This window comes from Rhodococcus cercidiphylli, from assembly GCF_033042225.1.
Taxonomy (GTDB): domain Bacteria; phylum Actinomycetota; class Actinomycetes; order Mycobacteriales; family Mycobacteriaceae; genus Rhodococcoides.
Genome location: NZ_JAWLKE010000010.1, coordinates 57,672 through 115,342 on the forward strand (window position 1 = coordinate 57,672; position 57,671 = coordinate 115,342).

52 protein-coding genes and 1 riboswitch (2 of these 53 cut by a window edge) are annotated in these 57,671 nt (G+C 64.8%); of the genes, 26 read left to right on the forward strand and 26 right to left on the reverse strand.

Annotated elements, in window-relative coordinates; all coding sequences use genetic code 11:
- The 3 genes from R3P95_RS22665 to R3P95_RS22675 form a co-directional block, all read right to left on the reverse strand.
- On the reverse strand, window positions 1-13 hold the start of the coding sequence (locus R3P95_RS22665) for an alanine/glycine:cation symporter family protein (RefSeq protein ID WP_094688591.1). 1,454 nt of this gene lie to the left of the window's left edge; 13 of the gene's 1,467 nt are visible here — the first part of the coding sequence; its start codon is at window positions 11-13; its stop codon lies off the left edge, out of view.
- A 111-nt stretch (window positions 14-124) separates the two neighbouring features.
- Complete coding sequence (locus R3P95_RS22670; protein ID WP_317549588.1) at window positions 125-1,459, reverse strand: flavin monoamine oxidase family protein; 1,335 nt, start codon at window positions 1,457-1,459, stop codon at window positions 125-127.
- 30 nt (window positions 1,460-1,489) lie between these two features.
- Window positions 1,490-2,848: a serine/threonine-protein kinase gene (locus tag R3P95_RS22675; protein ID WP_317549589.1), complete on the reverse strand. Its 1,359-nt coding sequence runs from the start codon at window positions 2,846-2,848 to the stop codon at window positions 1,490-1,492.
- Between the two features lie 143 nt (window positions 2,849-2,991).
- Between R3P95_RS22675 and R3P95_RS22680 the strand changes: the two genes are divergently transcribed.
- Window positions 2,992-4,245 (forward strand): EAL domain-containing protein, encoded by a 1,254-nt coding sequence (locus R3P95_RS22680; protein WP_149405700.1) that lies wholly within the window; start codon window positions 2,992-2,994, stop codon window positions 4,243-4,245.
- Between the two features lie 92 nt (window positions 4,246-4,337).
- The gene (locus R3P95_RS22685) at window positions 4,338-5,882 is read left to right on the forward strand and encodes an alanine/glycine:cation symporter family protein (RefSeq protein ID WP_317549590.1); all 1,545 of its coding nucleotides are present in this window, start codon (window positions 4,338-4,340) and stop codon (window positions 5,880-5,882) included.
- Between the two features lie 18 nt (window positions 5,883-5,900).
- Here the strand turns inward: R3P95_RS22685 and R3P95_RS22690 are convergent, their stop codons facing one another.
- On the reverse strand, window positions 5,901-7,409 hold the full coding sequence (locus R3P95_RS22690) for a PucR family transcriptional regulator (RefSeq protein ID WP_317549591.1): 1,509 nt from the start codon (window positions 7,407-7,409) through the stop codon (window positions 5,901-5,903).
- Between the two features lie 128 nt (window positions 7,410-7,537).
- Between R3P95_RS22690 and R3P95_RS22695 the strand changes: the two genes are divergently transcribed.
- From R3P95_RS22695 to R3P95_RS22710, 4 genes are read left to right on the forward strand one after another with little or no spacing between them, the layout of a single operon-like run.
- Window positions 7,538-8,995 carry a purine-cytosine permease family protein gene (locus R3P95_RS22695; protein ID WP_317549592.1) on the forward strand — a complete coding sequence of 486 codons (1,458 nt, stop codon included), beginning with the start codon at window positions 7,538-7,540 and terminating at the stop codon, window positions 8,993-8,995.
- A gap of 40 nt (window positions 8,996-9,035) precedes the next feature.
- A complete protein-coding gene (locus tag R3P95_RS22700) occupies window positions 9,036-10,556 on the forward strand; it encodes an amidohydrolase family protein (RefSeq protein ID WP_317549593.1) in 1,521 nt (506 codons plus the stop codon).
- Window positions 10,557-10,579: 23 nt separating this feature from the next.
- Window positions 10,580-11,212: a GyrI-like domain-containing protein gene (locus tag R3P95_RS22705; protein ID WP_149406002.1), complete on the forward strand. Its 633-nt coding sequence runs from the start codon at window positions 10,580-10,582 to the stop codon at window positions 11,210-11,212.
- 13 nt (window positions 11,213-11,225) lie between these two features.
- The gene (locus R3P95_RS22710; RefSeq protein ID WP_149405705.1) at window positions 11,226-12,497 is read left to right on the forward strand and encodes an MFS transporter; all 1,272 of its coding nucleotides are present in this window, start codon (window positions 11,226-11,228) and stop codon (window positions 12,495-12,497) included.
- Between the two features lie 18 nt (window positions 12,498-12,515).
- Here R3P95_RS22710 and R3P95_RS22715 read toward each other — a convergent pair whose 3' ends face one another.
- The 5 genes from R3P95_RS22715 to R3P95_RS22735 all read right to left on the reverse strand — a co-directional run bounded on the left by R3P95_RS22715 (window position 12,516) and on the right by R3P95_RS22735 (window position 15,261).
- Entirely contained in the window at window positions 12,516-12,938 is a 423-nt protein-coding gene (locus R3P95_RS22715; RefSeq protein WP_068047305.1) for a VOC family protein, read from the reverse strand.
- A gap of 98 nt (window positions 12,939-13,036) precedes the next feature.
- Window positions 13,037-13,333, reverse strand: a complete 297-nt coding sequence (locus tag R3P95_RS22720; RefSeq protein ID WP_149405706.1) for a transcriptional regulator — start codon at window positions 13,331-13,333, stop codon at window positions 13,037-13,039.
- Window positions 13,330-13,749, reverse strand: coding sequence for a hypothetical protein (locus tag R3P95_RS22725; protein ID WP_149405707.1), 420 nt, complete (start codon window positions 13,747-13,749; stop codon window positions 13,330-13,332). Before R3P95_RS22725 ends, R3P95_RS22720 begins: the two co-directional genes overlap by 4 nt.
- A gap of 50 nt (window positions 13,750-13,799) precedes the next feature.
- Window positions 13,800-14,090 carry a hypothetical protein gene (locus R3P95_RS22730; RefSeq protein ID WP_149405708.1) on the reverse strand — a complete coding sequence of 97 codons (291 nt, stop codon included), beginning with the start codon at window positions 14,088-14,090 and terminating at the stop codon, window positions 13,800-13,802.
- Window positions 14,091-14,109: 19 nt separating this feature from the next.
- A complete protein-coding gene (locus R3P95_RS22735; protein ID WP_149405709.1) occupies window positions 14,110-15,261 on the reverse strand; it encodes an NAD(P)/FAD-dependent oxidoreductase in 1,152 nt (383 codons plus the stop codon).
- An 81-nt stretch (window positions 15,262-15,342) separates the two neighbouring features.
- On the opposite strand from R3P95_RS22735, the gene R3P95_RS22740 reads away from it, so the two are divergent.
- The gene (locus R3P95_RS22740; RefSeq protein ID WP_149405710.1) at window positions 15,343-15,906 is read left to right on the forward strand and encodes a dihydrofolate reductase family protein; all 564 of its coding nucleotides are present in this window, start codon (window positions 15,343-15,345) and stop codon (window positions 15,904-15,906) included.
- 16 nt (window positions 15,907-15,922) lie between these two features.
- On the opposite strand, the gene R3P95_RS22745 is transcribed toward R3P95_RS22740, so the two are convergent.
- Window positions 15,923-16,219 carry a DUF503 domain-containing protein gene (locus tag R3P95_RS22745; protein WP_269594049.1) on the reverse strand — a complete coding sequence of 99 codons (297 nt, stop codon included), beginning with the start codon at window positions 16,217-16,219 and terminating at the stop codon, window positions 15,923-15,925.
- A 103-nt stretch (window positions 16,220-16,322) separates the two neighbouring features.
- Here R3P95_RS22745 and R3P95_RS22750 point away from each other — a divergent pair, with 103 nt between their 5' ends.
- Genes R3P95_RS22750 through R3P95_RS22765 form a run of 4 tightly spaced genes read left to right on the forward strand, consistent with a single transcriptional unit; the run spans window position 16,323 to window position 21,186 of the window.
- On the forward strand, window positions 16,323-16,997 hold the full coding sequence (locus R3P95_RS22750; protein ID WP_068047468.1) for a GntR family transcriptional regulator: 675 nt from the start codon (window positions 16,323-16,325) through the stop codon (window positions 16,995-16,997).
- 57 nt (window positions 16,998-17,054) lie between these two features.
- Entirely contained in the window at window positions 17,055-18,887 is a 1,833-nt protein-coding gene (atzF, locus tag R3P95_RS22755; protein WP_317549594.1) for an allophanate hydrolase, read from the forward strand.
- Complete coding sequence (locus R3P95_RS22760; RefSeq protein ID WP_317549595.1) at window positions 18,884-19,597, forward strand: cysteine hydrolase family protein; 714 nt, start codon at window positions 18,884-18,886, stop codon at window positions 19,595-19,597. Before atzF ends, R3P95_RS22760 begins: the two co-directional genes overlap by 4 nt.
- 8 nt (window positions 19,598-19,605) lie before the next feature.
- Window positions 19,606-21,186 (forward strand): regulator, encoded by a 1,581-nt coding sequence (locus R3P95_RS22765; protein WP_149405714.1) that lies wholly within the window; start codon window positions 19,606-19,608, stop codon window positions 21,184-21,186.
- A 42-nt stretch (window positions 21,187-21,228) separates the two neighbouring features.
- Here R3P95_RS22765 and car read toward each other — a convergent pair whose 3' ends face one another.
- Entirely contained in the window at window positions 21,229-24,756 is a 3,528-nt protein-coding gene (gene car, locus R3P95_RS22770) for a carboxylic acid reductase (protein WP_317549596.1), read from the reverse strand.
- 316 nt (window positions 24,757-25,072) lie between these two features.
- On the opposite strand from car, the gene R3P95_RS22775 reads away from it, so the two are divergent.
- Window positions 25,073-26,869 carry an acyl-CoA dehydrogenase gene (locus R3P95_RS22775; RefSeq protein WP_317549597.1) on the forward strand — a complete coding sequence of 599 codons (1,797 nt, stop codon included), beginning with the start codon at window positions 25,073-25,075 and terminating at the stop codon, window positions 26,867-26,869.
- Window positions 26,870-26,895: 26 nt separating this feature from the next.
- Window positions 26,896-27,657, forward strand: a complete 762-nt coding sequence (locus R3P95_RS22780; RefSeq protein ID WP_317549598.1) for an SDR family NAD(P)-dependent oxidoreductase — start codon at window positions 26,896-26,898, stop codon at window positions 27,655-27,657.
- A gap of 3 nt (window positions 27,658-27,660) precedes the next feature.
- Here the strand turns inward: R3P95_RS22780 and R3P95_RS22785 are convergent, their stop codons facing one another.
- The 3 genes from R3P95_RS22785 to R3P95_RS22795 all read right to left on the reverse strand — a co-directional run bounded on the left by R3P95_RS22785 (window position 27,661) and on the right by R3P95_RS22795 (window position 29,439).
- Window positions 27,661-28,923 (reverse strand): cupin domain-containing protein, encoded by a 1,263-nt coding sequence (locus R3P95_RS22785; RefSeq protein ID WP_317549599.1) that lies wholly within the window; start codon window positions 28,921-28,923, stop codon window positions 27,661-27,663.
- Window positions 28,920-29,177, reverse strand: a complete 258-nt coding sequence (locus R3P95_RS22790; protein ID WP_032398144.1) for a hypothetical protein — start codon at window positions 29,175-29,177, stop codon at window positions 28,920-28,922. Before R3P95_RS22790 ends, R3P95_RS22785 begins: the two co-directional genes overlap by 4 nt.
- A 103-nt stretch (window positions 29,178-29,280) precedes the next feature.
- Window positions 29,281-29,439, reverse strand: coding sequence for a hypothetical protein (locus R3P95_RS22795; RefSeq protein WP_317549600.1), 159 nt, complete (start codon window positions 29,437-29,439; stop codon window positions 29,281-29,283).
- A gap of 44 nt (window positions 29,440-29,483) precedes the next feature.
- Here R3P95_RS22795 and idi point away from each other — a divergent pair, with 44 nt between their 5' ends.
- The 12 genes from idi (at window position 29,484) to gcvP (ending at window position 40,036) form a co-directional block, all read left to right on the forward strand.
- Entirely contained in the window at window positions 29,484-30,092 is a 609-nt protein-coding gene (gene idi / locus R3P95_RS22800) for an isopentenyl-diphosphate Delta-isomerase (RefSeq protein ID WP_300518241.1), read from the forward strand.
- Between the two features lie 27 nt (window positions 30,093-30,119).
- Window positions 30,120-30,755 carry an NUDIX hydrolase gene (locus R3P95_RS22805; RefSeq protein WP_317549601.1) on the forward strand — a complete coding sequence of 212 codons (636 nt, stop codon included), beginning with the start codon at window positions 30,120-30,122 and terminating at the stop codon, window positions 30,753-30,755.
- Window positions 30,756-30,816: 61 nt separating this feature from the next.
- A complete protein-coding gene (locus tag R3P95_RS22810; protein WP_149405720.1) occupies window positions 30,817-31,419 on the forward strand; it encodes a CDP-alcohol phosphatidyltransferase family protein in 603 nt (200 codons plus the stop codon).
- A 56-nt stretch (window positions 31,420-31,475) separates the two neighbouring features.
- Entirely contained in the window at window positions 31,476-32,291 is an 816-nt protein-coding gene (locus R3P95_RS22815) for a DUF881 domain-containing protein (protein ID WP_317549603.1), read from the forward strand.
- Complete coding sequence (locus tag R3P95_RS22820; RefSeq protein WP_149405722.1) at window positions 32,288-32,716, forward strand: small basic family protein; 429 nt, start codon at window positions 32,288-32,290, stop codon at window positions 32,714-32,716. The genes R3P95_RS22815 and R3P95_RS22820 overlap by 4 nt, the downstream gene beginning before the upstream one ends.
- Window positions 32,717-32,719: 3 nt before the next feature.
- Window positions 32,720-33,469 (forward strand): DUF881 domain-containing protein, encoded by a 750-nt coding sequence (locus R3P95_RS22825; protein ID WP_269594061.1) that lies wholly within the window; start codon window positions 32,720-32,722, stop codon window positions 33,467-33,469.
- A 41-nt stretch (window positions 33,470-33,510) separates the two neighbouring features.
- Window positions 33,511-33,915, forward strand: coding sequence for a glycine cleavage system protein GcvH (gene gcvH / locus R3P95_RS22830; RefSeq protein WP_068047421.1), 405 nt, complete (start codon window positions 33,511-33,513; stop codon window positions 33,913-33,915).
- A 213-nt stretch (window positions 33,916-34,128) separates the two neighbouring features.
- Complete coding sequence (gene odhI / locus R3P95_RS22835; RefSeq protein WP_032377955.1) at window positions 34,129-34,626, forward strand: oxoglutarate dehydrogenase inhibitor Odhl; 498 nt, start codon at window positions 34,129-34,131, stop codon at window positions 34,624-34,626.
- The gene (gene ftsR, locus R3P95_RS22840) at window positions 34,623-35,360 is read left to right on the forward strand and encodes a transcriptional regulator FtsR (RefSeq protein ID WP_317549604.1); all 738 of its coding nucleotides are present in this window, start codon (window positions 34,623-34,625) and stop codon (window positions 35,358-35,360) included. The genes odhI and ftsR overlap by 4 nt, the downstream gene beginning before the upstream one ends.
- A 100-nt stretch (window positions 35,361-35,460) precedes the next feature.
- Window positions 35,461-35,934 (forward strand): bifunctional nuclease family protein, encoded by a 474-nt coding sequence (locus tag R3P95_RS22845; RefSeq protein ID WP_149405724.1) that lies wholly within the window; start codon window positions 35,461-35,463, stop codon window positions 35,932-35,934.
- A gap of 398 nt (window positions 35,935-36,332) precedes the next feature.
- On the forward strand, window positions 36,333-36,890 hold the full coding sequence (locus R3P95_RS22850; RefSeq protein WP_094642346.1) for a MerR family transcriptional regulator: 558 nt from the start codon (window positions 36,333-36,335) through the stop codon (window positions 36,888-36,890).
- Window positions 36,891-36,902: 12 nt separating this feature from the next.
- Window positions 36,903-37,000, forward strand: a riboswitch (glycine riboswitch).
- 183 nt (window positions 37,001-37,183) lie between these two features.
- Complete coding sequence (gene gcvP / locus R3P95_RS22855; RefSeq protein WP_394855458.1) at window positions 37,184-40,036, forward strand: aminomethyl-transferring glycine dehydrogenase; 2,853 nt, start codon at window positions 37,184-37,186, stop codon at window positions 40,034-40,036.
- Window positions 40,037-40,097: 61 nt separating this feature from the next.
- Here gcvP and R3P95_RS22860 read toward each other — a convergent pair whose 3' ends face one another.
- The 9 genes from R3P95_RS22860 to R3P95_RS22900 form a co-directional block, all read right to left on the reverse strand.
- Entirely contained in the window at window positions 40,098-41,237 is a 1,140-nt protein-coding gene (locus tag R3P95_RS22860) for a metallophosphoesterase (protein WP_317549606.1), read from the reverse strand.
- 3 nt (window positions 41,238-41,240) lie between these two features.
- On the reverse strand, window positions 41,241-42,899 hold the full coding sequence (locus R3P95_RS22865; protein ID WP_317549607.1) for a substrate-binding and VWA domain-containing protein: 1,659 nt from the start codon (window positions 42,897-42,899) through the stop codon (window positions 41,241-41,243).
- 67 nt (window positions 42,900-42,966) lie between these two features.
- Window positions 42,967-45,141, reverse strand: coding sequence for a malate synthase G (locus tag R3P95_RS22870; protein WP_317549608.1), 2,175 nt, complete (start codon window positions 45,139-45,141; stop codon window positions 42,967-42,969).
- Between the two features lie 65 nt (window positions 45,142-45,206).
- On the reverse strand, window positions 45,207-46,121 hold the full coding sequence (locus R3P95_RS22875) for a 3-methyladenine DNA glycosylase (RefSeq protein WP_317549609.1): 915 nt from the start codon (window positions 46,119-46,121) through the stop codon (window positions 45,207-45,209).
- Window positions 46,122-47,258 carry a hemolysin family protein gene (locus tag R3P95_RS22880; RefSeq protein WP_149405728.1) on the reverse strand — a complete coding sequence of 379 codons (1,137 nt, stop codon included), beginning with the start codon at window positions 47,256-47,258 and terminating at the stop codon, window positions 46,122-46,124. It abuts the gene before it with no gap.
- Window positions 47,251-48,630: a hemolysin family protein gene (locus R3P95_RS22885; protein ID WP_317549610.1), complete on the reverse strand. Its 1,380-nt coding sequence runs from the start codon at window positions 48,628-48,630 to the stop codon at window positions 47,251-47,253. Before R3P95_RS22885 ends, R3P95_RS22880 begins: the two co-directional genes overlap by 8 nt.
- Window positions 48,631-48,977: 347 nt before the next feature.
- Entirely contained in the window at window positions 48,978-50,414 is a 1,437-nt protein-coding gene (locus R3P95_RS22890) for a GuaB1 family IMP dehydrogenase-related protein (RefSeq protein ID WP_317549611.1), read from the reverse strand.
- 11 nt (window positions 50,415-50,425) lie between these two features.
- Window positions 50,426-51,325, reverse strand: coding sequence for a DMT family transporter (locus tag R3P95_RS22895; protein ID WP_317549612.1), 900 nt, complete (start codon window positions 51,323-51,325; stop codon window positions 50,426-50,428).
- Window positions 51,322-52,707: a DEAD/DEAH box helicase gene (locus tag R3P95_RS22900; protein WP_317549613.1), complete on the reverse strand. Its 1,386-nt coding sequence runs from the start codon at window positions 52,705-52,707 to the stop codon at window positions 51,322-51,324. The genes R3P95_RS22895 and R3P95_RS22900 overlap by 4 nt, the downstream gene beginning before the upstream one ends.
- Window positions 52,708-52,780: 73 nt before the next feature.
- Here R3P95_RS22900 and R3P95_RS22905 point away from each other — a divergent pair, with 73 nt between their 5' ends.
- Window positions 52,781-53,242 (forward strand): DUF4262 domain-containing protein, encoded by a 462-nt coding sequence (locus R3P95_RS22905; RefSeq protein ID WP_262498327.1) that lies wholly within the window; start codon window positions 52,781-52,783, stop codon window positions 53,240-53,242.
- A 70-nt stretch (window positions 53,243-53,312) separates the two neighbouring features.
- Here R3P95_RS22905 and gndA read toward each other — a convergent pair whose 3' ends face one another.
- The 3 genes from gndA to R3P95_RS22920 form a co-directional block, all read right to left on the reverse strand.
- A complete protein-coding gene (gene gndA / locus R3P95_RS22910) occupies window positions 53,313-54,764 on the reverse strand; it encodes an NADP-dependent phosphogluconate dehydrogenase (protein WP_094615060.1) in 1,452 nt (483 codons plus the stop codon).
- A gap of 166 nt (window positions 54,765-54,930) precedes the next feature.
- Window positions 54,931-56,676, reverse strand: a complete 1,746-nt coding sequence (locus tag R3P95_RS22915; protein WP_394855459.1) for a DEAD/DEAH box helicase — start codon at window positions 56,674-56,676, stop codon at window positions 54,931-54,933.
- A 277-nt stretch (window positions 56,677-56,953) separates the two neighbouring features.
- Window positions 56,954-57,671 carry the 3' portion of a M56 family metallopeptidase gene (locus R3P95_RS22920; protein WP_094641731.1) on the reverse strand. 239 nt of this gene lie beyond the right edge of the window, so only the last 718 of its 957 coding nucleotides appear in the window; its start codon lies beyond the right edge, outside the window; its stop codon occupies window positions 56,954-56,956.

Genomic DNA, 57,671 nt, shown 5'->3' on the forward strand with positions numbered 1-57,671 from the left:
TGACGGTATCCACGGTGCCATCCTGGAGTGCTCGGTGTGTGGGTGCGTCGACAGCACATTACTCGCAGATGGTCGAAAGTTTGCACCGAACAAAGACGCGCGTGGTGGGGTTCGGCGCGTGCTGTCAGCGCTTCGTAGGACTCCAGATGTCGCCGAACGGTATCGAACGCCCCAGAATACGTTCTGCTGCACGGTGTCCCGACTTCAACGCCGCTGTGACCGTTGCCGGATCATCGGTCCAGGTCGCTTCACCGGCGAGATGAAGTACATCGCCGATCGGAGTGGCCAGGTCGTCGTGATCGCGCGTACGTGAACCCACCGTCATGTACGAGTACGAACCGTACGAGAACGGATCGTCCTGCCAGCGAGTGACATACACGCGGTCCGGTGCAACGACCCGGTCGCCGTACAGGCCACGCAGCGCCTCGAGAACCGAGTCCGCGATGCGCGCGTCCGACCAGTGCCGAGTCTGCTGCGCACAGGTACCCGCTGCGAACGTCAGAAGCGTCGGACGTCCCTGGGGCATGGTCACGTCGTACCAGGAGTGCCACCAGCGCCCGGCTTCGCCCTGCTGCCGAACGGCATAGACGTTCTCGTCCCAGAACTTGGTGGGGAACCGAAGGAAGACCTTCTCGAATGCATTCATCTCGAGTCGTTCCAGTGCACCCGAAACAGGTTCCGGTAGAGGCGGTTCCACGGTGAACGTCGGCGACTTCAGTACTCCGATCGGCACCGTCACCACAGCGCGCTCTGCCGAGAACCCCCAGGATCCGGTGTCGACCCGAACCCCGTCTCGACCCCAACGGACCTGCCTCACCACGTGTTCGAGCCGGACGTCGAGCCCCACGGCCAATCGAACCGCCAGCTCGTCGTAACCGTCGGGGAACACGACTTCGTCGCCCTCGATGGCGTCGTCGTCCAAACCGTGCGCGTCGAGGAGGTCTTTTCCTACTCCCAACTGTTCCTCGGCTCGATGTCCGAGGAACTCGCGAACTCGTTCGAGTCGGTCGATGGTCCAATCCAGTTGCGTCAGAGTTGCTTCCACTGCGTCTCCGAACGATGTCCCCGGGGACGACTTTGCAACCGTCGCGGCGAACAGTTCGTCGAAGTGGTGAACGTCGGCGCCGAACTGCGCGGCGGACTCATCGCTCAACCTGGTCCCGGTGGGGGAGTAGTACGCGATGGGCCTGCCGTCGGGCTGGTAGCTACCGACGGTGAACTCGACGGTCCGCATTCCGAAGGCGTGTACGGCATCAGCGAGAGGGTTGTCGTCCGTTCCGTGAATCCAGGACGCTCCGACGTCGAGGATGCCGTCGGCGGTGCGCATCGTCCAGACCCGACCGCCCACGCGGTCTCTGGCCTCGAGAACGACGACTCGCTGACCGGCACGATGGAGGAGTCTCGCAACGACCAAGCCGGAAATACCTGCCCCGACCACGAGGGTATCGACGTGTGTCACCGTCACTCCTGTCCGCCGACGGCCGTGGGGTCAGTTCCCTCGGCCGGAATTGCCGTTTCCGTTCCCGCTGTTGCCGTTTCCTGAATTGCCGTTCCCGCTGGTGCCGTTGCCGCTTCCCGAATTGCCGTTCCCTGGATTTCCGTTGCCGTTTCCCGGCGGGAGCGGTGCAGGCGCGGCCGGTTCGATCGGATCCGGATTCGACGTGGGGACGGGTGCAGGCTCGGGCGGGTTCGAGAAGACCGGGATCGAGGTCGCAGGTGCGGGCTCAGGTGCAGGTGTTGTGGCCGCAACGGTCGGCGACTCCACGACTGTCGGAGTCGGTGTCGCAGGTGACATGGGCTCCGGCTCGTCACCCGTGCCCACTGCGACCCAGACGATCGCTGCGCCCAGCGAAACGAACAGAGCCGCTGCCGCCGGGATCATCCATCGGCGGCGGGGAGATTCGGTCGTAGCCGACGCGGGAAATGCTGAGGGCGCAGCCGTGTCGATGGGTTCGACTGGCATCACGGCAGTGTGAGCAAGAGGTGTTGTGCTGCGCGAGAGCCCGCGCAGTCGGTGGGCAACCGCAGCTGCGTCCGGTCGATCCTCCGGGCGTCTGGCTGTCATCTCCGTCAACAGCGCGTGCCAGTCCGGTCCGAGCCCCTCGGGGACGTCGGGATCGCGGTGCAGGCGCGCCACCGCTGCTGCCACGGCGCTTCCCTCGAATGCCATTGTGCCGGTAAGGCATTCGATGAGAACGAGACCCAGCGTATAGATGTCCGTCGGTGGGCCCGCAGACGTACCTGTTGCCTGCTCCGGGCTGAGGTAGTGCGCAGTACCGACTGTGGTGCCGTGCTCGGTGAGTCGTTCGGCGTCGACGATACGGGCGATGCCGAAATCGGCAAGTTTGGCGCATTGCCCCACGCCCACGTCCGGTGCCTGCGCGACGAGAATGTTGGCCGGCTTGATGTCCCGATGGACCACACCCCGGTCGTGAATGTAGGCGAGAGCTTCCGCCAACTCGTAACCGATCCGCGCGACGTGTGCGGCGTTCATCGATCGGCTCCGGCGATGCGCACTCAGAGTCGGACCGTCGATCAGCTCCATCACCAGGTACGGAACCGGCGCCCCGCTGTCGTCGAGTGCAGTGCCCGCGTCGTACAGCGTCACCAGACCCGGGTGCGACAGCGACGCGAGAGTACGAATTTCTGCATCGATGCGCTGTGCAGAGTCCGGCGGCTCACCGTGGCGAAATATCTTCACCGCTACGGACCGGCCGAGAACGTCGTCGTCGGCGTGCACGACGTCGGCCATTGCGCCGCGTCCCAACACGGTGCCCAGTCGGTATCGGTCCGCGAAGAGGCGGTCGTGAGGGGCAAGAGGACGAGAGTCCGCTCCCACTGTTGTCACCGCCGTTCGTCGAGTCCTTCGAGCACCTTATAACCAGTCGATCGACGTGCAGACCGCAGTCGGCTGTGGACATCACGGTGCAGTCGGGCAAGATGATGACCCGGGTGGGGACCGATCGATCAGTATCGAGGGAGGGTCCACCCATGCGTCGAGGCTCGACGAGTGCCGCAATTTCGCCGGTGTCGATCGACATCACGTCGGTCTATCAGCCGATCGTCTTGCTCGACGGGCGCGCCGTCGTAGGGTACGAAGCGTTGGTGCGGACCTGCGGAGAAGGTCCGCCGATCCCGCCACCGGAACTGTTGGGGGTGGCACGCGCGCAGGGCGTCACCGCCGATTTCGATTGGCGGTGCAGACTCAGCGCGCTCCGCGGTGCTGTCGAGTCCGGCTATCCCGATCAGCTCGCGCTGTTCGTCAATGCCGAACCTGTTGCCCTCGATGCACCTCCTCCTCGGGACTACCTACCGATGCTCGCCGACGCGTCGCGGCTGTCGATCATCGTCGAGATCACCGAGCGTGATCTGATGGGTGATCCGGCGGGTCTGCTGAGGGCGGCCGAGCACGCCAGAAATCTGGGGTGGCGAGTCGCCATCGACGATGTCGGGGCAGATTCCTCCAGCCTGGCGCTGATCCCGCTGCTGCGTCCCGACGTGATCAAGCTCGACATGGCTCTGGTGCAGGGGCGTTCGAGCAACGAGACCGCCGCCATCGTCGCTGCCGTTGCCGCCGAGGCCGAACGTACCGGTGCCCTGGTCCTGGCCGAGGGGATCGAAACCGAGCGGCACGAGAGCTATGCGCGCGCGATGGGGGCCGTTCTGGGGCAGGGATACCTCTACGGCACACCGGCCCCTCTCCCGGATTTCGGTGAGGTACCCGAACCCGTCCGTTCGCTCGACCTGGATGGAACGGTCACCGTGCGCGCCCCGGTGGCGGTCACGCCGTACGGGCTCACCCATTCGCTCGGCGCCCGCAGGCACGCGGATTCCACACTGCTCGACGCCATCGAGAACAGTTTGCTGCACAGTGCATACGGCACCGGTTCCTCGACCGTCGTACTGGCGACGGTGAGCGCGTCCACCGGCCTGACGCCTGCACGCGAGGCGATGTTCGAGGACCTCGCCACCCGGACCGCGCTGACGGCTGTCTTCGACTCGCATGCCGCGCCGCCTGCGCCCAGCTTCCGTGCTGTGGTGGTGGGCGCGGACGAACCGTTGGCGCTGGAGCGTTCGATCGTGATTCTGGCTCCGATGTCGAGTGTGGCGCTCATTGCGGTGGAGCGAGGCACGGCCGAGGACGGCACCCCGATGTACGACTACCGCCTCACCTACGACCGTCATGTCGTACTGGATGCTGCAACAGTGCTTTTGAGACGAATACCGGCCAGATCTGCGGTCTGAGCGCGCGAGCGTCTCGTCAAGATCGCGTAAATTATTGCTCGAAATTCGGTAAATGGCGTCTTCTGCGGTCAACGTGCTGTTCACTCGAAGCCATGAGCTCTCACCCCCTCGCAACCGATGTACTGGCCGCGGACGGAGGCACGATCAGCTCCATCGAGACGGCGATCAACAATGCCTTCGATCCGATCTCCGCTGCCGTGTCGAATCTCGTCTTCTTCACCGTGAACATCGGCGGAGCCGCTGTTCCACTGATCGTCCTCTGGCTCATCGTCGGTGCCGTCATCTTCACCGTGGCGTTCAAGTTCATCCAGGTCCGCGGAATCAAGCGTGCGTTGATTCTCGTCAGCGGCAAGGAGGACGAGGCGGACGCGCCCGGTGAAGTCAGCCACTTCAGAGCACTCACCGCCGCGGTGTCCGGAACCGTCGGGCTCGGCAACATCGCCGGTGTCGCCGTCGCCGTGACGCTCGGTGGACCCGGTGCCACACTCTGGATGATCCTCGCAGGCTTGCTCGGCATGGCGTCGAAGTTCGTCGAGTGCACGCTCGGCGTGAAGTACCGAGACATCAACGAGGACGGCACCGTCTCCGGTGGACCCATGAAATACCTGACCAAGGGTCTGGCAGAGCGGGGACTCGCCAAGGTCGGCAAGGTCATGGCCGTCTTCTACGCCATCGTCATCACGTTCTTCGCCATCAGCGGCGGCAACATGTTCCAGGCCAATCAGACGTACGCACAGGTCCGTTCGGTCACCGGCGGTGACGATGGATTCCTCGCTTCCGACGGAGCCAAAGCAGTGTTCGGCATCGTCGTCGCGCTGATCATCGGTCTGGTCATCATCGGCGGCATGAAGTCGATCTCGGCGGTGACCGCCAAGCTCGTACCGTCCATGGCGCTGATCTACATCGTCGCGTGCGGCGTCGTCATCGCCGTCAACTTCCGTTCCGTCCCCACGGCGTTCACGGCGATCTTCGAAGGTGCGTTCTCGCCCGAGGGTGTGGCCGGCGGCGTACTCGGCGTCATGATCATCGGATTCCAGCGCGCCGCGTTCTCGAACGAGGCAGGACTGGGTTCGGCAGCCATCGCGCACTCGGCCGTCAAGACCAGGCATCCGGTCACCGAGGGCTTCGTGGCCATGCTCGAGCCCTTCATCGACACGGTTGTCATCTGTACCGCGACTGCACTGACCATCGTGATCGCCAACACCGTCACCTGGCAGGATCAGCGCGCGATCGTCGCCGAAACCGGTGAGCTTCCCGCCGGCGGTGTCACCCTCACCTCCGACGCCTTCGAGACCGTGCTCCCGTGGTTCCCGTACGTGTTGACTCTCGCGGTGGCTCTGTTCGCGCTCTCGACAGCAATCACCTGGGCCTACTACGGACTGCAGGCGTGGACGTCGTTGTTCGGACGCAGCCGCTTCTCGCGGACCTTCTTCAACGTGATGTTCTGCATGTTCACCGTCATCGGAACCGTACTGTCCCTCGGCTCGGTGCTCGATTTCGCCGACGCCACCTTGTTCCTGCTGGCATTGGTGAACATCACCGGCCTGTACCTGCTGCTGCCCGTGGTCAAACGCGAACTCTCCGAGTACCTGGCGATGCGTCGAGGCGAGTCGGACAAGGTCGACGCCGAGGTGTGAGAAGGATCCGCAGACGGGTCAGCCGCCGGGGACGGTACAGCCCTGGCGGCGGGCCTGTTCGAGAAACACCGCAGTGGCGATCCCCGGGAATCGAGGGGAGCCTGCCGGTAGTGGACCGAGAACGTCGAACAGCCTGTCGAGCCGTTGATAGAGCGTCTGCCTCTGTATCCGAAGGCTTTTCGCGGTCTCGGTCTTGCTACCCCAGTGGGTGATGTAGGCCAGCAGGGTCGCGTACAACTCTCCGTGCCGCTCCCGATCGTGTGCAAGCAACGGTCCGATCTGATCGTGGACGAACTTCTCGACCGTGGATTTTCCCGACATCGACTCCACCAGTAGGGCAAGTGCGAAATTGCGGGCATCGCGGATGCGGTCGTGAGGGCCGAGGTCCAGCGCGAGCACTGCTGTGGCGGTGTCGAAACACCGGCGCAGACCGTGGCGATCGGAGGCTCCCGGACCGACACCTGCTCGCCTGATACGCAACTGCGTCGCCTGCAACCTCGACAGCAGAACCGGCCGTCGGGCATCGAGCATCTCCTGGTCGGCGAAACCGAGAACAGCGACGTGTCGGTCGCCGATCTTCTCGCACCAGTTGTGCGGCGACACCGACCCCACTGTGCGTTGCCACGTGCCGGCGGCCGGGTCGTGGTCGAATTCGACCGACACCGTCAGGTAGGCGTCGTGTTCGGGCATACCCATGCGCTCGGCGACGCCGTCGAGGTGGTCGGTGACATCGGAGGCGGGGTAATTCGTCGCCGACAACAGTGAGAAGAAGCGGGTACGCAGTCGGTCTTCCACCCTGGCCGGGCGTGAACTGAGCAATGCAATCGACAGGATTTCCGGAGCTCTCTCCAGTCCGGCGTTTATCGAATAGATGTCGGCATCCGGTCCAGGAGCCACGGTCAACACCGCCACGTCCCGACCACCACTGGTGACGGGCACCTCGAACGAGGTGAAATCCGATGGCTCGGTGACGAGCCCGGATTGCCCGATCAGATCTCCCGACGCCGAATGCAGCGTCACCGACGACCGAGTCTCGACACCGAGCACATCGAGAACGGCGTCCACCGCCCCGTCCGTTTCGATCGAGGCCGACAACAACCGAGACATACGGTTTGCCATCTGCAGCCGACGCAGAGCGGAGTCGGCAAGTTGGCTGTTGATGCTCTCGCATACCTGTACGAACGGCACACGGCGTCGGAGATGCACCACCGGAAAGCCGATCCGTTCGGCATGCTCGACCAGAAGCGGCGGAATGACGTCGAGGATTCCCCCCGTCTCCACCGCGATACCGACGACTCCCGCGGCATTCATCGACTCGAGGTACGTCACCAGATCGGCTTCGGAACACCCGCCGAAGTACACACCCTCCATCATAATCAGCTCCCCACCGCGCAAGAGAGGTGCGATGTCGAGTTGCTCGCTGGCATGAACCCACCGCAGAGACCGCGTCACAGAACGCCTTCCCGCGACGAGCTCGGGTCGCGCCGCAGAAAGATAGACGTCATCGAAGGCGTCGAGCACATTCATAGGTGACATTCTGTCCACCCGCTGTTACGAGTGGCTTACATTGCGTAAGGGTTCGGGAAACACACGGGCAGCAGGCTTCTCACGAGGCCGACCGAACCGCCGGTCGACCGCATACCGAGGAGTTCACGGTGACCACACATTCCCACGACGTCGAGGATTCGCTCCAGCCGATTCCCGAGAGCCAGAGAACCACCGCGCTGTCCGGTCAGTTCTGGATATGGGCGGGTGCGAACATCGCGCCGATCAACTGGGTGCTCGGCGCGCTCGGCATCAGCATGGGCCTCGGTCTGGCGGATACCCTGACTGTGCTCGTCCTCGGAAACGTCATCGGAATGGCGATCTTCGGATTCTTCGTTCTACTCGGACAACGAACGGGAACGACCGGAATGCTGTTGGGCCGTTCGGTCTTCGGTCGTCGAGGCAACTACGTTCCCTCCGCCGTCCAGGCCGTGGTGGTCGTCGGCTGGTGCGCGGTGAACACCTGGATCGTCCTCGACCTGGTGATGGCCCTGTTCGGCGAACTCGGCTGGGTCGACCCGGACGCCGGGAACGTCGGATGGAAGGTCGCGGTGGCCACAGTCATCATGGCGATTCAGGTCGGTATCTCCATGGCCGGATACCGGGCGATCGCGGCATTCGAGCGCTGGACCGTTCCGCCGACCGTCGTGGTGCTGGTTCTGATGTCGATCGTGGCCTGGTTCCACCTGGACATCGACTGGAGTTACTCCGGTCCGGACGGAGTTGCGCTGGCCGGCACCGAGCGCATCGTCGCCATGTCCGCCGTGATGACGGCCATCGGAATCGGCTGGGGACTGACGTGGTTGACCTACGCCGCCGACTACTCCCGCTTCGTGAGCACGCGTGTTCCGCGACGCAAGCTGTACCTGGTCAGTGCACTGGGACAGTTGATTCCCGTCGTGTGGCTCGGTGTGCTCGGCGCGACGTTGGCCACCACCAACGGTTCCGTCGATCCGGGCAAGCTCATCGTGGAGAACTTCGGTGCGCTCGCCATCCCGGTGCTGCTGTTGGTTCTGCACGGCCCCATCGCCACGAACGTTCTCAACGTCTACAGCTTCGGTGTGACGGCGCAGGCCCTCGATATCAAGTTGAGTCGGCGCACTTTGAACCTTGTCGTCGGCGTTCTCGCACTGGCCGCGAGCGTGTTCTTCGTCTTCCAGGAAGATGCGGCGCAGACCCTCGACGCCTGGCTCGTCGGTGTGGTGGGCTGGGTGGCGACGTGGGGCGCGATCATGCTGGTGCACTACTACGTCTTCGAGCGCGCCAGCACCCGCTACGGCCATCTGTTCGACGACGTGGGCTCGACGAGGATGCAGGACGTCAACTGGCGTGCACTCGCGGCGTTCGCCGTGGGAATTTTCGGCACCTGGATGTTTCTCAACGGCATGGTCCCGGCATTGCAGGGGTTCGGTTCGCAGGCGCTCGGCGGTCTCGACATCTCGTGGCTCGTCGGCGGTAGTGCTGCAGCATCGACGTACTACCTTCTCGCCCGAAAATCACATCGGCAGTGGATGATTCGTCAGCAACAGCCCGAAGAGCAGGCTCCGACACCACAGCCGGTCGAATAGCTCGTAGCCGTCATCGCACCGCGCAGTCAAGGAAGGAAACATGGGAATCTTCATCAGGAACGCGCACGTCATCACCATGGACGCATCCACCGGATCCGAACCGATCGTTCGCAGCATCCGGATCGAGAACGACGTCGTCACTGCAATCGCCGCCGATCTCGAACCCGGCGACGGCGATACGATCATCGACGGCCGCGACAGGCTGGTGACACCGGGATTCGTGAACGCACACACCCATTCGTGGGAGACGTTCTACAAGGGCAGATACGACAACATGCCCCTCGAGATGTGGATGGCCATGGCGTATCCGATCCTCGGCGACAGTCGCGTCGAACCCGATCTGGTTCGTCTGCGCAGCACGTTGTTCGCAATCGAGTCCCTCGAAGCGGGCGTGACGACGATCGTCGACGACGTTCTCGAGAACCCGACTCAGGATTGGGCGCAACTGTCGGCGGTGTTCGACGCCTACGAAGAGATCGGCATCCGAGCGAACATTTCCGGACACGTGATCAGCAAACCGTTCGTCGATACCGTGCCCTTCATCGCCGATCATCTGTCGCCGAAGGTCACGGCCGAGATTCGGTCGCATCCGGTTCCCACCACGCAGGAGTACCTCGCATTCAGCAGGAAAGCATTCGAGCAGTATCACGGTCGAGGCAACGGGCGTCTGCGATACATGGTCGCGCCGTCCGCACCGCAACGGTGCGGTGCGGAGCTTCTGGTCGGTGCCACGCAGTTGGCGATCGAATTCGACGCCGAATGCCATATTCACGTCCTCGAGACCAAGACTCAGTTGGTCACGGGAACGGAGATGTACGGCGGCTCCCTGGTGGAATATATGGGTCGGATCGGCGCACTGTCACCCAATACAACCCTGGCGCATGGCATTTGGCTGACCGAAGACGATATGTCGATGATCGCCGCGGCGGGTACGTCGATTTCGCACAATCCGATCTCGAATCTCAAGCTCGGATCGGGAATCGCCCCGTGGCATGCCCTGCGTACCGCGGGCGTGAACCTCGGACTGGGAACCGACGGATGCTCGAGCAGTGATTCTCCCCGGATGCTCGACGTCGTGAAAGCTGCTGCGCTGCTGCACAAGGTGACCAACCCGGACTTCACCACCTGGCCCACGGTGGACGCGGTACTACACGCAGGCACCGTCGGCGGGGCCCGCAGTGCGCTCCTTCAGGACACAGTGGGCACCGTGGAGGTGGGGATGCAGGCCGACCTGGTGATCTTCGACCTCGACACCATGGCTTTCACGCCTCGGCAGAAGCTCGACCGGCAACTGGTGTACTCCGAGAACGGCTCCTCGATCGATGTCGTGATCGTGGCGGGCCGGATCGTCGTCCAGGGCGGACGCGTCACCACGGTCGACCGGTCGGCGGTGCTGGCCGAACTTGCCGAGCGCCTCGACGAGATCGTGGCACGCCAGAATGCACTCGATTCGCTGAACAAGCCCCTACTGGATGCGCTGGCGGCCATGTACGACAGAGCGGTTGCGACCCGCGGCACCGTCAACCGATTCAGCGACGACGAACGCGCGTGGCTCGTCTGAACGGCGGTGCCGGAGCGGGTGTCATGAAGGTCGATTTCAAGAAGACGCTCGACGCATATTCGGCACGGCACAACATTTTTCGTACCCTCGTCGTTCCGCCGCTGACCTACCTGATGCTCGACGGACACGGCGATCCGAACACCGCGCCGGAGTATGCCGAAGCAATCGGGGCGCTCTACCCCGTGGCCTATGCAGTCAAGTTCGCGAGCAAGAACGATCTCGAACGGGACTACGTCGTCCCGCCGCTCGAGGCTCTGTGGTGGGCCGAGAACATGAACTCGTTCACCACCGAGAGGGACAAGAGCGAGTGGAGCTGGACCGCCATGATCATGGTGCCCGACTGGATCGACCGTCCGATGTTCGAGACGGCAGTGGCGACCGCCGCCTCGAAGAGCAACTCGGACGCGTCGAGCAGGGTTCGGTTGGAGACTCTCGACGAGGGACTGTGCGTACAGACACTGCACATCGGGTCCTACGACGACGAGACGTCGGTACTCGACGAGCTCCATCATCGATACATCCCCAGTTCTGGATTGACGATGACGGGCAGACATCACGAGATCTATCTGAGCGATCCGCGCCGGGTCGAACCTGCGAAGCTGCGCACCATCCTTCGCCAGCCGGTAGCGCATTCAGCGGAGTCGGCGTCGCTCTGACACGATGGCCGTCATGACCAACGCGGTGCGCCCGGCGTCGTTCACCGCCGGGACCCTCACTCTCCTGGGGGCGCTCTACTTCGCGCAGGGAGTGCCGTTCGGATTCTTCACCCAGGCCTTGCCGGTGGTGCTCCGGGAGTCGGGGTTCTCCTTGGTGAAGATCAGCGCAACCGGTGTGTTGTTCCTACCGTGGGCGCTCAAGTTTCTCTGGGCACCGTACGTCGATCGGTACGGATCCAGGAGGCGGTGGCTGCTGTCGCTGCAGTGTTCGGCCGCAGCGGTGGCACTGGCGTTGTCGTTCCTCGATCTGTCGTCGACGTTGCGCTGGCTGTTCGTCGGCATCTTCGTCATGAATGCTCTGTCGGCGACGCAGGACATCGCGACCGACGGCATCGCGGTGCGTACGCTCACCGCGGCGCAGCGCGGGTTGGGCAACGGACTCCAGGTCGGTGCCTACCGCATCGGCATGGTGTGCGGTGGCGGACTGCTGTTGTGGCTGTTCACCTTCGCCGGATGGCGGGCGCTGTTCGTTGCGATGGCACTACTGATCGTGCTGACGACGCTCCCCGTGTGGTGGATGCGCAGACAACTCGACGCGGCCGACGCGGACTCCGATCCGCACGCCGAGCGACCGAGGCCGGGGCGGCTGGCCGGTGCCTGGTGGTCGCGGCTTCGCAGACCCGGAATGGTGGCATTCATTCTGCTGATCATCGGGTTCAAGTTCGGCAACTCGATGGGATCGGCACTCGTGGGTCCGTTCCTGTCGGACAGCGGTCTGTCGCTGCCCCAGATAGCGCTGGTCGAGGGCGGTCTGTCTTCGGTGGCTGCGGTCGGGGGAGCCGTACTCGGGGCATGGCTGGCGTTTCGGTACGGACGTCGTCGGGCCCTGCTGGTGGGCGGAGTGAGCCAAACGCTGAGCCTTGCCCTGTATGTCGTCGCGTCGCTGGGCGTAGGCGGCTTTCCGCTTCTGGTCACCGCCAACATCACCGAACATGTGCTCGGTGGTGCGGCCACCGTGGCGGTGTTCGCGCTGATGATGGACGCGTCCGAGAAGCGCTTCGCGGGAAGCGATTACACGCTGATGGCGTGCGCGATCGTCTTCGCGCAGGGTGCCGCCGGGATCGCCGCCGGTGTGGTCGGCGATCTGTTCGGATACACGGCGATGTTCGGTTCCGCGCTCGTCCTGTCCGGTATCGGCTGTGCACTGTTGCTGCTGGCACTCGATCGGGGCTGGGGGCCCGAAGGTCTCCGACAGGTGATCCCGCCGAAGACCGTCGTCGTGTAGGAGCGGCTGCGTCGGCGCTCAGCTCCCAGTGTTGGATCCTGCGATGTTGACCATCCACTGAACTCCGAACTTGTCGGTCAACATTCCGAACGTGTCGCCCCACGGAGCTTTCTCGAGACCCATGGTGAACTGCGCGTCGACGGCCAACTTGTTCCAGTAACCCGTCAGTTCGTCCTCCTCGTCGCCGCTGAGCGAGACGCTCATGGTGTTGCCGGGGGTGTGCTCCATCGACGACGGCGTGTCGGCTCCCATCAGAGTGAAGCCGTTCGAGGTTGTCAGCTGGCCGTGCATGACCTTGTCCTGGTCGGCGGGATCCTCGCTGGCGTTGGCCTCGCCGAGCGTGGTGACGGTGAGCTCGCCACCGAAGACCGACCGATAGAACTCCATCGCCTCGCGGGCATTGTCTCGGAACGACAGGTAGGGATTGAGAATGGACATGATCGAAGTCTCCTTCTTCGCTGAACGAGCGGGCTGAACTACGTCGACGGCATCCGTCGAAACAGTAGACACGCACCACGACGGAAAGTCACCGCAGAAGATCAGATGGAGGCGTCGGTATCGGCCAGAATGGTGCGGAGTGCAGCCACATGGCGTCGATACGCCGTTCTACCGTCCTTCGTCAACGACAACCACAGTCGACGCGAGTCCGTGCGTGATCGCTGCTGCTCGACGTATCCCGCATCGACCAGAGCGGCGACCTGCTTGCTCAGCGCCGATGCGCTCAACCCGCTGTGTTCCTTGACGATCGAGAGTTCCACCGTCGTGGCCGCGGCCAGAAGGGCACAGATTCGGAGCCGGTGTGCGGGATGAATGATGGGATCGAGATCGCTCGTCATCGACGTGTGCTGCGGTAGTGCAGGATCGATCCGATCGAGTAGATCGACGCAGCTGCGATGGCGAGCAGAAGCACAGGCCAGGCCGGTCCGCCGGGATTCCCGACAGCCTGCGCCAGTGCGACGCAGAGCGCCGAGAGCGCCACGCAGGTGAGGAAGCCTCTGTTGGTGGGTAGTGCCCACGGCGTCCCCATCCGATATCCGGTGATGACGTTGACCGCGATGATCACCGCGGCGACCCCGAGGAACGCGGCCCGGCTGTCGACAAGGGCGGTCAGTGCGAAGACTGCGAGCAGCACGGCGTTGACCGGATACAGCCACACCGGCCACGGAGTGTCTCGTACCGCGCGCTGAACTCGGTCGATGTCGTCGAGAGCTGTTCGTGCTTCGGCAGGTGTGGGTCTTCCGATGCTTTCCATGGTGGAAACTGTATTGGATAGTTTCCATCATGGCAACCATCTGGCGAGGGTCAGGTGTCGGCAGGCCGCGATACTTCCGATTCCCAGCGGGCTCGTCGTTCGTCGTCGGACTGCTCCCACCACGGCGTTCCTCGCTCGCCGAGGGCGACTTTGGTGGCATGCACGCCTGCGCGAGATTCGGGTGCGCCCGACGTACGTTTGACCTCCCTGCGCCACGCCATCAGAATCGACCGCAGTTCGGTATTGCGATCCTCGGGGATGTCAGGATCCGTTGCGCGCCAACGTCTACCCTTGATGACGATGTAGCGACCGTCCTCGGTGCGTTCCGGTTCTTCGGCCATGGGTCCACACTGCCATGCGTCAGCTGCTCAGATACTGCGGTACTGCAATCCCGTCGAGCCCGAGCGCAACGGCGGCACGAGCGGTGACCGGGCCGACCAGATTGCCTGTCCCGTTGTAGCCGCCGAATGCGACCACGGTGTCGTCGACGACTGTGCACAGCGGGCGCCCGTCCGCGGTGAATCCCACGGATGCAGCCCAACGCGCAACAACCGAAAAAGATTCTCCTGCAAACGATGTCGCGACAGATTCGATGTAGTCCTGCACCTGGGCGGTCGGTTCGTCGGACGGTGTCCACTCGTCGTCTACGAAGAGGTCACGACCGCCCCCGACATACAGCCGTCCCGACGCGTCCTGCTGCGCGTAGTCGTATCCCCATCGTCCGTACACGGGGCAGGGCAGTCGTCTCGGCGTGACGGGCGAGGTGGCGAGCATCTGCAGACGCGCGGTCCGAACCCGGCCGTCGAGCTGGGGGAGTACCTGTTCGAGCCGACCGTCGACGGCAACGAGAACCAGGCCGCACCGAATCACCCCACTCGGCGTCGTGACTGCTCCTGGCCCGATGGCGGTTGCGGGCGTGTGCTCGTACAACCGGGCGCGGCCCGCGAGGATCGACGCCAACCCCAGCGCGCGACGCGCAGGATTCATCACCGCGTCGTCCGGTAGGAAGATCCCGCGCCCCAACTCGCCGGAATACTGCTCGACGGCAATGTCGTTCTCGCGCAGGCACTGTGCCAGCGCATCGCAATCCTCCGAATCGGCGAGCTCGACCGGCGCGCCGGGCACTCCCGCGAGCCTGATGGATCCGGTGCGGCGGACGACGTCGGATCCGAGAAGCCCTTCCAGGGAGTCGATCTCGGCCAGAGTCGCTCGATACAGATCCACCGCACACGGGCCCCAGGTTGCGAGCGCAGTGTGCAGAAAGGTCGCCGGACCACCGAGCAGGAAGCCGCCGTTGCGACCCGCGGCACCGGCAGCGATCCGTCCTGCGTCGATTCCGACCACATCGAGACCACGGTCTACGAGGTCGGCTGCAGCGGCCAGACCCGAGCCTCCCAGGCCGACGACGCAGACGTCCGCGGTACTCCCACGCTCCAGTGCGGGTAACCCCGCCCAGCCGGACACGACCGGGTCGTCGTCCCATGCCGGGCGGGACGTCGCGCTGACACTCATCGGTCGATCGTATCGACGGATTCGGCGGGCGGATGGTTTACGATTCCGGCACCCGCATCCCAGCACCGGTAAGGACCGTCCATGCGCACTGTGATCGTGACCGCGTTCGTTTCGCTCGACGGCGTCATGGAAGGACCCGGCGGCGAGGTGGGTTATCGCAACTCGGGGTGGACGTTTCAGGGCATAGAATTCGACCCGGCAGTGTACGAGATCAAGGGGCGCGAGCAGGAAGAGGCCACGGCGCTGCTGTTGGGCCGCACCTCGTACGAGGCATTTGCGCCGATCTGGCCCACCATGGACGATTTCGCCGGGTACAACGCGATGCCGAGGTACGTGGTGTCGACAACGCTCGAAAAGGACGACTCACGGTGGCCGGCAACCATTCTGCGTGGAATCGACGACGTCGCAGAGCTCAGGGACTCCGATGGTGGGCCGATCTCGATCCACGGCAGCGCCACTCTGGGGCGAAGTCTCGCCGACGCCGGACTCGTCGATCGGTACCACCTGCTCGTCTTTCCACTCCTGCTCGGGGCGGGAAAGCGACTGTTCAGTGAGGCCGACAAGGACACCACGCATCTCGAACTGGTCGAACACGAGGTCTACGGCAACGGAATTCAGAAGCAGGTGTTCGACGTACGTCGATGACCGGGCGGGGCAGGCCTCAGACGTCGTCGCTTCGGATGGTGCGCCGCCGCACGGAGACGAGTTGCAGCTCGGGACGTGAGGCCGCCACGCGCTCGATTCGGTCGAGAACATCGGTGACATGGTCGCGATCGCCTGCTACGACGGACGCGCCGACACCTGCTCGTCGGTGCAACTCGCGATGATCGGTCTCCGCGGCCGACACCGCGAACTTACGTTGCATTTCGGAGATCACCGGCCGGATCACGGAGCGCTTCTCTTTGAGTGAGTGAACATCTCCGAGAAGGAAGTCGAATTCTATCCATCCAATCCACATATGCCGACCATCCTAACGCTGGGGGATACCCGAGCACTCGGGATTCGACTCGGCGATGCTTCGGATGCGCACCATTCGCCGAACATGTTCGTACACTGGCGGCATGGCTGCACCGGCGGAACACGGCTCCTTGCCGCCCAGCCTTGTCGAAATGGCGACCCGTCAGGTCCGATCCGAGGTGCTCAGCGGTGCGCTCGAGCCCGGATCCCGAGTGGTCGAGGAAACCCTGTGCGCGCGCCTCGGGATCAGCCGAGCACCGGTACGTGAGGCGTTGCGCCTGTTGGCTCAGCAGGGTCTGGTCGAACATCTTCCACGTCGCGGGTTCCGAGTGACGGTGTGGTCGGCAGTGGACATTCTCGAACTCTTCGAGCTGCGTCAGGTCCTCGAACGGCATGCGCTCGAGCGCGCGCTCCCGCTCGGTTCGTCTCGCGACGGTGCGTTCGCGCCGGTACGAACGGCGCTCGACGAGATGCGTGACGCCGATGCGCGGGGCGACACCCTCGGAAAGGACGACGCCCACCGGCGTTTCCACGAAGCCATCGTGGCGTTGGCAGGCAGTCGCCAACTCGATGTGGCGTATGCACCGATCCTGCTGAAGTTGCAGCTACCGATGGCCCGCAATCTCAGGGAAGAAGCCCGAGTGGCCAATCCGGTCGACGGGATCCGGCGTCACGAATGGTTGCTCGACGCCATCGAATCGAACGATCTGTCGGTGGCGCTCGCTGCGTTGAAGCAGCACGGCGAGCTGACCTACCTGCATCTCGAGAGTACTTCCTAACAGACTCGAAACACGGCAACAACCTGCAGTAACAGAAAACTGTCGACAATCGACGGTATGAATTCAGACCTTGGACCGGTACCCGGCCCGACCGTTGCCGAGATGCTCGCGGCGTACCGAACCGGCGCCTCGACTCCCACGGCAACGGTGGAGGCCTTCTCGACCGCCGTGGCTGCGCGCGGCGACGACGGAACGTGGATCACCGTCGTGGCCCGTTCGGAACTGCTCGCGGCCGCCGCGGCTCTGGAAGCGCGACCCGATGCGGTGTCGCTACCCCTGTACGGAATTCCCTTCGGCGTCAAGGACAGCATCGACGTAGCCGGATACCCGACCACTCTCGCCTGTCCCGACTACGCGTACACGCCGGATTCGACGGCCCCTGCAGTGCAGGCGTTGGTCGACGCCGGAGCCATCTTCGTCGGCAAGACCAGCCTCGATCAGTTCGCGACCGGGCTGAACGGAACGCGCACGCCGCACCCGATTCCGAGGAGCGTCTACGGCAACGACATGATCTCGGGCGGCTCCAGCTCCGGTTCGGCACTGGCCGTCGCCCTCGGGCAGGTGCCGTTCTGCGTGGCCACCGACACCGCAGGATCGGGGCGAGTGCCCGCAGCGCTCAACGGCATCGTCGGGTACAAGCCGTCACGCGGCCTGATCAGCACCGTCGGACTCGTCCCCGCGTGCAAGTCGCTGGACTGCATCACCCTGATGGCGACGACGGTCGAGGATCTCGATCTCGTTTTCGACGTCATGTGCGCCGAGGATCCAGCGGACGGCTGGTCGCGTCGCCGCGGAGAGAAGTTCGACGGGCACGAGGTCACTGTGGGTCTACCGGACCTGCAGCAGTTGGATTTTTTCGGCGACGCAGCCATGTTCGATGCACATTCGGTCGCGCGCCGGTCGCTTCCCGAGCATGGATTACGGACCACCGCAGTCGATCTCACTCCGTTTCTCGATGCCGGTTCGCTGCTGTATCAGGGACCGTGGGTCGCCGAGCGGCTGGTCGAGTTCGACGAATTCCTCACCGACAAGCCCGATTCCATCGTTCCGGTCGTCCGCGAGATATTCCTGGGTGGACGGCGGTACAACGCCGTCGACGCCTTCCGTGCCTTGCAGACGCTGCAAGGCCTTCGCGCTCGCGTCGCGCAGCTCTGGACATCGATGGACGTGATGATCGTGCCGACCATCGGTACCACCTTCACCGTGCCCGAGGTACTCGCGGACCCCATCGCGTGCAATACGAAGCTCGGCCACTACACCCACTTCGGGAATCTTCTCGACCTGACGGCCGTAGCGGTTCCCGCCGGGCTCACCGAGGACGGTCGACCGGTCAGCCTCATGGTGATCGGGCCTGCGCTGGCCGACGATACGATTCTCGCAGTCGCGGCCCGGTTGCTCGGAGAGGGGCGCGCCGTCTCACCGCCTCTCGCAGTCGGAGGGTCGGCGGTCGAGACCATCGACATCGTCGTTGCCGGGCACCATCTGTCAGGAGAGCGCGCCAACCCGCAGCTCCTCGAGCTCGGCGGGTCCCTGGTCGAGGCCACGTGCACCGCGCCGACGTACACACTGCTTCGGATCGGAACCGCCGATCCGACTCCCGGCCTGCTGCGAGTTCCATTCGGCGGCAGCGCAATCGACGTGGAGAGGTGGCGACTGCCCGCTACTTCTCTTGCGGTACTCGCGGGCAGAATGCCAGCGGTGCTCGCTCTGGGACGAGTGCTGCTGGCCGACGGTTCCGACGTTCTCGGCTACGTCTGCGATGCCACTGTGCAGACCGGCGCGGAGGGACACACCGTCGACGACATCAGCGAGTTCGGTGGCTGGCGGGCATATTCCCGGGCGATCAATTCTGCTCACGACACTTCCATTGCAGCACAGGAGATCTCATGACCTCAGCACACACCCCGGTAGCGTCGATACCGTCGGCGTCGCCATCGGAGTTCACCCTCGACGCGTCGACGACGGCACTGCTCGTCATCGACATGCAGAGGGACTTTCTGCTTCCAGGGGGATTCGGTGAGAGCCTCGGCAACGATGTAGGCCAGCTCCGAACCGTGATCGAACCACTCGCGGGTCTCATCGCGGTGGCCAGGGATGCCGGGATACCGGTGATCCACACCAGGGAGGGGCATCTGCCGGACCTGTCGGACTGCCCGCCGGCGAAGTTGCGCCGCGGCGCGCCCTCTCAGCGTATCGGTGATCGGGGAGCGTTCGGCCGCATACTCGTTCGCGGTGAGTACGGCCACGACATCGTCGACGAGCTGGCACCACTCGAGGGCGAGACCGTCATAGACAAGCCCGGCAAAGGCGCGTTCTACGCCACCGAGCTCTCCGAGGTTCTCACGAGCGCCGGAATCACCACCCTGCTCGTCACCGGTGTGACGACGGAGGTGTGTGTGCACACCACGGTGCGGGAGGCCAACGATCGAGGATACGAATGCCTCGTGGTGACGGACTGTGTCGGTTCGTACTTCCCGGAGTTCCAGCGAGTGGGCCTCGAGATGATCTCGGCTCAAGGCGGGATTTTCGGGTGGACCGCGCCGTCGGAGGACGTCTTGGCCGCGTTGATTGCGTTCGTTCCCACTTCTGCGAGCCGATAGGACCAGAAATGACCATGGACGTCAAAGACTCACCCGCTGCAGGCTCGTCGCCCTCGTTCACCCTCTCGTGGTGGACGAAAGGCGACACCAACGCATTCTTCGGACTCGGCTTCAACATCCTCGTCAACGTTCTCACTCTGACCACATTGAGCATCGCGGTGGTCGGTATTCCGGGAAGCGACGTCCTCGGGACGCTGCTGCCTGCTCTAGGCATCGCACTGATCCTGGGAAACTTGTACTACATGGTTCTCGCTCGTCGACTTGCCAAGCGCGAGAACCGAACCGATGTGACTGCGCTACCGTACGGTCCGAGCGTGCCGCACATGTTCATCGTCGTGTTCGTGGTCATGCTCCCGGTCTACCTGGCGACGGGCGACGCGGTTCAGGCGTGGGCGGCGGGACTCGCCTGGGCCTTCATGATCGGCATCATCGTCATGATCGGAGCGTTCGTCGGGCCCTACATTCGCAGGATCACCCCGCGCGCGGCGATGCTCGGTACGTTGGCCGGCATCTCCATCACGTTCATCGCGATGCGCCCGGCGGCGCAGATGTGGGAGGCCGCCTGGATCGGGTTGCCCGTTCTCGCAATCATTCTCATCGGCTTCTTCACAGACGTGAAGTTGCCCGGCAACATTCCAGTCGGTCTCGCGGCGCTTCTGGTGGGCACGGCGATCGGCTGGATCGGCGGATACATGTCCGTGCCGGACGTGACCGAGGCCGCGAGCAATATCGCGCTCGGCCTTCCGGATCTGCGCCTCGATCTCCTGCTCGACGGTCTCGGTAACCTGGCACCGCTGCTCGCCACCGCAATTCCGTTGGGGGTCTACAACTTCACCGAGGCGATGAGCAACGTCGAAAGCGCGTCCGCTGCCGGAGACAACTACAACCTGCGCAGTGTGCTGCTCGCGGACGGCTTCGGTGCGGTCGTCGGCTCGGCGTTCGGATCGCCGTTCCCGCCCGCGGTCTACATCGGCCATCCCGGCTGGAAGGACGCAGGTGGCCGGACCGGATACTCGGTCGCATCGGGCGTCGCGATCGGGTTGATGTGTTTTCTCGGGTTGTTCGGATTGCTGGCGACGTTGCTGCCGATTCCCGCGATCGTTCCGATTCTGCTGTACATCGGACTGCTGATCGGTGCCCAGGCATTCCAGTCGGTGCCGAAGCTGCACGCCATCGCGGTGGTGGTGGCGCTGCTTCCCAACCTCGCGGAGTGGGCGGTGGGTCTGATCGACAACGCACTCAGCGCGGCAGGTACATCGGCTACCGAAGTGGGCAGCGAGGCACTGGGTCAGGCGGGTGTCGTCTACGACGGGCTGAAGACGTTCGGATCGGGAGCGGTACTCGCCGGACTGATGTTGGGCACCATCGTCACGTTCGTTCTCGACAAACGGTTTCTCGCCGCCGCAGCAGCGGGTGGGGTGGCCGCGGCACTGTCGTGGGTCGGTCTGATCCATTCACACGAGGTGGGGTGGGCAGCCAACCCCCAAGTGGCCCTGGGTTATCTGTTCTTCGGGCTCGTGTGTTTGGCGTACTCGCGGCTGATTCCCGCCCCGAAGCAGACGAGCGAACCACAACCGGTCGGGGAGTAGAGCGTCCCGATGCGGGCCGCCTGGCCCGCATCGGGAACTGCTCTAGCGCGCGTTCACGAGCTCGAGCGCCACGAGATCGGAGAGATACTTCTCGATCAACTCGCGCCCGAGGTGCGGAATGTCCCCGACGGCCGAGGCGAACTCGTCGGCGGGCAGCATCGCCCCGGACAACGGGTGTTGCGGGTGTGCGTACGAGTCGATCAGGGGGAGCAGCGAGTGCGAACGCTGCTTCTCCGGCAACGCCTCGACTGCGGCACCGAACCGTTCGAACCACTCGTCGTAGTTCTCGACGATCTCGATGTCGCGACCTGCGTCACGGATCCAATCGACGAACGTGTCCAGCGAGATGTCGTCGTCGTGTGGGTTGAGGATGTCGAACGTTCGGTAGCCAGAGGTGTCCCCGCCCGCGATCGACGTGATGGCCGAAGCACTGAAATCGGCAGGCAGACCGTCGTAGTGGGCCAGCGGTCGCCCTTTCTCGTCGGTCGGTGCCCCGGCGTCGGTGGCGTAGAACGTGTGAGGAGCCAGACCGGTTGCGACGACCGAGAGGATCAGGCGCGTGAACACGTCCGGAACGTTGAGCTGACCGGTCCATCTGCTGTGCGCCAGGATCATGTCCGAGCGAAAGACCGACACCGGTAGGCCGAACTCGTCGAACGCGTTGCGCAACAGCACTTCACCGGCCCACTTGGAGTTTCCGTAGCCGTTGGCGTAGGAATCGTCCACAGCTCGCGACGGGCTGTCCACACGGATGTCGCCGTTCTCCCGAAAGTTCTCGACGCCCGCTGCGACGGCCACCGTCGACAGGTAGGTCACCGGCTTGACATGGTCGGTGAGCGCCAGCCGAATCACCTCGGCGGTGCCGACGACGTTGGGGCCGAAGAGGTGCTCGTACGGCAGCGCGTGATTGACCAGCGCTGCGGGATGGACGATGCGATCCACCCGTTGGGCCAGCGTCTCGAACACGTCCTGGTCCACGCCGAACCCAGGTGACCCGAGATCGCCTGCCACGACCTCGAGCGCAGCGTCGGCCAAGGTTCGATAGCGCTCCGACAGGTCTGCATCGCCGCTGTCGAAGGCCGCATCGAGTCGAGCTCGCGCATCGGAATCGGAGCGTCCGCGCACCAGGCAGATCACCTTTCCGCCGATCTCGGCCATGCGCTCCAACCATTCCAGGCAGAGGAAGCGACCGAGGTATCCGTTTGCCCCGGTCAACAGAACCGTGCTCGTCTGTTCCCGCGGGCCTGGAATGTGGTGCGCGGCGTCGAGGAGGGTGTCGTCCAGAAATGCCGACAGTTGCAGGTCGGACGCCTCGGCGACTGTTGCGCCGCGACCGTGGATCGATTCGAAAGTGGCCGTGTCGGAATCGTTGTCGCGGGCAGACGTGATGTAATCGGCCAGCGCTGCCAGGTCCATGGCGGGCCCGGTGATCACACCGACCGGAACATCGACGTCGTAGATCTCACGGAGCAGCGTCGAGAACGTCAACGCCGACAACGAATCTCCGCCCAGGTCGCTGAAGTGGGCATCGGGGCGAACATCGGACCCGGCGCATCCGAGCAGGGCTTGGGCGGCATCGCCGACCGTGGTCAGGACAGGGGCATCGGCACCACTGCGCCTGAGCTCGCGCAGCCGGTCGTTCTGACCGGATTCGAGTTCTGCGTAGCGACGCTCGAGTTCGTCTCGGTAACGTTCGACGAGTTTGGGCCGCAGTTGTTTGCCCGCACCGGACAGCAGTCCGTTCTCCTGTGTGAACGGCTCGTGTTCGATGATGACCTCACGTGGAATCTCGTACGAGTTCAGCGCTTCCGTGCGTGCGATCCGTTGCAGCGATTCGATGACCGAACCCGCGGTGGTGTCCGGGTGGGCCGGAACGACGACCGCCAACAGATACGCCCGTTGGCCGTTGCCGTAGAGAAATATCTGATCGACCAGCTCACTGGTACCGAACAGGGATTCGAGGCGCGCCAGTGCGACGAACTCGCCCTGAGCCAGTTTCAGAACGTTCTTGCGTCGATCGACGTAGGCGAGTCGGTCGGGCTCGATCTCGGCGACGACGTCACCGGTGCGATAGAAGCCCTCGGAGTCGAAGACCTCGGCCGTGACGTCCGGGCGCTTGTAGTAACCGGGAATGATGGACGCGGTCTTGAGTAAGAGCTCACCGCGTGGATGCGGTGTGTCGGTGGAGAAGTAACCGAGTTCGGGCACATCGTCGAGCTTGTATTCGATCACCGGTGGACGTTGCACGACGCCGTCGTGCAACACCATCCCGGCTTCGGTGGAGCCGTAGTTGTCGCGGACCTCGATATCGAGCAGCTCCGTGACGAAGTCCTTGACCTCGGGAGCAATCGGTGCGGTGCCGACCATTGCGGCAAGGACACGACCGCCGAATTGCTCGATCCTGTTGCGCTCCAGAACCTCTCGACGCGTCCTGTCGGCATCGCCACCTGCAGAGCGTTCGACCTCTCGGTCGATCTCGGCGAGGACGTTGTGCCGAATCATCTCGCACACCCGCGGAATCAGCAGGGCCATCGTGGGCCGAGCGAGCGCGAAGTCCTCGAACAGGGTGGACAGGTCACTCGCCGCTGCGAAGTGGACGGTGCCGCCGGCCGCCAGCGTCGAGAAGACAAGACCACGCCCGGCCAGGTGACTCATCGGGAGATAGTCGACAGTGATGACAGGGAAGGCCGGCCGGTCCGCGGATTCGGAGGAAGCTCCGGTGTGGTGCCAGGCACCGGTCCAGGCTCCACACACGATTCGTTCGGTGTGCATCGCTCCCTTGGGAGTTCCGGTGCTGCCGGAGGTGTAGATCAGCGTCGCGAGTCGTTCGGGATCCTCGCCGTCGGGGAGCGGGATCTCCGGCAGTTGCGCGCCGTCGCGAACCAGCTCGGTGAGTGGCCGAATGACGACTCCCACCGGTTCGGCGTCGACCAGCGCGGATCTCATGGTCCGTGCATGCGCGTCGATCGCACCGTCGTAGTCGAGAACGACGATTCGACGAATGGACCGACAGTGCGTGGCAACCTGGACCGCGGCGGACAGGTTGTCGACATCGGCTGCCAGGACGACGGGTTCGACCTCGTCGGCGATGGCCGAGAGCTGGCCTGCGGTGGCACCGGCCTGCAGCGGAACGGCAATCGCGCCGAGTCGGATCGTGGCCAGTTCCGCAACGACGTACTCGGCACTCGCGAATCCCAGGGTTGCGAAGAAGTCTCCCGAAGAGATGCCGATCGCGTCGTGGGTCAGCGCCGAGGCCAGTGCGCCGGCGTCGCGCCATGCCTGGCCGTAGGTGATGGTGTCGAACCGGGGGAGAAGGTGAAACGTGTCGACGTCGTCGATCTTCACGATCTCTCGAGCTCGGCGGCCGAGGGCCGGCCGATCGGAGTAACGCGTCATGATCTCGGCGACCACTCGGGCCAGGTTGGGCGACAACTCCTGAGCGGCATCGGCCACGGCGCTGTCCGGTTCTGCGGCTCGAAACTCCCGGTCGGTCTCGTGCAACTCCTGAAATCGGCTGCGTTGCCTGCTCTGTCGATCCTGTCGGCTGTCGACGTCCAGTGTGTGCGTCATGCTCGACTCCCTCCGACGAAGCCCGCCTACTGTTCGGGGGACCTCGCGATTGTCGCTCAATATCGTTATCAAAGGTAAGTATATGCCGTCGGGCCTCTCGCCAATCGTGACGCTCCTCATAGTCCGATAAGTCGTAAAAGTCTGGCTCACTGCACTTTTGGGGCCCGGATCGGCGACGCTGATTTGGGGTGGCAGCTCCCGTGGGTACTCGGTGAAAGCGGGAGATCGAGACTTGTATGGTGAAACCACAGTCATGTGCGTCACAGTGCTAGTCACCGTCGCGCGCACGTGTCACCCCTCGCGATCGGAGAAGTGAATGTCGGACGTCCTCTCGCGACGCGACCTGGATTTTCTGCTGTACGAATGGCTGGACGTGGCGGCACTGACAGCTCGACCGCGCTTCGCGGAGCACTCGAAGGAGACCTTCGACGCGGTCCTCGGCCTCAGTGCGGACATCGCCCGCAAGCACTTCGCGCCGCACAACAAGAAAGCGGATGCGCAGGAGCCGACGATGAATGCGGACGGTTCGGTCGAGCTGATACCCGAAGTCAAGGAAGCGCTCGATGTCTATGCGTCCGCGGGTCTGATCGCCGGGCAGTTCGACGAGTCGATAGGCGGGATGCAACTGCCTGCGACCGTCTCTCGGGCAGCGATGGCGTTCTTCCAGGCCGCCAACGCCGGGACCTCCTCGTACCCTTTCCTCACCATGGCCAACGCCAACCTGATCGCGACGTACGGCACGCCGGATCAGGTGCAAGATTATGTCCGGCCCATGCTGGAAGGGCGCTGGTTCGGAACCATGTGTCTGTCGGAACCGCAGGCCGGATCGTCACTGGCGGACATCACGACGAAGGCAGTGCCGCAGGACGACGGTAGCTTCCGCATCACCGGTACCAAGATGTGGATTTCGGGTGGAGATCACGAACTCACCGAGAACATCGTCCACCTGGTGCTCGCCAAGACCCCGGGAGGACCGCCAGGAGTCAAGGGAATCTCCCTGTTCATCGTTCCCAAATTCCTCCCGAACGGCGACGGCGGTACGGGCGAGCGCAACGACATCGTGCTGACCGGCCTCAATCACAAGATGGGCAACCGCGGTACCACCAATACCCTGCTGGCGTTCGGCGACGGAACCCACTCTCCCGGTGGGCAATCCGGAGCTGTCGGCTACCTCGTCGCCGAGGAGAACCGCGGTTTGTCGTACATGTTCCACATGATGAACGAGGCCCGGATCGGCGTCGGATTCCTGGCCATCGCGCTCGGGTACGTCGGTTACCTGAAGTCGGTCGAGTACGCGAAGACGCGTACTCAGGGACGACCGCTCGGCGCGAAAGATCCGGCAGCACCCCCTGTCGCGCTGATCGAACACGCCGACGTTCGTCGAATGTTGTTGGCGCAGAAGTCGTACGTCGAAGGCGCGCTGGCCCTGGGACTCTATTGTTCGCGTCTGGTCGACCATCAGGATTCGGCATCCGACGATGCCGAAGCAGCACGATCGACACTGTTGCTCGACGTACTGACCCCCATCGCCAAGAGCTGGCCGTCTCAGTGGTGCCTCGAAGCCAACAGCCTGGCCATTCAGGTGCACGGCGGCTACGGATACACCCGCGACTACGACGTCGAGCAGCACTACCGCGACAATCGCCTCAACCCGATTCATGAAGGCACACACGGCATTCAGGGATTGGATCTGCTCGGGCGCAAGGTGATCATGCAGGGCGGCGCGGGATTGGCTCTGCTGGCCGAACACGTCGCGGAGACGGTGGAGCGGGCCCACGCAGCAGGCGGTGACGCTGCTCGATACGCCGCCGAACTGCACGCGCGCTTCGACAGAATCGTCGAGGTCACCGCGGCAGTGTGGGGTACCGGCGACGCCGCCGTGGCGCTGGCGAACTCCACGGCCTACCTCGAAGCGATGGGGCACACTGTCATCGCCTGGATGTGGCTCGAGCAGTTGCTGGCGGTCGGCACGAAAACCGGAGACTTCTACGACGGAAAGCGTTCTGCAGCTAAATACTTCTACGTCTACGAACTGCCGAAGGTGGACGTGCAGCTCGATCTGTTGGCGAGACTGGACCGCACCACCCTCGATATGTCACCCGCTTGGTTCTGAGTCGAAAACAAGGAGATTCATCGAACATGTCGATCTTGGAAAAATTTCGCCTGGACGGACGCGTCGTCATCGTCACCGGTGCATCCTCCGGACTGGGCGTGGCATTCGCCAAGGCAGCCGCCGAGGCAGGAGCGGACGTGGTGCTCGCCGCACGACGAGTGGACAAGTTGGCGCAGACCGCAGAGTTGATCGACAGCGTCGGAGGGCGTTCGATCACGGTCGCCACCGACGTGGTGGACCCGGACCAGTGCACCGCGATGGTCGAGGCCGCGGTGAAGGAGTTCGGAACAGTGGACATTCTGATCAACAACGCCGGGGTAGGCACGGCCTACCCCGCAACCCGTGAGACACCCGAGCAGTTCCGCTCGGTGATCGACATCAACTTGAACGGGTCGTACTGGGCAGCGCAGGCCTGCGGACGGGTGATGGCACCCGGCAGTTCGATCGTGAACATCTCCAGCATTCTGGGGCTGACCACCGCAGGCCTTCCGCAGGCGGCCTACAGCGCGAGCAAGGCAGCGATCATCGGCCTCACCCGCGATCTGGCGCAGCAGTGGGGCGCGCGAAAAGGCATCAGAGTCAACGCTATTGCGCCAGGTTTCTTCCAGAGCGAGATGACGGACTCGTACCAGCCGGGATACCTCGACTCGATGGCTCCGCGAATGATCCTCGGACGCAAAGGCGATCCCGAAGAACTGGCCGCAACTGCCATCTGGCTCGCCTCGGACGCCGGGGGATACGTGACGGGTCAGACCATCGCGGTGGACGGTGGAATCACGATCACCTGACGGCTATCGTTCGGCCGGCACGGCGATGCCCTCGCGGATCAGTCTGCGCGCAACCACCAACGCGTCGTCGGTGTCGAGTCCGGGCAGGGCATCGAGGCGGCACGGTGCGCCCTGGTTCAGCAGGTCGAGAGCGTCTGCGCACTGGGGCGGCATCGTCACGGTCTTGGTGCGCACGACCACGGACACTGCGTGGGCAGATCGCACGACACGGGCGAACACGCCGGGCCGTAGTCGGATCGAATCCTCGCCCCGCAACGCTCCCATCGCAGCGACGCTTGCCAGTGGGCGCACCGGTTCCGGTCGGACAAGCTCGTCGTGACGATCAGCGACGCGTTCGGCCAATCGACGTATCGCGTCGGGGTCTCGGTCGATCTCGTCGAGCGCGGCGCGCATGGCGTCCACGACTCGGTGTACATGCGCAGCGATGGACTCCGAGTCGGAGTGGTCGAGGCCGGCGGGAAGGGGAGCGCGCAGACTCTCGACGTCGCCCAGCGACTTCAGCACGTGGTGGGCGACGTCGTAGTCGTTGTACGACGCCACGCCGATGGTCAGGTGCACGGTTGTGTCACCGAGCGCTTGCGCCGAGTGGATCCACCCGCGCGGCAGGTAGAGCACATCGCCGGGCTCGAGGACAACGTCCAGTTCGGGAGTGTTCGATGCGTGGTCCTCGACGGCCGACCGTCGGTCCGACCACGGTTGATTGTTGAGCGGATGCACGTGCACCGGAGAGTGAATGCTCCACCGCTTGGTGCCCGCGATCTGCACGACGAACACATCGTGTACGTCGTAGTGCGGTGAAAAGCCTTGCGATGCGGCTGGTGTCACATACGAGTTCACTTGCACGGGGTGGCCCAGCTCGCGAACGAGATCACCGACGAAATGAATCAGCGGCGGCCACAGTCGATGCAGGCCCTGAAGTACCAGCGTGTTTCCGGCCGCGAAGGCTGCCAGCACCGCTGCGGAGTCGACCTGGTCCGTTACCTCGGCACCGAACCCGCCGGACGACGTGAACTGCGACTTGTCCAGCAACCGACCGTCTTTGGCCATCCGCACGAACGGAGTGCGTACTCCGCGTTCCGAGATCAGCTCGTCGACCGCGTCGAGTGTCATCAGATCGTCGAACGAGTCCGACAGCTCGGCGGATCGGGTCAGTTTGGGAGCTGTACCCCAGAACCGGTCTGCGAACGTCCTGAAGTCGGTACCGGTGAGACGACGGAGCGCGGACCGATTATCCGATCCGCGCTCGCCGCTCGACTCAGTGCTCAAGCGGTACCGTCCGCACCGCCGTCGTGTCCGTTGGGGTTCGATCCACCGTCGGCCGGGCCCTCGCCCGCTCCGGCGGGGCCGTCTGCTCCGCCGTCGTGACCGTCAGGGTTGGATCCGCCGTCGGCGGGTCCTTCACCGGCTCCGGCGGGGCCGTCTGCTCCGCCGTCATGGCCACCGGGGTTCGATCCGCCGTCGGCGGGTCCTTCGCCTGCGGCTCCGCCCGTGGTGGTGATGTCGTCGTCGTTGATGCTCATCGAAGTCCTTCCGGTCGTGGAGGTTCGTGTACCCGCGCAGCGCGAGAACATCGGAGGTATTGACGCAAACTCTGTTTCTCAAACAGCGGTGGTGTGGCGAATCTCAGGCAGAGTCCTCGGCGATCTCGGGTGCGTTCTCCCGGGTCGCCATTCCGCCTCCGCCGCCGCCGTCCACCGGTCCTGGTCGGCCGCCCTTCGGCGTGTCCGATGCCTTCTCGGAGTCTGTCGGGTTCTCGCTGTCGGTGTTCTCGTCACGTCCCATGGTTCGACAGTAGACCGCCGCGCAGGCCGTGGGACGATGGAACGATGGATCGATCCCGAGCGCAGCACGTGGTGCTGCTGGACGACGAAGGCCGCGCCGTCGGCACGCACGACAAGACCACCGTCCACACACTGGACACGCCACTGCACCTGGCATTTTCCAGCTACGTGGTGAGATCGGACGGCGCAGTTCTTCTCACACGCAGAGCGTCGAGCAAGACGACGTGGCCAGGGGTGCTGACCAATACGTGCTGTGGCCACCCGGCACCCGGTGAGAAGCTCGACGACGCCGTACTGCGCCGAATCGGTGAAGAATTGGGCCTGCATGCGGAATCCGCCGAGTTGGTGCTGCCGCACTTCCGGTACCGGGCCGTCATGGACAACGGAATCGTGGAGAACGAGATCTGTCCGGTGTACCGCGTGAGAGTCGACGAGCACGCGACACTCGATCCCGACCCGGCCGAGGTGGAGGAGACTCGATGGGTGTCGTGGCGTGAGTTCTCCGCGGGGGTGCGGGGCGGCACCATCGACGTATCACCCTGGTGCCGAACACAGGTGGAGCAGTTGACCGCTCTGGCCGACGAGCCACTCGGCTGGCCGGCATCGCCGGACGACATGCTTCCCCCCGCTGCCCGTCCTGCCGACACCCGCTGATCCTGCCCGGCCTCTAGGGTTCGTGCTGTGACCGTCGACAATTCCGACAGGCCGAACGAGGACCTGCTCGATCGTGCCTCCGTCGCGCGCGAACTCGCCCGCTTCTGCCACCGCACCGCCGAAACGGACGGACTCCGCGCCGCCGCCGTTGCCGTTGCGGTCGGTGGACCGCCGGGGGACAGGCGCATGCTTCTGACGAGGAGGCCGGATCGGTTGCGCGCACATCCGGGCCAATACGCGTTGCCCGGCGGAGGTGTGGACCCGGGCGAGTCCCGGATGCAGGCCTGTCTGCGGGAATTGGCCGAGGAGTTGGGGATTCGCGCCGACGAGACCGACGTGCTCGGTAGGTTGGACGACTACGTCACCCGATCCGGGTACGTCATCACTCCGTTCGTGGTGTGGGTCGGCGACTACTCGTCCACGTTGCTGCCCAGCGAGGACGAGGTGGCCGAAGTGTTCGAGGTGACGGTCGACGAACTCGACGTCGACGCCCAATTCGTGTCGATTCCCGAATCGACGCGTCCGGTTATCCGGTGGCCGTACCGAACGGGTGCCATCCATGCTCCGACCGGCGCGATCGTCCATCAGTTCCGTGAAGTGGCACTGCATGGTCGACACACCCGAGTCGCGGACTTCGAGCAGCCGGTGTTCGCGTGGCGCTAACGTGGCCGCAAGCCCGAGCGGGCAGAGCGAGACAAGCGGCACGAGAAGGAGGTGATCGCCGATGACGAACGACCGTGAGCTCGAGGTATCGGATCGCATCGCGACCATTCCCAACCTTCTCAGCGCAATCCGGCTGTTGGGTGTTCCGCTGTTTCTCTACCTCATGCTCGGCCCCGAGGCCGACGGTTGGGCGCTGGTGCTCCTGCTGGTCAGCGGTGGAACCGATTGGCTCGACGGCAAACTCGCTCGCATGCTCGGTCAGGCATCGAAGCTGGGTGCAGTTCTCGATCCGTTGGTCGATCGGCTCTACGTGGTCAGCACCCTGGTGGCGTTCGTGCTGCGCGGCATCATTCCGTGGTGGGTTGCCGCGATACTCATCGGTCGCGATGCCGTACTCGGATTGACGATGTTCGTCTATCGCCGCAGATCCCTCCCGCCTCCGGACGTCATCTATCTCGGTAAGGCCGCGACCTTCGTGGTGATGATCGCGCTGCCGGTCCTCCTGGTCTCTGCCGGCAGCAATTCGGTGGCCGATGCCGCAGGACCGCTCGGATACGCGTTGCTGATCTGGGGCACCGCGTTGTACATCTGGACCGGTCTGCTGTACCTCGGCAAGGCGATCGCCGTCGCCAGGGCAGTCGAGCCGACTGTGGCCGGCACCTGACGGTGGAGCCTGCGGAACGACCGGAGAAACAGGTCAAGAGGAATCCCGTCCCGTCGTTGCTGACGTCCTTGTTGACCGACCATCTGGACCCGGGATACGGGGCGGCGGCTGCCGAACGGACGGCGCAGCACACTCGCAAGCCGCGGGTACCTGCCGCGCTCTGGTTGTTGGGCGGTGCGGTCGTAGTCGGGGTGATCTTCGGTATCGCGTTCTCGCAGCTGGCTTCCGGCGGTGCCGACGTGGACCGTGCGGGCTCCGATGCGTCGGCTGCTGTCCGCGCCGCGCAGGATCGCAGTGCCGAATTGGAAGCGACACAACAGGCACTGGTCGAGCAGGTGTCCTCGGAGCGTGACAGAGCTCTGCAGTCCGATGTCTCGGGCAGTGCCCTGCTGGACCGGTTGAGTGCTGTCGAATCCGCCGCCGGCATCGATTCGGTGACCGGCCCCGGGCTCTCGGTCGTCGTCACCGAGCCGGTGGCCGAGGACGCCACGTCGGATCGGTCGATTCGTGTTGGTTCGGGCGCCGCCGTGCTGGATCGAGACATCGCTGCAATCGTCAATTCGTTGTGGGCGAGCGGTGCCGAGGCGGTGTCGGTCGACGGTATTCGCGTCGGACCCAACGTGACCATCCGGCAGGCAGGCGGGGCAATGCTGCTGGACAATCGCCCGATCGACTCGCCCTACGCCATCGACGCGATAGGGCCGCCCCAACGCATCCAGGTCCAGTTCGTCGTCAGCGACGCCTATCTGCGAATGAGCACGGTGGCGCAGTTGTACGGCGTCGGATTCACGGTACGCCCGGCAACCGATCTCGAACTCGGTCCCGCCGCTGTGAGAGAGTCGTTCGTGGCAGAGGAGGTAGGCCGACGATGACGGAGCACGATCCACCGAGTGCCCACCCGGCGGAGTCCGACGTGCACGAACCGTCCGACTCGCCGATCACCCCCACCCACGGGGTCTACGCTCTTGCCGCGATCGCCGCTCTGATCGTAGGCGTCGTCATCGGGACGGTTGCAGGCCCGCAGGTTCCCGCCGTGGTTGCGCCCTATCTGCCGATTGCCGTAGTCGCGGCGATCGACGCGGTGTTCGGCGGTGTACGGGCTTTCCTCGACGGCATCTTCGACGCCAAGGTGTTCGTGATCTCGTTCGTCTTCAACGTCCTCGTCGCGGCTCTGATCGTGTGGCTAGGCGATCAGCTCGGAGTGGGAACTCAGCTGTCCACGGCAATCGTCGTGGTCCTCGGAATCCGTATCTTCGGCAACGCCGCCGCCCTGCGCAGGCGTCTGTTCGGTGCCTAGATCATGACGGCAGGCGGCGGTCGGCACGGATGGCGCGCGCGACGTCCCGGTGCACAGGGACGAAGGCGCGGAGCGGCATTCGGTGTTCTCGCGCTCGCGCTGTTGTGCGTCCTGGGAATCGGCCTGGCCACGCAGGTACGAGAGACGAGCACCACCGACGGCCTGGAGAACTCTCGGCCCGAGGACCTGCTGGTCGTGCTGGACACCCTGACCCGACGCGAGGCGTCGATCCGGGACGAGATCAGCACTCTGCAGGCCACTCTGGCGACGCTGCGTCAGTCCGGATCGGGATCGGAGGCGGCGGTGGCGGAAGCGCAGGAACGATTGTCCGCGTTGTCGATTCAAGTCGGTACCGTCGCGGCACAGGGGCCGGGGGTGACACTGGTGATCGAGGACCCGAACTCGGGCGTGGGATCGGAGGTGCTGCTCGACGCCATGCAGGAGTTGCGTGCAGCAGGTGCCGAAGCGCTCCAGCTCGAGGGCGGCGGAAATGCCGTGCGCATCGGCGTCGATTCGTGGATCGCCGGTTCCGCGGGTCGGATCGTGGTCGACGGTAGAGAACTGCGTGCCCCGTACACCTTCACTGCCATCGGGGATTCGCCGACTCTCGCGTCGGCACTGAACATTCCCGGCGGGGTCGTCGACACGGTGACTCGCAACGGTGCGACGTCGAACATCGCGCAGTCGGACCAGGTCACGGTGTCCGCCTTGCGGGACCCGCGCCCGCGTCAATACGCTCAGCCCGGTAACTGACCGCCCGCTCGCCCCGGGCCACGATCGAAGGGAATGCCGCGTTGAGCGACATCGACACACCAGCTGATCTGTACTACACCCCCGAGCACGAGTGGGTGCAGCGCACGGGGCCTGCAACGGTGCGAATCGGTATCACCGATTTCGCGCAGGCGCAGTTGGGCGACGTGGTGTTCGTTCAACTTCCCTCGATCGGCGACACCGTGACCGCGGGCGCGTCTCTCGGCGAGGTCGAATCCACCAAGAGCGTGTCCGACGTGTTCAGCCCTCTGACCGCGAAAGTGGTTGCCGTGAACGAGGATCTGGACGGCGAACCGGAGAAGGTGAACTCGGGACCCTACACCGGAGGCTGGCTGATCGACCTCGAGGTTTCGACACCGGAGGAGTTGGACGCGGCACTGGCGCAGATGCTCGATGCCGCCGGATATGCTCTCATCACGGCCGAGTGATCGGCCGGCTGTCGACACCAGCCAACAGGCCACACGGCCACCACTGCGCAGGGTACGGTCGACACCGAGCGAATACCCTGTCGGGGCGAAGGTCCAGCAAGCTGTACGAAGCTACGCAACACCGAACGCCAAGCAACACCTGATGTGAAGACCATGTACTGCGTTACCCGCGGCGTTCTCTGCCCCGGGTGAACGGACTGAGAAGGAGTAACGGTGAGCCAGAACGACAACGACAGCAACTACGGGGAGTCACCGGCAGAGACCACCTCGGTCTTCCGTGCAGATTTCCTGCAGGAGCTGGACAACTCCGCGGCCGCCCAGAGCACCGAAGCTCCGGTATCGGGTGTCGAGGGGTTGCCTGTCGGTGCCGCGCTGCTCGTCGTCAAGCGAGGACCCAACGCCGGATCACGGTTCCTGCTCGACCAGCCCACCACCTCGGCCGGTCGGCACCCCGACAGTGACATATTCCTCGACGATGTCACCGTCAGCCGTCGGCATGCCGAGTTCCGGCAGGACGAGGACGACTTCCAGGTCGTCGACGTCGGCAGCCTCAACGGCACGTACGTCAACCGGGAGCCGGTCGACTCCGCTGTGTTGGCCAACGGCGACGAGGTCCAGATCGGCAAGTTCCGGCTGGTGTTCCTCACCGGACCGCGGGGCGGCAACGGATCTCAGGTCGGCGACGCGTCTGCGGGTGCAGGAAGCCAGTGACCGCCGTCGGGCAGCAGTCCAACGGGGGGATGTCGATTGGCTCCGTCCTCGATCGACTTCGGCCCGACTTTCCTGATGTCACCATCTCGAAGATCAGATTTCTCGAATCCGAGGGGCTGATCTCGCCGGAACGCACACCGTCGGGGTACCGGCGGTTCTCCATCGCCGATTGCGAGCGTCTGCGCTTCGTGCTGACCGCGCAGCGCGATCAGTACCTGCCGCTCAAGGTGATCAAGGAACAACTCGAAGCCATCGACCACGGGGTCGCGACCGTCGAACGGGCCGATGCGTCGGTCAAGCGTCCGCGGTCGCTGACAGTTGCCGCGGGTGAGGTCTCTCCGGAGGAGTTCCTGCCTGATCGTGAGGTTCGCATCGCCAAGGCAGATCTACTCGCTCAGGCGGGGATCGACGATGCGTTTCTGACCGAGCTGTTGCGAGCCGGCTTGATCACTCCGGGGCAGGCCGGTTTCTACGACGACGGAGCGGTGACGCTCGCCCGGACGGCGCACGCGATGTTGCAGTTCGGTCTCGAGGTGCGCCACCTCCGCGCCTTCAAGCTCGCGGCGGACCGCGAGGCCGGTCTGGTAGCGCAGATTGCCGGACCTGTGGCCAAGGGCCGAGACGCCGGTGCACGCGATCGCGCAGAAGAAATGATTCGCGAATTGGCTGCACTGTCCTTGACCTTGCACACCTGCCTGGTCAAAGCCGCGGTGCGCGGTGCACTCGACCGGTGACGCTCGCTCGCGTCGTTTCGACTTCCAATAGACTCGGCAGCGACGAGCTGAGCAAGTTTTCAGTGCAGCCCGGAATTTCTCGAGGTGAGAGGCAGACACGATGAGTGAGATGCGTGTGGTCGGTATTCGTGTCGAACAGCCGCAGAACCAGCCCGTGTTGCTGCTGCGTGAGGCTGACGGCGACCGGTACCTCCCGATCTGGATCGGCCAAACCGAGGCTGCCGCAATTGCTTTGGAGCAGCAGGGTGTGCAGCCGGCCCGTCCGCTCACCCACGATCTCGTCAAGAATCTGATCTCGGCGCTCGGGCACCAGCTCAAGGAGGTGCGCATCGTCGACCTGCAGGAGGGCACCTTCTACGCCGATCTGGTGTTCGACAAGGACATCAGGGTCTCCGCTCGGCCGTCGGACTCCGTTGCCATCGCGCTTCGGGCCGGGGTGCCGATCTTCGCCGAGGAGCCCGTGCTCGCCGAAGCCGGATTGATCATGCCCGACGAGCGCGAGGACGAGGTCGAGAAGTTCAAGGAGTTCCTCGACTCGGTTTCTCCGGACGACTTCAAAGCCACCGACGGGTAACAGAAGAGTCTCAACCTCAACTTTAGGTTCAGGTTTACGGCGCGTTGCGTTGAATCTGCACGAACGTCCCCATAACGTTCGTGCCAGTGAAGTTCATCGCCGTCGCTGGACCGATCCGGGTTCGGTTCACGCCTCTTCGATACCTGCCGAGGCGTACTCTGGCCTGGTACACGGTATGACTTCACGCGAGTACACCGAGGCATTTCCAGTGTCCCGGACGGATCGCAGTACTGACTCGATCCGAACGCAGTGAGACATCCGAGAGGGAGCAGTCAGTGGGAGATCAGCCGCAGCAGCATCACGGCCGTCGAGAGTCCGAAGCCGCAGGCCGGACCGAGGACACGCCGGTCGGTGCCGATGCTCGGGTCGACACCCCCGATCAGGCGTCGAGCGCCCGAATCGAATCGCCCCAGGACATTCAACCGGGATTGTTCCCCGACGACTCCGTGCCCGACGAACTCGTGGGCTACCGCGTGCCGAGTGCGTGCCAGATCGCCGGCATCACCTACCGTCAGCTCGATTACTGGGCCCGCACCGGGCTCGTCGTCCCGTCCATCCGCGGCGCAGCGGGATCGGGAAGCCAGCGGCTGTACTCGTTCAAGGACATGCTCGTCCTCAAGATCGTCAAGCGGCTGCTCGATACCGGTATCTCACTGCAGAACATCCGCGTCGCCGTCGATCACCTACGCCAGCGCGGGGTGGGAGATCTCGCCAACATCACGCTGTTCTCCGACGGCACCACCGTCTACGAGTGCACGTCGGCAGAAGAAGTGGTCGATCTGCTCCAAGGTGGGCAGGGTGTGTTCGGCATTGCCGTGAACGGTGCGATGCGCGAGCTCACCGGCACCATCGCCGACTTCCCGGCCGAACGAGCCGACGGCGGTGAAAGCCAGCCGAGCCCCGAGGACGAGTTGGCGTCGCGCCGCAAGAATCGCGCGAGCCGCAAGACCGGCTAGACTTTCTTTCGTCGCGCCCGCGCGGGAGAGTTCCGAGGCATCCAGTCTCGGACGCCGAAGGAGCAATACCTCCCCGTCAATCTCTCAGGCACACGGACCGTGTGGGCTTCGACAACTCTGGAAAGTGGTGGGAGCACCCACCCGCCCAAGGGGAAAGGTGCCGGCGCGCTTCACTGGCGCGCCGTGTCCGACCGAATCTCTCAGGCGCACGCGTCAGCGGGCACACGACAGAGGGGGAGGAGCGGCCGGAGCGCATGCCTCGGCCGTCCGACGCCTCGTCTTGGGAGCACATCGTGACCGACCGAACCGGCTCGCCCGCACACACTTTCGTCGACCGTCACATCGGCCCCGACGCCGCCGAGTTGGTCCGCATCCTCGACACCATCGGCGTCGACAGTCTCGACGAGCTGGCCCGCAAGGCCGTTCCTTCGTCGATCCTCGATACCGTGGTCGACGGCGTTCCCGACGGGTTGGTGACGCTACCGCCCGCGCTGAGCGAGCACGAGGTGCTCTCAGCACTGGCCGACCTCGCCGGGCAGAACACCGTGGCGACGTCGATGATCGGCCTGGGCTACTACGACACTCTCACACCGCCGGTGCTGACCCGAGGCATTCTGGAGAACCCGGCCTGGTACACCGCGTACACGCCGTATCAGCCGGAGATCAGCCAGGGGCGACTCGAAGCGTTGCTCAACTTCCAGACCATGGTTGCCGACCTCACCGGCATGGACGTGGCCAATGCGTCGATGCTCGACGAGTCGACGGCGGCCGCCGAATCCATGACCTTGATGCGGCGCGCGAACAGGGCGTCGAAGTCGCCTCGGCTACTGGTCGATTCCGATATCTTCCCGCAAACCGAGGCCGTGTTGGCCACTCGCGCCGAGCCGCTGGGCATCGAATTGGTCTACGCCGATCTGACCGACGGCCTGCCCGACGGAGAATTCTTCGGTGTGCTCGCGCAGCTGCCCGGCGCATCGGGCCGTCTTGTCGATCACACGGCGATCATCGAGGCCGCGCACGACCGCGGGGCTCTGGTTGCAGTGGGAGTGGACCTGCTGGCTGCCACCGTGGTGACCCCGCCCGGTGAGATCGGCGCAGACGTCTGCTTCGGAACCACCCAGCGGTTCGGTGTTCCGATGGGATACGGCGGACCGCACGCCGGCTACCTCGCAGTGCGGTCGGGTCATTCCCGTCAGCTGCCCGGTCGATTGGTCGGGGTCTCGCTCGATGCCGACGGCCACCGCGCCTACCGGCTGGCGCTGCAGACCCGTGAGCAGCACATCCGCCGTGAGAAGGCGACCTCCAACATCTGCACCGCTCAGGTCCTGCTGGCCATCGTCGCTGCGATGTATGCCAGCTACCACGGCGCGGACGGATTGCGTGCCATAGCAACTCGGGTGAATGCGCATGCTCGAACCGTGGCGGCAGGTCTGCGGGAGGCAGGTGTCGAGGTGGTGCACACGGACTTCTTCGACACCGTCCTGGCGTCCGTCCCGGGAATGGCTCAGGCCGTCGTCGACGCTGCCAAGCAGCGCGGGATCAATCTGCGGCTCGTCGACGCCGACCACGTGGCCGTCGCGTGCGACGAGGCGACGACGCCCGAGCACATCGCGAACGTGCTCGCCGCGTTCGGTGCAGAAACCGCAGGTTCCGGGGCCGAGTCGTTGCCGGCGAACATGACTCGAACCTCGGAGTACCTCACGCACCCGGCATTCACCAGGTACCGCACCGAGACGGCCATGCTGCGGTACCTGCGCGCGTTGTCCGACAAGGACATTGCGCTCGATCGCAGCATGATTCCGCTGGGTTCGTGCACGATGAAGCTGAACGCCACCGCGGAGATGGAGTCCATCACCTGGCCGCAGTTCGCCCGTCAGCACCCCTTCGCTCCGTCCTCGGACGTGCCCGGTCTGCTGAAAGTGATCGCCGACCTGGAACGGTGGCTCGTCGACATCACCGGCTACGACGCGGTCAGCCTGCAGCCCAATGCGGGAAGCCAGGGCGAGTACGCGGGGCTGCTCGCCATTCGCCGCTACCACCTCGGCAACGGCGATGCCGAACGCACCGTCTGCTTGATCCCGTCGAGCGCCCACGGCACCAACGCGGCCTCGGCAGTGATGGTCGGGATGCGCGTGGTGGTGGTGGCCTGCCGTCCCAACGGTGACGTCGACGTCGACGACCTGCGCGCCAAGATCGCCGAGCACGCCGACACCCTCGCGGCGATCATGATCACCTATCCCTCCACCCATGGCGTGTACGAGCACGAGATCTCCGAGATCTGTGCTGCGGTCCACGACGCGGGCGGTCAGGTGTACGTCGACGGTGCCAACCTCAACGCTCTCGTCGGTCTGGCGCGCCCGGGCCGATTCGGCGGCGATGTCAGCCACCTGAACCTGCACAAGACGTTCTGCATCCCGCACGGAGGCGGCGGGCCCGGTGTCGGACCCATCGGTGTGCGGTCGCACCTGCAGCCGTACCTGCCGGGTCACCCACTGGCCCCGCAGCTCGGTTCGGGACCGACGGTGTCCGGTGCCCCCTACGGCAGCGCCTCGATCCTGACGATCACGTGGGCCTACATCGCGATGATGGGTGCGACGGGGCTCCGGCAGGCGACGTTGACGGCGATCGCGTCGGCCAACTACATCGCCCGTCGCCTCGACGAGTACTTCCCGGTTCTGTACACCGGCGACAACGGCATGGTTGCCCACGAGTGCATTCTCGATCTTCGGGGCCTGACCAAGGACACCGGAGTCACCGTCGACGACGTCGCGAAGAGGTTGGCGGACTACGGCTTCCACGCGCCCACGATGAGCTTCCCGGTGCCGGGAACTCTGATGGTCGAGCCGACCGAGAGCGAGAACCTCGAGGAGATCGACGCATTCTGCGATGCGATGATCGCCATCAGGGGAGAGATCGATCGCGTCGGATCGGGCGAATGGACGGTCGACGACAACCCACTTCGAGGTGCACCGCACACCGCTCGGAGTCTGGTTGCCGAGTGGGATCACCCGTACTCACGGGAACTCGCTGCCTACCCGGCGGGCTACGACCGTCCGAAGGTGTGGCCGGCGGTGCGTCGCATCGACGGTGCCCACGGAGACCGCAATCTGGTGTGCTCGTGCCCACCGATCGAGGCGTTCGCCTGAGCCGAGAACAGAGCCCGCCACGGCGACGTGGCGGGCTCTGGTGTGGTGGTGTCGGAGGCTTCTAGCCCCGAGTCAGTTCGAGCATCGCGATCTCGGGCGGAGCGGCCACCCGCACCGGTGGACCCCACGCGCCGGCACCCCGGGTGGTGTAGAGCGTGGTGTTGCCGATCGTGTCCAGCCCTTCGACACTGGGCTGCTGCAGCGGAACCAGATAACGGATCGGCCAGATCTGACCCCCATGCGTGTGACCGGACACCTGCATGTCCACTCCGAAGTCCGATGCCTCCACCGCCTGCAACGGCTGATGTGCCATCAGCAGTACGAAGCGATCAGGATCGATCCCGTCCAATGCCGCGGCCAGATCGGGTTCGTACGGAGCCGGTGCGGTGGCGTCGTTGATGCCGGCGATATCGATGGCAGCGTCGCCACGAGTGATCGTCGTTCGCTCGTTTCGCAGCACGTCGATGCCGAGCGTCGACCAGAAGTCGAGCCATTCGCCGCCGTCGCCCGCGTAGAACTCGTGATTGCCGCTGACGGCGAACACACCCAGCGGCGCTTCGAGATCGCGTAGCGGCTCGAGATCTTCTCCCACCAGAGCAACCGTCCCATCGATGAGATCACCGTCGAGGAGCACGACATCGGGATTTTGGTCGTTGATCGAATCGACGACCTTCTGCACGAAATCCGCGCCGCGGGAGGGGCCGACATGGAGATCCGACACCAACGCCACTCGGACGCCGTCGAATTCGGCCGGTAGCCTGTCGAGCACGACGTCGGTGTTCGTCGCACGCGGAGTCGCCGCCTCGACGAGTCCGTATCCCACTGCAACCACGCTGACGAGTGCCACCGCCGCCGAGCCGATCCGCGACACCCGCAGTCGAACAGCGGACGAATCGCGTTCACGAGCCGCGAACACCACTCTCACGACGGTGCAGACCACGGCCACCAGAATCTTTCCCAGGAACAGGTACAGCACCACGGCGAGCCAACTGAGGCCGACGAAGGCGGGTCCTCGTGCCCAGGACGGATCGAACTCCACGCCGCTGCCGAAACCGATCACCGCACCCAGCCACAGCAGTGCCAGTGCAGCATCGACAGCTCGTTTGGGACGTGTCGGCATCCTGGTCACGGAGAGAAACCGCCAGTGCAGGAACAGGGTGATGAGGAGTAGAAAAACGCCGACAAAAATTACACGAGACATGTTCTAGTACAGCAACTTTCCGAGTAGATCGATGAATTCCGGTGAATCGGACGTCGGTACGGTCGTGGCAGTGCCGCCGGTACGGGCCGCGATGTCGGTGAACGCAGTCGCGTCGGGGTTGTCGCCGATCATCACCACGTTCACTGCGACCGGACGCGCGGCATCGGACGCCGAGTTCAGGTCGGTGAGCAGTTCTTCGGGGGACAGGGGTGAATCGTCCGGTCCATCGGTGACGAGGACCACCGAATTCACCCGGCCCGGAACGTATCCGGCCACAGCATCGGCGTACGCGACCAGTACGGATGCGAACGTGAACGACGCGCCCGCGGGCGTCGACGCGGCCGCGCTGGATTCCAGAGCAGCCCGCCTGGACGTCGGCCCGATCGCAGCCGACATCGGCCCGGTCGGAACGTCGACCCGGAAGGGGAGTGAATTGTCCAGATCCTCGCCGAAGCTCCACAGCCCCAGCTCGGTGGCGTCGGGCACTCGTTGGAACTGCTCGCTGAGAGCGCGAACCGTGTTCTGCAGCCGAGTCGCGCTGCCTTCGGACGTGCCCATCGACTCGGATACGTCGAGCAGCACCGTGGCGCGGCGCGGCAGGACCGGGCTTCGCAGCACGGCCAGCAGTGCGTCGGCCACCGATCCGGAGGGCGCAGCGAGGGCATCGGCGTCCTGGGTCTCGCCGACGCCGAAGCCCGCATCCGTGAGCAATTGCGCACCGTCCGGCTGCCGGACGAAATCGACGAACGCGGCGGCCGCCCGAGTCGATGTCTCGTCGCCGGAGAGTACGGCCGCGGGATGATCGGCAACGGGAGTGGGGCCCTGAGGTTCGACGGCGGTCAACGTCGACGAATCGGTCGATGCCAGTTGCTGCTCGGTGACCGGGACCGCGTGGACGGGGGCATCGGAGCCGGGCGCGTTCTCCAGTGCCGCGAGCGCGTCGTAGGTGGTGGATTCGGACGTCGCGGAGGCTCCGGTGTCGGTAACGGCCAGCTCCGACACGGCCGAGACCACTTCTCTGGACGAGGCCTGTTCCAGGGTCAATTCGCTGGTCGGATCTTCGCGTATCCCGGCAGCGATTGCGGCGAGCGCCAGTGTGGTTGCGCCGGAATCGGATCCGGTCGGTAGTGCGAGACGGAGTGCGCCCCACTCGCCGAGGCCGAATGCCTGCGGATCACGTTGCAGGCGGACCAGGTCGGCCCAACTTGCCGTGGCCAGAGCGTCGGCCACGGCAGACGGCACTGCGAGCACTACCGGACTCGACGCCAGTGGCCGCGGGGTGCCGTCGACTGCTCCGCGGTCGGTCACGGCCTCCACGTCACCCGACGATTGGGGTATCCACAGGCCCGGCCGTGCACCGAGTGCGCCGACGTCCCAGTTGTCGATACCGGCGTTCAATGCCGTCCGCACAGCATCGGAGGCGGTAGCTCGAACCTGCACCGTCACACAGTGATCTCGCACCACCGGTGCGGTGTCGTTGAACCGGGAAGCCAGTTGTTCGACAGGTCCGGAGATGTCGGGATCGGCGGCGACAGTGAGCACCGCCGATCCCTCCACACATGTGTCGGCAGCTTCGACCCCTTGGTCGAAGATACGATCCCGCAGTTGAAACCATCCGAAGACGGCCGCGACCAGCACCGCGATCGTGATCACGACGATCACGGGTCCGGCGGCTATCGAACGCCCGCGCCCTGTGTTCCGATGTTCACCCACGTGATCGACAAGTCCGTCAGGCGTTGACGGCCTTGTACTCCCGTCGGCGACGATGCAGGATCGGCTCGGTGTAGCCGTTGGGCTGGCTGGTGCCCTGGAAGATCAGGTCACTGGCAGCCTGGAAAGCGATGTTGGTGTCGAAGTCGGGAGCCAACGGCTTGTACGTCGGATCGGCTTCGTTCTGGCGGTCCACCACCGGTGCCATCCGCTTCAGCGACTCGCGCACCTGGTCTTCGGTGACGATGCCGTGGCGCAGCCAGTTCGCGATGAACTGACTCGAAATACGAAGCGTCGCACGGTCTTCCATGAGTGCGATGTCGTTGATGTCGGGCACCTTCGAGCAGCCGACGCCGTGGTCGATCCACCGCACCACGTAGCCCAGGATCGACTGCGAGTTGTTGTCGAGCTCGTTCTGCTTCTCCTCGTCGGTCCAGTCCGTGGACGGCGCGAGAGGAATTTCGAGAATGTCGTCGACGGTGGCGCGCTTGGCCTGTGCGATCTCGTGCTGGCGGGCGAAGACATCGACCTTGTGATAGTGCAGGGCGTGCAAGGTCGCTGCGGTAGGCGAGGGAACCCACGCGGTGTTGGCTCCGGCCTTGGGGTGGCCGATCTTCTGCTCGAGCATGTCGTGCATCAGATCGGGCATGGCCCACATGCCCTTACCGATCTGCGCCTTGCCTTCGAGGCCTGCAGCCAGACCGGTGTCGACGTTGAAGTCCTCGTAGGCCGCGATCCACTTCTCGCCCTTCATAGCACCCTTGCGCACGACGGGACCCGCCTCCATCGAGGTGTGGATCTCGTCGCCGGTGCGGTCGAGGAAGCCGGTGTTGATGAACACGACCCGCTCGGATGCGGCCTGGATGCACGCTTTGAGGTTGACCGTCGTGCGGCGTTCCTCGTCCATGATGCCGACCTTGAGTGTGTTGGTCGGAAGGCCGAGGACCTGCTCGACACGGCCGAACAGCTCCGCGGTGAACGCGACCTCGTCCGGTCCGTGCATCTTGGGCTTGACGATGTACAGCGAACCGGTGCGTGAGTTGGACAGCACGTTGTCCGAGGTCAGCGAGTGCATACCGGCGAGCGAGGTGAACAGCGCGTCGAGGATGCCCTCGGGCACCTCGTTGCCGTCGGCATCGAGGATCGCATCCGAGGTCATCAGGTGACCGACGTTGCGGACGAACAGCAGCGAGCGACCGTGCAGTGTCAGTTCGGAACCGTCGACCGAGGTGTAGGTGCGGTCCTTGTTCATCGCACGAGTGAAGCTCTTGCCGTCCTTGGAGACTTCCTCGGTCAAGTCGCCCTTCATCAGACCGAGCCAGTTGCGGTAGCCGAGGACCTTGTCGTCCGCATCGACGGCAGCGACGGAGTCCTCGAAGTCCATGATGGTGGTGACAGCGGACTCGAGCAGAACGTCCTTGACTCCCGCGCCGTCGGTCTTGCCGATCGGGCTCTCGGGGTCGATCTGGATCTCGAAGTGCAAGCCGTTGTGGACGAACAGGATCGCCGACGGCGCATCCGGGGTGCCCTGGTAGCCGAGCAGCTGTGACGGATCCTTCAGCCCGACGGTGCTTCCGTCGGCGAGAGTCACCGTCAGAGACGCTGCGTCGACGACGTATCCGGTGGTACCGACGTGCGAACCGGAGCTCAGGGGCAGCGCTTCGTCGAGGAAGTCGCGCGCGAAGGCGATGACCTTGTCGCCGCGGACCCTGTTGTAGCTGGTGCCCTTCTCGGCACCGTCGGTCTCGGGAATGGCATCGGTTCCGTAGAGAGCGTCGTACAGCGAGCCCCATCGTGCGTTGGACGCGTTGATCGCGAACCGGGCATTGAGCACCGGCACCACGAGCTGCGGTCCGGCCGTGGTGGTGATCTCGGTGTCGACACCGGAGGTGGTGATCTGGAAGTCGGCCGGCTCGTCGAGCAGGTAGCCGATCTCCTTCAGGAATGCCTTGTACGCGGCGCGGTCGTAGTTCGGCCCCGCGTGCTCACCGTGCCAGGCGTCGACCTTGCCCTGGATCTCGTCGCGGACAGCGAGCAACGACTTGTTCTTGGGAGCGAGATCGGCGATCAGCGACGCGGCACCGGTCCAGAAGGCATCCGAATCCACGTCGGTACCCGGCAGCGCCTCCTTCTCGACGAAATCGAATAGGACCTTGGCGACCTGAAGTCCACCAGCCTGCACACGATCGGTCATGAATTCCTCACTCTTTCCGGTCATGGACACCGGTGACCGGTGTCCCCACGACAACGCTGTCGATGTTACTCGGCGGTAGGTCCGACGCCGAACTCGCCGCCGATCAGTAAATTCTGGCATCGAGCGATCAACGCCGAGCGCAGAGGTGCCGCTTCGCTCGACAACTCTCCCTGCGCGCGCACATATTCCGCTCGTCCGGCCGCGGTCTCTATTCGAATGGGTTCGAGATCGTAGTCACTCAGGTCGTACGGGCTCGCGCGCATGTCGATCGTTCGCGCGTGCAGAGCCAGCTCGAAGCAGTCGGTGAGAAACTCGGAATCGATCAGCGGTCCGAGCTTGTAGCACCACTTGTACAGATCCATCGAGGCGTGAATGCACCCGGGTTGCTCGGATGTCAGACGCGACTCCGCTGACAGCGTAAGAGCATTGCGCGGCGCAGCATCGGGAGTGAAGAAGCGGAAGGCGTCGTAGTGCGTGCACCGCAACGTCATCGAATCGACCACGGCATCGGTTCCGTCGTGTCCCAGACGCAGTGGCACCTGCTCGTGACGCTGCGCCGACGTTCCCCCGCGGTAGACCATCGCCCACTCGTGCAGTCCGAAACATCCGAGCACCGGCGGCCTGTCTCGGGTGGCGGAGAGCAGGCCGAGGGTGAATTCGATGCTCGATCGTCGACGCTCGACCAGATCCGACCGCACCCGAAAACCCGGGCCGTCGGCGGTGTCCACCTGCTCGTAGGACGCGAACTCCGCGTAGTCACGCGCACGATCGCCGGTGAGTACGACGCCGTGACCTGGATTCCATCGGCGTAGCTGACCCGGGCGGTGACTGTAGTAGGTGAACAGAAAATCGAGCACCGGATGGACGCCGCCGTGGCCCCGGTCGGTCAGATAATCACCGACGAGGTTCTCCACCCGCGCCGTATGCGCAGCACGACGAGCGGTCCACTGCCCTTCGCTCACCAACGTCGAACTGGGCATTCACGCGTTCCGTGGGGGAGTAGTCGCAGGCTTGAAGTTGGACGACGATTGACCCGGACGGGGACCGGCCACCCGGTGTGTGCCGTCCCGAACCGTACCGACGAACTCCTCGACCAGGTCCTCGAGCGCGACGATACCGACCGTGGCACCGGTCGCGTCGTGCACGGCGCCGAGGTGGCTGCTGGCCCGACGCAACTTGGTCAACGCGTCGTCGAGCACCGTGTCGATGGAGACCACCGGCAGTGCTCGCACATCACTGCGGGGAATGACCGTGTCCGGTCCTGCCGACTCGTCGGCCATGTCGTCGAGTACGTCCTTGAGGTGCAGGTAGCCCACAAGTGCACCCGAGGCGTCGCGAACCGGATAGCGCGAGAATCCCGTTTCGATGACGGCTCGTTCGACCGAGCCCAGGGTGGGTCCGAGGGTGTGATCGGGACCGGACAACTCGATACTGCGAACCTGGTGCGAGGGAATCAGAACCTCACCCACCGTCCGGCCGGACGTTTCCAGGGCCTGCCGCAATCGTCGATGCTCCTCGGCGTCGATCAGTCCCTCGGATCGTGATTCGCCGATCATCTGCGACAACTCGACCGCCGAGACCGAGGAACTCAGCTCGTCCTTTGGCTCGATCCGCAGCAGTCGAAGGGTGAGGTTGGCGCACATGTTATAAAACGAGATCAGTGGCAGTGCCACCTTGATGAACAGCAGATGGATGGGCACCAGAACCATGGCGGTGCTCTCCGGGCCTGCGATCGCGATGTTCTTGGGCACCATCTCACCGATGAGAATGTGCAGAACGACCACGAGCGTCAACGCGATTGCGAAAGCGATCGGGTGCAGGAAGGACTCGGGAATGCCGACAGCCTCGAGCGGAACCTCGATCAGGTGTGCCACTGCAGGCTCTGCCACACGACCGAGAAGAATGGAGCAGATCGTGATGCCGAGCTGTGCAGCGGCGAGCATCTGCGAGAGGTTCTGACCGGCCTCGATCACGCTCTGAGCGCGCTTCTTGCCCTGTGCGAGCAGCGCTTCGAGGCGATCCCGCCGGGCCGAGATCAGTGCGAACTCGGCTCCGACGAAGAATGCGTTGCCGGCGAGCAGTAGAACGGCGAGACCGACTCCGAGGAAATCACCCATCGATCTCACCGTCCGATCTCATCCGAGCCACCGCTGCCGCGTCGACGGGCAGGAGCACCACCCGGTCGATGCGACGGCCGTCCATCCGAATCACCCGTGCCACCCAACCGCCGTCTCGTTCGAGCGGATCCTCGTTGGCCGGGGGAGGCAACATGACTGCGTCCCCCTCGGTCGGAATGCGACCCAACTCGGTCAGTACCAGACCGCCGATGGTTTCGTACTCGCCCTCCGGCGCGGAATACCCCGTGGCCGACGCGACCTCGTCGATACGCAGCAGGCCTGCGCAATCCCATCCGTCGCCCGACCTGGAGACGTCGAGCTCCGGCTCGTCGTGTTCGTCGCGCACGTCACCGACGATCTCCTCGATCAGATCCTCCATCGTGACCATGCCCGCGGTGCCGCCGTACTCGTCGACGACGAGCGCGACCTGCATACCGTCGGCGCGTACCCGTTCCATCACCGCGTCGCCGTCGAGGCTGGACGGTACGACAGGAACGTCGCGTGCCAGGGACTCGACCGTCGTCGAGCGACGGTGCGCTCCGGCGACGGTGAACGCATGCTTGATGTGAACGACGCCGATGGTGTCGTCCAGATCGCCGTCGACCACCGGAAAGCGCGAGAAGCCGGTCCGCGCAGCCGTTTCGATCAGATCGGCCACGGTCGCGTCGGTGGCGAGCGTTTCGATCTTGACTCGCGGCGTCATCAGTTCCTCGGCCGTACGATCGCCGAACTGCAACGACCGATCCACCAGCCGGGCAGTGTTCTCGTCGATCGATCCCTGCCGTGCCGACGTGCGAACCAGTGAACCCAGCTCCTGCGGCGACCGCGCGGATCTCAGTTCCTCGGCCGGCTCGATCCCGAGCCGGCGTACCAGCCAGTTCGCCGAGCCGTTGAGCCCGTTGATGGCCCATTTGAAGACCAGCGAGAACCCGGCCATCGCGCCGGCGGTGACCCGAGCGGTCGACATCGGTTTCGCGATGGCGATGTTCTTCGGAACCAGCTCGCCGAAGATCATCGAGAACGAGGTGGCCAGGATCAGCGCCACCGCGAGCGAGATGCCTGCGGAGAGGGTCTCGGATGCGCCCAGCGCGTCGGCCACGGGTCGGATGAAGCCGGCCAGTACCGGTTCGGCGAGGTAACCGGTGATCAGAGTCGTGATGGTGATGCCGAGTTGGGCACCGGACAGCTGAAAGGACAGTGTCTTGTGGGCGTGCAGAACTTGGCGGGAGCGCAGGTCGCCGTTCGCTGCCTGTGACTCGACGGCACTGCGTTCGAGAGCAGTGAGCGAGAACTCGGCCGCGACGAACAGCGCGGTGCCTGCCGTCAAGGCGACGAAACCGAGCAGGCTGACGATGGTGAGAAGAAGTGCCACGCGTCAACTCCGCCTGAGCCGTGACCGTCGAAGCTGGGACAGGAGCATCGCGCCGCCGGAGTGCACGTGGCTGCCGAAATCTGTGTCGCCGGGTTTCTCTCCCGGCTCGATAGAGGATCCCTCCGAAGTGGAACTCTCGTCGTGTTGTTCCGCAGTTGCCGCGACGGCAACCGAGATAGTGGGTGCCTCGGGCACCTGATTCCCTTCTGTCCGGTTCGCGCTGTGGTCCCACTCCGTGAGGAGCCGACCGTTCGGCCACCTGTCGAGAATCGAAAGCTCGAATGTCCGACGAGTGGCGAGCGCGAACTACTGTGTTTGCTGTTGGTGAGTCTAACCGTGCCCGACCGTCACCACCCGGAGGGCAGGGGCCGACCCTCGGCGAATCCGGCGGCGGACTGGACCCCCAGAACCGCTCGTTCGGCCAACTCCGGAAGCGAACGGGCTCCGGCATAGGTACAGGTACTGCGAACTCCGGCACAGATGTGATCGATCAGATCCTCGACACCCGGCCGATCGGGATCGAGGCGCATCCGCGAACTGGAAATGCCCTCCTCGAACAAGGCCTTGCGAGCCCGGTCGAATGCCCCGTCGGTAGCGGTACGGGCGGCGACGGCTCGCTTCGACGCCATACCGAAGCTCTCCTTGTACCGATTGCCGGATGCGTCCACCCGCAGGTCGCCCGGCGACTCGTACGTGCCGGCGAACCACGAGCCGATCATGACGTTCGCAGCGCCGGCAGCCAGTGCGAGAGCAACGTCACGTGGGTGGCGTACACCGCCGTCGGCCCACACCGAAGCCCCGAGTTCGGCTGCCGCAGCCGAACAATCGGCGACAGCCGAGAACTGGGGGCGTCCGACGCCGGTCATCATGCGTGTCGTGCACATCGCTCCCGGCCCGACACCGACCTTGACGATGTCCGCGCCCGCCTCCACCAGATCGCGCGTCCCCTGCGCGGACACCACATTGCCGGCCGCCAGGGGAACGCCGAGATCGAGGGAGCGCACGGCAGCGAGGGCTTCGAGCATCTTCTGCTGATGCCCGTGAGCGGTGTCCATCACGAGCACATCGGCCCCGGCCTCGACCAGTGCAGTCGCCTTCTCGGCCACGTTGCCGTTGATGCCGACGGCGGCAGCGATACGGAGGCGACCCGACGCGTCGACTGCAGGCGCGTAGATGCCGGTTCTGATCGCGCCGGTCCTGGTGACCACACCTGCCAGGGAGCCGTCGTTCTCGACGACGACGGCGAGGTGGGCGTGTGCCGCCTCCATCAGCTCGAAAACTTCCTTGGGCGACGCGTGGCGAGGGGCTCGCACGAAATCGGCCGACGCCACGGAGCTGAGCCGCGCGAATCGGTCGACGTCGGCGCAGGCACCCTCGGACACGACTCCGATCGGCTTGCGATGTTCGACGATCACGACCGAGCCGTGTGCACGCTTGTGCATCAGCGCCAATGCGTCGGACACGGATGCGTTGGGGCCGAGGACCACCGGTGTGTCCGCGATCAGGTCGCGACTCTTGACGAATGCGACCGTTTCGGCGACGGCCTCGGTGGGGAGATCCTGCGGGATCACTGCGATCGCTCCGCGACGTGCGACGGTTTCGGCCATACGCCGACCCGACACCGCAGTCATGTTCGACACGACGATCGGAATGGTCGTTCCCGAGCCGTCGACCGTACTGAGGTCGACATCGAATCGCGACGTGACGTCGGTTCGGTTGGGGACGAGGAAGACATCGTCGTAGGTGAGATCGTAGGGCGGCTGATGACCATCGAGGAACTGCACGTTGATCGAGACTACCGGTCGGGCGTGATCGGCGGGGTCGACGCCCCGTCCACCGTCTCTCTTTCGATGCGAGTCGACGCCTGGGTCTGCGACAGTCGAATCGTCGCGGCGATCATGACGGACACCGCTACGGCGATGACGGCGAGGGAAGCCCCGTCGGTTCTGATTCGCTCGTCCAGGACCGTGATGCCGATGAACGCAGCGCCGAGGGGCTCGCCGATCGTGACGGCAGGCATGGACGCGGACAGCGGACCGACTTGAAACGCGCGTTGTTGGAGGTAGAAGCCGAGAACTCCCGATCCGACGAGGGCGTAGGTCTGCCAGGCCGTCAACGCGCCGAACCTCTCGTTCTCCACGAGGTCGGTGACCAACTTCGTCAGAGCCGCGGCCAGACCGAACAGCAACCCTCCTGCGGCTCCGAGCAACAGGGCCCGCACACCGGGGGCGGTCAGGAGCAGACCTCCCACTGCTGCGCCGCCGATCACGACCGCGGCGACGATCAGAGGAACGATCCAGTCGGACAGAGGGGCGTCGGTGTCACCTTCGCTGGGGTCGCCGACCACGATGAACACCGCGAGGGCGGCGGCAAGCAGGAATGCGAGCACCCACGTCGAAGCAGGGAGAACCCGGCCCGCCAATTTCGCCGACATCGGGAGTGCGAACAGCAGGGCGGTGACGAGCAACGGCTGCACGACCAGGACCGAACCGACCCACAGTGCAGCGATCTGAACGGCGTAGCCGCCCCCGTCGCCGAGTACGCCCACCCACCATCTGGGGCTTCGGATCAGAGCCGAGAGCAGTGACGTTCCCTCGGGGACCGACGCCGCGGCGCTCTGCTGTGCCACCGACGCACAGGCGAACAGGAATGCCGAAACCAGGGCGAGTGCGATCGACAACCACGACGCGGTCACCCGCGTCGTCCTCTGTTGCCGCCCCGCCTGCCCCCGGCCCGCCCGCCTCGCTCGTGTCGGACGGGCGCAGCACCGCGCCGCGAGCCACGTTGTGCCGGCGCTTCGACCGCTTCGGCCGGGAGCGGCCTGCCGATGGGTGTACGCGCCCCGGTCAATCGACGCCACGAGGTGGGATCGCTCTCGGTGTCGACCACCGTTGCCGAGACACCGGCATCGCCCGCCATCGCGCACACGTGATCCACCTGTTCGGCCGTAGCCAACGTCACGACGGTTCCGCTGGAGCCGGCGCGGGCAGTGCGACCTGCGCGATGCACGTAGTCCTTGGAATCCAGTGGTGGGTCCACGTGGACCACGAGGCTGACGTCGTCGACGTGAACCCCACGTGCCGCGACATCGGTCGCGATCAGCGCGGTCGATGCGCCGTCGCCGAAAGCGGCCAGCGAACGTGTGCGGTGCGCCTGAGTCTTGTTGCCGTGCAACGACGATACCGGTACGCCCAGCCGGCGACAGTCGTCGGTGAGCCGGTCGACCGCGTGAGTGGTGCGGACGAACAGCAACGTGCGCCCGTCCCTGTTGGCAAGTGCGGCAGCTACTTCTGTCTTGCGGCCGGCATCGACCCTGAACACGTAATGCGCTATGTCCGGTTCGCTCACCGACTGCGCGGTGGAATGTTCGGCCGGATCGCTGAGGAACTTCTCGACCAGGCGGTCGACGTCTCCGTCCAGGGTCGCCGAGAACAGCAGCCGCTGGCCGCCGGTCGGTGTCGCAGCGAGAAGCGAATCGACCTGGGGCAGAAATCCCATGTCCACCATGCGATCTGCCTCGTCTATCACGGTGACCTCCACTCGATTCAACGTGATCGAACGACGCTCGAGGAGATCGTTGAGGCGACCGGGGGTGGCCACCACGATGTCGATTCCGCGCTGGATCTCTCGGACATTGCGCTCGAGCGGAACGCCGCCGACCACGCCGACGCTGCGCAGGCCGAACGTCGCACCGTGGACGTCGAGCACTTCCTGGATCTGGAGCGCGAGTTCGCGAGTGGGAGCCAGCACGAGTCCACGCGGTGCACCGGGCTCGCTGCGTCGGCCGGCAAGCCGCACGAGCAGCGGAAGCCCGAACGCGAGAGTCTTGCCGGATCCGGTCGGAGCACGGCCCAGCACATCGCGACCCGCGAGCGCATCGGGCAGGGCGGCGGACTGGATCGGAAACGGCTCGGAGACACCCGCTTTCCTGAGCGAGTGCACGAGAACCACGGGCAGTCCCAGTTCTGCGAACGATCGAACGGATTGACCCGGCATGGCTGTGACCATACCGCTGCGTCGGCCGTGCGTCGGAATCTTCTTGTCGGTGCCCCGCGCAATACTCGGGGCAGAACGCATGTTCGATCGGCGTTCGACACCGTGATTGCCGAGGGGGCGATCGCACGCAGAGTGTGGGGGAGCTATGTGCAAGATGTGTCAGGGCCACAGCGTCGACGAGTACATCGAGGGCGTGATACGCACCATCGACAGGTGTGGCTGGGCCCTGCAGTACGTCGAATCGGAAGTCGATCCCGACGGTATCCATCCGGCGTTCTGCTACACGGTCGGTCTCACGAATTTCGGCAGCCCGGAGATCGTCCTTACGGGGCGCGGGCCGCACGAGTCCTCGAGGATTCTCAATTCGCTCGGCGCATCGGTGGTCTCGGGAATGCTGGAGCTCGAGTCCGGAATCGGTTGCACTGCAGCCGGATTCGATCTGTTCACCATCGACGTACCGGACTGTGCGGATATTCTGTACACCGCATCCGACGTGTACGGCCAAGGGTGCTTCAGTGCGGTGCAGGCGGTGTGGAAGGACCTGGAAGGTGCACTGCCGTGGGAGGGCATCCCGTCGACGGTGGTCCAACCGATACTCGGGCCGGTGCCCGTCTGACCTTGTTCTCGGTACGTACCACCGGTGGCGCTGCGTGATGCACGCAGCGCCACCGGCGGGCGGTCGTCGGTCAGGCTTCGATCTCGGAACGATCGCCGCTCCACAGAGTGTGGAACTTTCCTTCCGAGTCGGTTCGCTCGTAGGTGTGCGCCCCGAAGAAATCTCGCTGTCCCTGTGTCAGAGCGGCAGGTAGACGCTCTGCCCGCAACGCGTCGTAGTAGGAGAGCGAGGACGCGAACGCGGGGACCGGAATACCCAACGAGGCCGCTGTGATGACGACCCGACGCCAGCTGTCGATGGCGTTCTCGATGGCATCACGGAAGTACGGGGCCAGGATCAAGCTCGGCAGTTCGGCGTTGTCGTCGTACGCGTCCTTGATGCGGTCGAGGAACCGCGCGCGAATGATGCAGCCACCGCGCCAGATCGTGGCGAGGTCACCGGGATGCAGATTCCAGTCGTATTCGGCACTGCCCGCGGCGATCTGGTCGAAGCCCTGTGCGTAGGCGACGATCTTCGACGCGTACAGAGCCCGACTGATGTCGTGTGTGAACTGCTCCGCGTCGGTCGGCTTGTCGGCCAGTGTTCCCGAGGCGAGTCCGACGGCTGCCTTGCGCTGAGCGCGTGACCCCGACAGAGCCCGAGCGAACACCGCCTCGGCGATACCGGTGACAGGAACCCCGAGGTCCAGGGCCGCCTTGACCGTCCAGCGACCGGTGCCCTTCTGTTCGGCAGCATCGACGATCACGTCGACGAGAGGCTGACCGGTCTTGGCGTCGACCTGTCGAAGAACCTCGGCGGTGATCTCGACGAGGTAGCTCTCCAGATCACCGTTGTTCCATTCGGTGAACACGTCCGCTACCTGAGCAGGCGTGTAGCCGAGAGCGTCGCGGAACAGGTTGTACGCCTCACCGATGAGCTGCATATCGGCGTATTCGATGCCGTTGTGGACCATCTTGACGAAGTGTCCGGAGCCGTCGGGTCCGATGTGGGTGCAGCACGGCGTGCCGTCGACCTGAGCTGCGATCGATTCCAGTAGCGGACCCAGGGCCTTGTAGGACTCGGCCGGACCACCCGGCATGATCGACGGTCCGTTGAGCGCGCCTTCTTCGCCGCCGGAGATGCCGGCACCGACGAAGAGCAGTCCGCGCTCCTTCATGGCCGCCTCGCGACGAATGGTGTCGGTGTAGAGGGCATTACCACCGTCGATGATGATGTCGCCCTCCTCCATCGCGCCTGCGAGCTCCTCGATCACAGCGTCGGTCGGGTCGCCTGCCTTGACCATGATGAGCACTCGGCGCGGCTTCGCGAGAGCGGCGACGAACTCCTCGATGGTTTCGGTGCGAACGAAGTTGCCCTCGGTGCCGTGCTCGGCGATCAGGGCATCGGTCTTGGCGACACTGCGGTTGTGCAATGCGACGGTGTGGCCGTGATGGGCGAAGTTGCGGGCGATGTTGGAGCCCATGACGGCGAGTCCGGTGACTCCGATCTGAGCCAGTTCTGTCGGTTCTGCTGCTGAGGTCATACAGACAGCTTTCCCTGCCGAGCGGCGTCGCGCGAGCCAACCCCCCCGGGAGAACTCAAACCTGGCCGTAGACAACGACAAAAGGTGCCGCATTCGCGAAGAATGCGACACCTCATGTCGTCGAAATATGCTCCGGTCGAGTTACGACCGCACGGTTACGAACCGATCAGTGGCTGCGAGCCGGACCGTCGAAACCGTCGTACGAACGGCGTTCCGTGCGGCTGCGGAAGCCTCCGGAGCGGTGCTCGTCCTGGCGGGGGCCGGACGCGGGACGACGGTTGTCGGAGCCACGGTTGTCGGATCCACGACCCTCGTAGCCGCGACCCTCGGAGCGACGCGGGCGGTCGCCCTGGTAGCCCTCGTTGCTGCGGGGGTTGGAGCCCTGGTATCCGCCGCTGCTGCGCGGGTTGGACCCCTGGTAGCCCTCGCTGCTGCGCGGGTTCGAACCCTGGTAGCCGGTGCGGGGACGGTCACCCTGGTAGCCCTCGCTGCTGCGGGGGTTCGAGCCCTGGTATCCGCCGCCACTGCGGGGGTTGGAGCCCTGGTATCCGCCGCCGCTGCGGGGGTTGGAGCCCTGGTATCCGCCGCTGCTGCGGGGGTTGGAGCCCTGGTAGCCGGGACGGCTGTTCCGGTCACGAGGAGCGGACTCGGCGCGCAGAGGCTCACCGGTCGGCTTCTTCGCCCCGGTGATGCTGTTCAGCTCGGCCGAACCGGGCGAGACGTTGACGGCAGTGGCCTTGACGCCGGCCATACCGGTCAGACGCAGAACCTGACGACGCTGGTTGGGGAGCACGATCGCGACGACGGTGCCCTTCTCGCCTGCGCGTGCCGTGCGTCCTGCGCGGTGCAGGTAGTCCTTGTGGTCTGCGGGCGGATCGACGTGGACGACCAGGTCGATACCGTCGACGTGGATTCCGCGAGCAGCAACGTCGGTAGCGACGAGGACGGGGGTGCGGCCGTTCTTGAAGCGCTCGAGAACGCGGGTGCGCTGGTTCTGAGCCTTGCCGCCGTGCAGCGACTCCGCGGCGATACCGAGCGCACGGAGGCGATCGGTGATCCCGTCGCAGCCCAGCTTGGTACGCGCGAACATGATGGTGCGACCGCCTTCGCGAGCGCCGATCTCGGAGAGAACGAGATCCTTCTGACCCCGGTCGACCATGAGGACGTAGTGATCCATGGTCCGGACACTGGCTTTGCCGTCCTGGGTGGAGTGCTCGACGTGATCGGGCAGGAACTGGCGAACCAGTGACTGAACCTCACGGTCGAGGGTGGCAGAGAACAGCATGCGCTGTCCGTCTGCCGGGGTGTCGGCGAGGACTGCACGCACCTCGGGCAGGAAGCCCATGTCGGCCATCTGATCGGCCTCGTCGAGCGCGGTGATCTCGATGGAGTCCAGGATGCAGGTGCCCTGGCGGAGGTGATCGGCGAGGCGGCCGGGAGTGGCGACGAGGACGTCGACTCCGCGTCGGAGCTGCTCGACCTGCTTGTTGAACGGGGTACCGCCGACGGCGGGCATGACTCGCAGGCCCTGAGCATTGGCGTAGGGAGCGAGGGACTCGACGACCTGGAAGGCGAGCTCGCGGGTGGGGACCAGCACGAGCGAACGCGGGCGCTTGGCGGCCGGGCGATCGGTGTGCAGCGACAGGCGCTGCAGGATCGGCAGGCCGAAGGCCAGGGTCTTACCCGAGCCGGTCTGCGCGCGACCGAGGACGTTCTTACCGGCGATCGCGTCGGGAAGCGCCTTCTCCTGGATGGGGGAGGGCACGGTGATCGAGTTGCGCGCCAATGCGGCGACGACAGCCTCGGGCAGTCCGAGATCGGCGAAGGTGAAGGCCGGTGCCGCTACGGGCGTCGGGACTGCCGTGGTGTCGGAAATGGTGGAAACGGGTGTGTTGGAAACAGCGTGGGTCACGCAGTAAAGCCTCTCCGGATTACGGGCACGCCAATAAGCCCGAAGCTGAGAGCACCCGAAGAACCGGGAAACACGAAAAACAGCCAGAACACATTGATACGAGCCAGGGCACTGTCACCTGGCCATCAGAATGCAGATGAGAACTGCATAAAGTGGGGCTGTTTGTGCCATTTCGATTGCTAAGTCGCGATGGCGACCGGTCTCTACTGTACGGGACGTACCGCCAATTGTTCGACTCGAGTCGATGTGACCTGTGCGACCCCGATCGCGTGCGAGCTCACCCGATGAGCTTGCTCAGCTCCTCCAGCCACGGCATGGCAACGTAGATCGTCGGAAGAACCAGGATCACCACGGCCGCCGCGTAGGCCGCCGCGGCGATGCGCACATCGCTGCCCGGGCCGCTCAAGCGCTGCACACGGATGAGGGTGTGCGGCCCTCCGGCGGCCATCGCGCCACGCGGTGCGGTGGACCCGGCGCACGTGACCAGTGCCCTGGCCAACGGAGTGGGTCCGGTGACCTTGACCGCCGAGTCGTCTGCGAGCAGCTCGACCAGCAGCTGCACGCTGCCGAGCGCCGACTTGCTACGGACGATCCGCGGGAAGGCTTCGTTGACGGCGGTGAACGCTTCGAGAACCAGATCGTGGCGGGCGCGTAGATGTGACCGCTCGTGGCTGAGGATCGCAGTGACCTCGGCCTCGGACAGGCTGGCCAACGTTCCCCGACTCAGGACCACCCGCTGACGCAGACCGGGTAGGCAGTACGCGATCGGTTCGGCCGCGTCGAGTACCCGGATGTCTGCGTCGCGAAGGCCGCGAAAAGGGTTCTCTCCCAAGTCGGTTCGATCCAGCAGATCGACGAGCACGCGATGCCTGGAACGTCGGCGACGGGTCCTGACCGCTACCCGAACGACGGAGAACATGAGCTTGGCACCGATGCCGAGCGTGATGGCGAGGACGACGACGTAGAGAGTCCACAGGGGCAGACCGAGCGCGTCG

Coding starts and splice junctions, on each gene's coding strand:
- R3P95_RS22680 (WP_149405700.1), top strand. CDS start 2,992: ATGCGTCGAGGCTCGACGAGTGCCGCAATTTCGCCGGTGTCGATCGAC.
- R3P95_RS22685 (WP_317549590.1), top strand. CDS start 4,338: ATGAGCTCTCACCCCCTCGCAACCGATGTACTGGCCGCGGACGGAGGC.
- R3P95_RS22690 (WP_317549591.1), bottom strand. CDS start 7,409: ATGAATGTGCTCGACGCCTTCGATGACGTCTATCTTTCTGCGGCGCGA.
- R3P95_RS22700 (WP_317549593.1), top strand. CDS start 9,036: ATGGGAATCTTCATCAGGAACGCGCACGTCATCACCATGGACGCATCC.
- R3P95_RS22705 (WP_149406002.1), top strand. CDS start 10,580: ATGAAGGTCGATTTCAAGAAGACGCTCGACGCATATTCGGCACGGCAC.
- R3P95_RS22710 (WP_149405705.1), top strand. CDS start 11,226: ATGACCAACGCGGTGCGCCCGGCGTCGTTCACCGCCGGGACCCTCACT.
- R3P95_RS22720 (WP_149405706.1), bottom strand. CDS start 13,333: ATGACGAGCGATCTCGATCCCATCATTCATCCCGCACACCGGCTCCGA.
- R3P95_RS22725 (WP_149405707.1), bottom strand. CDS start 13,749: ATGGAAAGCATCGGAAGACCCACACCTGCCGAAGCACGAACAGCTCTC.
- R3P95_RS22730 (WP_149405708.1), bottom strand. CDS start 14,090: ATGGCCGAAGAACCGGAACGCACCGAGGACGGTCGCTACATCGTCATC.
- R3P95_RS22735 (WP_149405709.1), bottom strand. CDS start 15,261: ATGAGTGTCAGCGCGACGTCCCGCCCGGCATGGGACGACGACCCGGTC.
- R3P95_RS22740 (WP_149405710.1), top strand. CDS start 15,343: ATGCGCACTGTGATCGTGACCGCGTTCGTTTCGCTCGACGGCGTCATG.
- R3P95_RS22745 (WP_269594049.1), bottom strand. CDS start 16,219: ATGTGGATTGGATGGATAGAATTCGACTTCCTTCTCGGAGATGTTCAC.
- R3P95_RS22750 (WP_068047468.1), top strand. CDS start 16,323: ATGGCTGCACCGGCGGAACACGGCTCCTTGCCGCCCAGCCTTGTCGAA.
- atzF (WP_317549594.1), top strand. CDS start 17,055: ATGAATTCAGACCTTGGACCGGTACCCGGCCCGACCGTTGCCGAGATG.
- R3P95_RS22760 (WP_317549595.1), top strand. CDS start 18,884: ATGACCTCAGCACACACCCCGGTAGCGTCGATACCGTCGGCGTCGCCA.
- R3P95_RS22765 (WP_149405714.1), top strand. CDS start 19,606: ATGACCATGGACGTCAAAGACTCACCCGCTGCAGGCTCGTCGCCCTCG.
- car (WP_317549596.1), bottom strand. CDS start 24,756: ATGACGCACACACTGGACGTCGACAGCCGACAGGATCGACAGAGCAGG.
- R3P95_RS22775 (WP_317549597.1), top strand. CDS start 25,073: ATGTCGGACGTCCTCTCGCGACGCGACCTGGATTTTCTGCTGTACGAA.
- R3P95_RS22780 (WP_317549598.1), top strand. CDS start 26,896: ATGTCGATCTTGGAAAAATTTCGCCTGGACGGACGCGTCGTCATCGTC.
- R3P95_RS22790 (WP_032398144.1), bottom strand. CDS start 29,177: ATGAGCATCAACGACGACGACATCACCACCACGGGCGGAGCCGCAGGC.
- R3P95_RS22795 (WP_317549600.1), bottom strand. CDS start 29,439: ATGGGACGTGACGAGAACACCGACAGCGAGAACCCGACAGACTCCGAG.
- idi (WP_300518241.1), top strand. CDS start 29,484: ATGGATCGATCCCGAGCGCAGCACGTGGTGCTGCTGGACGACGAAGGC.
- R3P95_RS22810 (WP_149405720.1), top strand. CDS start 30,817: ATGACGAACGACCGTGAGCTCGAGGTATCGGATCGCATCGCGACCATT.
- R3P95_RS22820 (WP_149405722.1), top strand. CDS start 32,288: ATGACGGAGCACGATCCACCGAGTGCCCACCCGGCGGAGTCCGACGTG.
- R3P95_RS22825 (WP_269594061.1), top strand. CDS start 32,720: ATGACGGCAGGCGGCGGTCGGCACGGATGGCGCGCGCGACGTCCCGGT.
- R3P95_RS22845 (WP_149405724.1), top strand. CDS start 35,461: ATGAGTGAGATGCGTGTGGTCGGTATTCGTGTCGAACAGCCGCAGAAC.
- R3P95_RS22860 (WP_317549606.1), bottom strand. CDS start 41,237: ATGTCTCGTGTAATTTTTGTCGGCGTTTTTCTACTCCTCATCACCCTG.
- R3P95_RS22870 (WP_317549608.1), bottom strand. CDS start 45,141: ATGACCGATCGTGTGCAGGCTGGTGGACTTCAGGTCGCCAAGGTCCTA.
- R3P95_RS22875 (WP_317549609.1), bottom strand. CDS start 46,121: ATGCCCAGTTCGACGTTGGTGAGCGAAGGGCAGTGGACCGCTCGTCGT.
- R3P95_RS22880 (WP_149405728.1), bottom strand. CDS start 47,258: ATGGGTGATTTCCTCGGAGTCGGTCTCGCCGTTCTACTGCTCGCCGGC.
- R3P95_RS22900 (WP_317549613.1), bottom strand. CDS start 52,707: ATGCGTTCTGCCCCGAGTATTGCGCGGGGCACCGACAAGAAGATTCCG.
- R3P95_RS22905 (WP_262498327.1), top strand. CDS start 52,781: ATGTGTCAGGGCCACAGCGTCGACGAGTACATCGAGGGCGTGATACGC.
- gndA (WP_094615060.1), bottom strand. CDS start 54,764: ATGACCTCAGCAGCAGAACCGACAGAACTGGCTCAGATCGGAGTCACC.